Below are 55,616 nucleotides of genomic sequence, written 5' to 3' on the forward strand. Positions count from 1 at the left end.
ATGGCTACCGTGCCGACGCCCTGGAGCGCCTGGGCTACGGCGCCGAACAGCGCCGGCAACTGGCCCCGGGCCTGATCGACGTCAGCCTCAATGCCTACGGCTGGAGCGGCCCGTGGCAGAACCGCCGTGGCTTCGACAGCCTGGTGCAAATGAGCAGCGGCATCGCCGAAGCGGGCATGGGCTGGAAACACACCGACAAACCGACACCGCTGCCGGTGCAAGCGCTGGATCACGGTACTGGCTATCTGCTTGCGGCCAGCGCTCTGGTGTTGTTGTCCCAGCGCCTGGCAAGCGGTCACGGTGGCTCGGCACGCTTGTCACTGGCGCGCACGGCGAAACTGTTGATCGAACGTGGCGCCGGGGACTCGACCCCATTGCGAGCCGAGACAGAGGATGATCAAGGCCTAGTGGTCGAACAAACGCCGTGGGGGCCAGCCCACCGCTTGCAGGTACCCTTGAAAATCACCGGAACGCCGCTGCAATGGGCCTTGCCGGCAGCGGAACTGGGGGCGCATCGGGCACGGTGGTGATGGCCGTTCATTGTGGCGAGGGGGATTTAGGTGGGAACATCGCGGGCAAGCCTTGCCCCCACAGAACCTCTTCAACGCCCCAAAAAGGTGACCTTCGCCTCACAGCGCCAAAAAGCCACTGTACAACCCATACGCCGCCACGCCCGCCCCGGACATCACACAAGCAAAGACGCCTTTCTCCACATGAGTGAACAAGGGCTGTCCCTGTTCTCGCTTGGCCTGGGCAAACAGGATCACCCCTGGCGCGTACAGCAACGCCGACAGCAGCAGGTATTTCACGCCACCGGCATACAGCAGCCACACCGCGTAGCACAGCGCGACGCCACCGATGCACAGGTCTTTCATGCGCCGGGCCGAGCCCTGTTCGTAGGTTTCCCCCCGGGCGCAAAGCAGCACCGCATAGGCCGCCGACCACAGATACGGCACCAGGATCATCGACGAGGCGAGGTAGATCAGGCTGGTGTAGGTGCCTGCGGAAAACAGAGTGATCAGCAGGAACAGCTGGATCATGCCATTGGTCAACCACAGCGCATTGACCGGCGCATGATTGGCATTCTCCTTGGTCAGGAACGCGGGCATGGTCTTGTCCCGGGCGGTGGCGTAGAGGATTTCAGCACACAGCAGCGCCCAGGACAGCAAGGCTCCCAACAATGAAACCGCCAACCCCACGCTGATCAGCAACGCGCCCCAGGGCCCGACAATGTGCTCCAGCACGCCGGCCAAGGATGGGTTCTGCAACTGTGCCAGTTCCGGCTGGCTCATGACCCCCAGGGACAACACATTTACCAGCACCAGCAGCGCCAATACGCCGAGGAACCCGATCACCGTCGCACGCCCTACGTCCGCACGTCTTTCTGCCCGCGCCGAATAGACGCTGGCGCCTTCGATGCCGATGAACACGAACACCGTGACCAGCATCATGTGCCGCACCTGGTCCATCACACTGCCCAGGTCCGGGCTCATCGCGCCCCAGATATCGCGGGTGAAAATCTCGGCCTTGAAGGCCACAGCGGCCATGACGACGAACATCAGCAGTGGCACGACCTTGGCCACGGTGGTCACCAGGTTGATGAAGGCCGCCTCCTTGATCCCGCGCAACACCAGAAAATGCACCGCCCACAGCAACAACGAAGCACACCCGATGGCCACCGGCGTGTTGCCTTGGCCGAATACCGGGAAGAAGTAGCCCAAAGTGCTGAACAGCAGCACAAAGTAGCCGACATTGCCCATCCAGGCGCTGATCCAGTAGCCCCAGGCAGACGAGAAACCCATGTAGTCGCCGAACCCGGCCTTGGCATAGGCGTACACGCCCGAGTCCAGCTCCGGCTTGCGATTGGCCAGGGTCTGGAACACCAAGGCCAGGGTCAGCATGCCGATGGCGGTGATGGCCCAGCCGATCAGCACCGCACCGACATCGGCCCGAGCCGCCATATTTTGCGGCAGGGAAAAGATCCCGCCGCCGATCATCGACCCCACCACCAGTGCGACCAGTGCACTCAGTGGCAACTTTTCAATCGACTGCGGCATTTTTTCTCACTATTAAATTAAGTAAATAAAGCGACATAAGTTTTTTGAATAACGTCACCCACACAAAGTCCAAAGCCTTATGACTCGAGCATTGTCGGCGCGCCCAATTAAAAACACCACGACACCCAAATATTGTTGTCATGAACGCAGTCTACAAAATAGTGGCGACTCAATGGGAATCAACTAGCGTGAATAGTCCTGCGCCAAGGAAAACCTTCAAATATCCATTACCAAAGGCCCTGAAACGGGCCTTTCGAGCAACTTCAAGACGCCAACGGTCGCTGTTAACTCCTTCATTAACAATGGAATGTTGCCATGCACTGATCCAGATCAGCTATTCAACTTTCAAATCAACCTAGTCTGTTGACTCTCCTTCTCCTGCACTGGAGTCTCGCAAATGTCTGATACCCCCGGAAAACTTCGATTGGGTGCGCTGGTTGCACTGGTGGTCGGCTCAATGATCGGCGGGGGAATTTTTTCCTTGCCACAAAACATGGCGGCCAGCGCCGATGTCGGCGCGGTACTGATCGGCTGGGCGATTACCGCCGTCGGCATGCTGACCCTGGCCTTCGTGTTCCAGACCCTGGCCAACCGCAAACCCAATCTGGACGGCGGTGTGTATGCCTACGCCAAGGCCGGCTTCGGCGACTACATGGGCTTCTCATCCGCCTGGGGCTACTGGATCAGCGCCTGGCTGGGTAACGTCGGTTACTTTGTGCTGCTGTTCAGCACCTTGGGCTACTTCTTCCCGATTTTTGGTGAAGGCAACACCGTAGCAGCGGTGATTGGCGCCTCGGTGTTGTTGTGGGCGGTGCATTGGCTGGTGCTGCGCGGCATCAGGGAAGCGGCATTCATCAACCTGGTGACCACCGTCGCCAAGATCGTGCCGCTGGTGCTGTTCGTATTGATCGCGGTGTTCGCCTTCAAACTCGATATCTTCACCGCCGACATCTGGGGCCTGAAAAATCCGGACCTGGGCAGTGTGATGGACCAAGTGCGGCGCATGATGCTGGTCACCGTGTGGGTGTTCATCGGCATTGAGGGGGCGAGTATTTTTTCCGCCCGCGCCGAGAAACGCACCGACGTGGGCAAGGCCACCGTCATCGGCTTCATCACCGTGCTGCTGTTCCTGGTGCTGGTGAACGTGCTGTCCCTGGGCATCATGACCCAGCCTGAACTGGCGAAGTTGCAGAACCCGTCCATGGCCGCCGTGCTGGAGCATGTCGTGGGGCACTGGGGCGCGGTGCTGATCAGCGTCGGCCTGGTGATTTCGCTGCTCGGCGCCCTGTTGTCCTGGGTGCTGCTGTGTGCCGAAATCATGTTCGCCGCCGCCAAAGACCACACCATGCCCGAGTTCCTGCGCCGGGAGAACGCCAACCACGTACCGGCCAACGCCTTGTGGCTGACCAACGCGATGGTCCAGCTGTTTTTGGTCATTACTCTGTTCTCGGCCAGCACCTACCTGTCGCTGATCTACCTCGCCACCTCGATGATCCTGGTGCCGTACCTGTGGTCGGCGGCCTACGCAGTGCTGTTGGCGGTGCGCGGCGAGACCTATGAGAACGCCCTGGCCGAGCGTCGCAAAGACCTGGCCATCGGTGCCATCGCCCTGATCTATGCGGTGTGGCTGCTGTATGCCGGCGGGATCAAGTACCTGCTGCTCTCCGCCCTGCTCTATGCGCCCGGCGCGATCCTGTTCGCCAAGGCCAAGCGCGAGCTGGGCAAACCGATTTTCACCTCTGTCGAGAAGCTGATTTTCGCCGCAGTGATCGCAGGCGCCCTGGTGGCGGCCTACGGGCTCTACGACGGCTTCCTGACCCTGTAACTGGCCGATTGTTCTAACTGGAGGATTTGTAATGACCACGGAAAAAATGAAGTACGGCGTGCATTCCGAAGCCGGAAAATTACGTAAAGTCATGGTGTGTTCCCCAGGCCTGGCCCACCAGCGGCTGACCCCGAACAACTGCGACGAGCTGCTGTTCGACGATGTGATCTGGGTCAACCAGGCCAAGCGCGACCATTTCGATTTCGTCACCAAGATGCGCGAGCGCGACATCGACGTGCTGGAAATGCACAACCTGCTGACCGACATCGTCGCCATCCCCGAAGCCTTGGACTGGATCCTGCAGCGCAAGATCACTGCCAACTCAGTGGGCCTGGGCCTGGTGAATGAAGTCGGTTCGTGGCTGCGCAGCCTGGAGCCGCGCCATATCGCCGAATTCCTGATCGGCGGCGTCTCGGCCGATGACCTGCCGGACAGCTTCGGTGGCAAGACCATCCAGATGTTCCGCGACTTCCTCGGACACTCCAGTTTCATCCTGCCGCCGCTGCCCAACACCCAGTTCACCCGCGACACCACGTGCTGGATCTACGGCGGCGTGACGCTGAACCCGATGTATTGGCCGGCGCGCCGCCAGGAAACCCTGCTGGCCAACGCCATCTACAAATTCCACCCCGAGTTCACCCAGGCTGACTTCCAGGTCTGGTACGGCGACCCGGACCAGGATCACGGCAACGCCACCCTCGAAGGCGGCGACGTGATGCCCATTGGCAACGGCGTGGTGCTGATCGGCATGGGCGAGCGCTCGTCCCGCCAGGCCATCGGCCAACTGGCACTGAACCTGTTCAAGAACAAAGCTGTGGAACGCGTGATCGTCGCCGGCTTGCCGAAATCCCGCGCCGCCATGCACCTGGACACCGTGTTCAGCTTCTGCGACCGCGACCTGGTCACGGTTTTCCCGGAAGTGGTGAGCCAGATCGTCGCCTTCTCCCTGCGCCCCGACGAAAGCAAGCCCGGCGGCATCGATGTGCGTCGCGAGGACAGCAGCTTCCTCGACACTGTGGCCGCGGCCCTCAAGTTGCCAACACTGCGGGTGGTGGAAACCGGCGGCAACAGCTTCGCCGCCGAGCGCGAGCAATGGGACGACGGCAACAACGTGGTGGCCCTGGAACCGGGCGTGGTGATCGGCTACGACCGCAATACCTACACCAACACCCTGCTGCGCAAGGCCGGTGTGGAAGTCATCACCATCAGCGCCAGTGAACTGGGCCGAGGCCGGGGCGGTGGTCACTGCATGACCTGCCCGATCATCCGCGACCCGATCGATTACTAACCTTTGAGCCTGGGCCGGCACTGCTCTCCATCCCACGGCAGAGACCGGCCCCGGGGATAACCTACACCTGAGGAGATCCACATCATGGCGTTCAACATGCGCAACCGCAGCCTGCTGAGTCTGATGCACCACACCAACCGCGAGCTGCACTTTTTGCTGGACCTGTCCCGCGACCTCAAGCGTGCCAAGTACACCGGCACCGAACAGCAGCACCTCAAGGGCAAGAACATCGCGCTGATCTTCGAAAAAACCTCGACCCGCACCCGTTGCGCCTTCGAAGTCGCGGCCCATGATCAGGGCGCCCACGTCACCTACATCGACCCGGTGTCGTCGCAGATCGGTCACAAGGAAAGCATGAAAGACACCGCCCGAGTCCTGGGGCGGATGTTCGACGCGATCGAATACCGAGGCTTCGAGCAAGAGATCGTCGAGGAACTGGCCAAGTTCGCCGGGGTGCCGGTGTTCAACGGCCTGACCGCTGAATTCCACCCCACCCAAATGATCGCCGACACCCTGACCATGCGCGAACACAGCGACAAGCCGCTGCATGACATCAGCTACGCCTACCTGGGCGATGCCCGCTACAACATGGGCAATTCGCTGCTGATGATCGGCGCCAAACTGGGCATGGACGTGCGCATCGGCGCGCCGAAAGCCTTGTGGCCGCATCAGGATTTCATCGACCAGTGCCAGGCCTTCGCCGTCGAAAGTGGCGCGCGCATCACCATCACCGAAGACCCGAAAGAAGCCGTCAAGGGCGTGGACTTCATCCACACCGACATCTGGGTGTCCATGGGCGAGCCAGTGGAAGCCTGGGATGAGCGCATCGAGCAATTGCTGCCCTACCAGGTCAATGCGCAAATGATGAACGCCTCGGGCAACCCACGGGTGAAGTTCATGCACTGCCTGCCGGCGTTCCATAACAGCGAAACCAAGGTCGGCAAGGACATCGCCGCCCGTTATCCGAACCTGGCCAATGGCGTGGAAGTGACCGAAGAGGTCTTCGAATCGCCGGCCAACATCGCCTTCGAGCAAGCGGAGAACCGCATGCACACCATCAAGGCGATCCTGGTGTCGGCGCTGGCGGATATCTGAGCAACCGACACATTCCCCTGTGGAAGCGAGCCTGCTCGCGATAGCGATAGACCAGCCAACATCAATGCAAGCTGACACTCCGCCATCGCGAGCAGGCTCGCTCCCACAAGGAGACCGAGTCGTCCGTTATTTCTCTGTCAGAAGGACAGCACCATGCGTATCGTCGTTGCCCTGGGCGGTAACGCCCTCCTGCGTCGGGGTGAACCCATGACCGCAGACAATCAACGCATCAACATCCGCACCGCGACCGAACAGATCGCGAAAATCCACTCAGGCAACCAACTGATCATCGCCCACGGCAACGGCCCGCAGGTCGGCCTGCTGTCGTTGCAGGCGGCGGCCTACACCTCGGTCACGCCGTATCCGCTGGACGTGCTCGGCGCCGAAACCGAAGGCATGATTGGCTACATCATCGAGCAGGAACTGGGCAATCTGCTGGACGTCGACGTCCCCTTCGCCACGCTCCTGACCCAGGTTGAAGTAGACGCCAACGACCCCGCCTTTCAAAAACCCACCAAGCCCATCGGCCCTGTCTACAGCCAGGAAGAGGCGCAGAAACTGGCCGACGAAAGAGGCTGGGCCATCGCCCCCGACGGCGACAAGTTCCGCCGCGTGGTCGCAAGCCCCAGGCCCAAGCGCATCTTTGAAATCCGCCCGATCAAATGGCTGCTGGAAAAAGGCAGCATCGTGATCTGTGCCGGCGGTGGCGGCATCCCGACGATGTATGACGCCCACGGCAAGCTGCAAGGCGTGGAAGCGGTGATCGACAAGGACCTGTGCTCGGCGCTGCTGGCCGAACAGTTGGAAAGTGATCTGCTGGTGATCGCTACCGACGTCAACGCCGCCTTCATCGACTTCGGCAAGCCGACCCAGAAAGCCATCGCCCAGGCCCACCCCGACGAAATGGAAAAGCTCGGCTTCGCCGCCGGCTCCATGGGGCCGAAGGTACAGGCGGCCTGCGAGTTCGCGCGCAATACTGGCAAGGTCGCGGTGATCGGTTCACTCTCGGACATCAACGCGATTGTCCAGGGCAAAGCCGGCACCCGCATCAGCACGGCGACACCGGGCATCGCTTATCGATAACAGGAAACTTGCGGGGCGGATCCAGGGTCTGCCCTACTCCCCATGCCTACAAAGGAGAGTTGCTTATGGCCATGTTCGAACCCGGGCACCTGCACATGGAACGCCATGCGCTGAACAAGGATGATTTCAGCTACAACCTGTGCATCGACTACAAGGTCGACCAGGACGGTAAGGAAGGCGCGGGCATGTCGTTCCGGATCCACGGCACCGTCGAGGACAAGCCCCTGGACGAGATGTTCTTCCTGGCCAAGGACCAAGCTTTCGACTTCGCCCGCCATGCCACGCGCATCGCCCAGAAACACGGCTTGCCCAAGACCGCCAGCATTGGCTCGATGCACAAGTACTACGACGAAATGTTCGAAGACGTGCGTAAGCAACTGGACGTCAAGCCAGGCGACCCGATGAAGCCAGAACACCTGGAATAAGCGCCCGAAAGCCCCTATCCCCTGTTTGAGGGAGCAGACCTGTGGGAGCAAAGCCTTGCTCCCACCCACAGGGGGTTATCAGTGTTCTGAATATCGGGTTAAACACACTCACTGCCTGGCTGGCAACTCACCATAGCTGACCTATTCTGAAAGTAGTACCCCCGGGTATTCGTTCAGAGGTCACCGCCATGAACATCAAAACAAGAAGACGCCTCGCCATTTTCGTCACCTGCGCCGCCACGCTTGCGCTGTATGGCACGGCGGCTTACCGGGTTGAGCAGGCCAGGCAATTGCCCCGTGAATACGCCAGTTGCAACTTCGAGCGGTGCGTCCCCCACAGCGCAACCCTGAACGCCCTGCGCTGAGGCGTGGTCAGTCGTCCTGTTGATCGGTCTTGAGCCGGTCCCGGAACGCCTTGGGCGAGATGCCCACGCGCCGGCGGAACAGCCGGGTGAAGTTGGTCGGGTCGGAAAACCCGAGTAGTTCTGAAATTTCGTAGATGGTCATGCCGGTGTAGGTCAGCAAGCGCTTGGCCTCCAGCAACTGGCGCTCATGCATGATCTGCAACGCCGGTTGCCCCGCCAGCTCCCGACAGGTGCCGTTGAGGTGCGACACGGAAATGCCCAGGCGGTGGGCCAGGTCCTCGACCTTGACGTGCTCGCGATAGGTTTCTTCCACCAACTGAATGAACCCGTTGAGGTATTCCCGGGCCCGTTGCGGGCGCTGGGCCTGGGAGTGTCGCTGCATCACCTGGCGGCTGACCCAGACCATGATCACGCTGACCAGTGCATGCATCAGCATTTCCCGGGCCGGTTGATGCCCCCCGTACTCATTCTGCAAGGCGCTGAACAGGCTATTGAGGTACTCGGCATTCTCAAGGGTGGGGTAACTTTCGGCCTGAGCCAGGACGTTGACCGAATGCCCCAGTTGCGCTTGCAGATGCGTGACCAGCGGCGCCGCCAGGGTCACCACGTAACCTTCCACATCCTCGGAAAAACGAAAGCCATGGACCGACAGCGGCGGCAGGATCTGCACGGCCGGCTCGGTGAGTAGCGTGCGGCGGCCCTCAATCTCCAGTTCCGCCTGGCCCTTGAAAACAAACAACAACTGGCACAGATCGGCATGCCGATGGGGTTTGATTTCCCATTGATGCTCGCGGCTGCGCTTGGAGATGGTCTCGCAGTGCAACAGGTCCGGCGTCGGCCATTCCTGGCTCTCGCCGTAGAGCTTGAACACCGGGATCGAAGGCAGGTCAGGTTTTTTCATAACGTGGATCTGGGCCTGGGGTTGCGGGCGATAATCGCACCAATTGGCAAAAAGAACAGGTATCGGCTCAGTTTTCCCCTTCAATTGACAGGTCCGCAAGCGAAAAATGTAGGCACTCGATTTCTAATAATCAACACCGACCCTGGTCGCGTGCTTCGTGCGAGTCATAAGAACAATGAAAACCCTCAAGACCCAAGTCGCTATTATCGGTGCCGGCCCCTCTGGCCTGCTGCTCGGCCAGTTGCTGCACAACGCCGGGATCGACACTGTCATCCTCGAACGCCAGACCCCGGAATACGTACTGAGCCGCATCCGCGCCGGTGTGCTGGAGCAAGGCATGGTCGAACTGCTGCGCCAGGCCGGTGTTGGCCAACGCATGGACGCCGAAGGCCTGCCCCATGACGGCTTTGAACTGGTGCTCAACGATCGGCGGGTGCACATCGACCTCAAGGGCCTGACCGGTGGTAAAAATGTCATGGTCTACGGCCAGACCGAAGTGACCCGTGACTTGATGGCTGCCCGCGAAACCACCGGCGCCCGGACCCTGTACCTGGCCAGCAATACCCAACCCCACGACACGCAAACCGAACACCCCTTCGTGACGTTTGAGCACCTGGGGGAAACCTGGCGCCTGGACTGCGACTACATTGCCGGTTGCGACGGTTTCCACGGCGTGGCGCGACAGTCCATTCCAGCGGATAAACTCAAGGTCTTCGAACGCGTCTACCCGTTTGGCTGGCTCGGCGTGCTGGCCGACACCCCTCCGGTCCACGAAGAACTGGTCTACGCGCGTCACGCACGCGGTTTTGCCTTATGCAGCATGCGCTCCAAGACCCGCACCCGTTATTACCTGCAAGTGCCCGCCGAGGAACAAGTGGCCGACTGGCCGGACGAGCGTTTCTGGGAGGAACTGAAAAACCGCCTGCCCGCCGACCTCGCCGACGCCCTGGTGACCGGCCCCTCCATCGAAAAAAGCATCGCCCCGCTGCGCAGCTTCGTGGTTGAGCCGATGCAATACGGGCGAATGTTCCTGGTGGGCGATGCGGCCCACATCGTCCCACCCACCGGCGCCAAGGGGCTGAACCTGGCGGCCAGCGATGTCAGCACGCTGTTCAACATTCTGCTCAAGGTCTATCGCGACGGCCGTGTGGATCTGCTGGAGAAGTATTCGGCCATCTGCCTGCGACGCGTCTGGAAAGCCGAACGGTTCTCCTGGTGGATGACCTCGATGCTGCACCGCTTCGACGACGATGCCTTCAACCAGCGCATCAGCGAAGCTGAGCTGGAATATTTCGTCGACTCCGAGGCCGGTCGCAAAACCATCGCGGAAAATTACGTCGGACTTCCTTACGAGGCTATCGAATAGTCGCCTATCGACTTAAACTGCGGGCTCCCATTTTGCCTCTCCGGCGCGATGCCCGCAGGTTCTGCCTTGACTCAGTTCAATACGCTCCACGCCCAAAAACCGGCCATCCGCAGCGTACTGGTGGCCCTGATGCTGGCGATTTTCCTGGGTGCGCTGGACCAGACCATCGTCGCCGTCTCGATGCCGGCCATCTCCGCACAGTTTGCCGACGTCAGCCTGCTGGCCTGGGTGATTTCCGGCTACATGGTCGCCATGACCGTGGCGGTGCCGATCTACGGCAAGCTCGGTGACCTCTACGGTCGCCGGCCGCTGATGCTGTTCGGCATGGGCCTGTTCACCCTGGCCTCGCTGTTCTGCGGGCTGGCACAAAACATGGAACAACTGGTGCTGGCGCGGATTGTCCAGGGCATCGGTGCCGGCGGGATGATTTCGGTGAGTCAGGCGATCATCGGCGACATCATCCCGCCCCGCGAACGTGGCCGCTACCAGGGCTATTTCAGCAGCATGTACGCGGTGGCCAGTGTGGCCGGGCCGGTGCTCGGCGGCTACATGACCGAGTACCTGTCGTGGCGCTGGGTGTTCTGGATCAACCTGCCGCTGGGGCTTGCGGCCTGGTGGGTGGCCCGGCGCAGCCTGGTTGGGCTGCCGGTGCCGCAACGCACGCCGATCATCGACTACCTGGGCACCGTGTTGCTGATCATCGGCCTGACGGCGCTGCTGCTGGGGATCACCCAGGTCGGCCAGGGCCATGCCTGGCACAGCCGTGAAGTGCTGGGGTTGCTGGGGTGCGCAGGAGCAGCGCTGGGGGTGTTCGCCTGGCACGAGCGCCGGGCGCGGGAACCGTTGTTGCCGATGCACCTGTTCGCCAACCGCGATGCGGTGCTGTGTTGGTGCACGGTGTTCTTCACCAGCTTCCAGGCGATTTCCCTGACGGTGCTGGTGCCGTTGCGCTTCCAGAGCGTGACCGGCGCCGGCGCCGACAGTGCGGCGTTGCACTTGTTGCCGCTGGCGATAGGGCTACCGATCGGCGCGTATTTCGCCGGACGCCGGACTTCGGTCACAGGGCGCTACAAACCGATGATCCTGAGCGGCGCCCTGCTCTTTCCGTTCGCCATCCTCGGCATGGCCTTCACCCCGCCTGCCGCGTTCTGGCTCAGCAGCTTGTTCATGCTGCTCAGCGGCATCGCCTCCGGCATGCAGTTCCCCACGTCGCTGGTGGGCTCGCAGAACGCCGTACACCAACAGGACATCGGCGTCGCCACCAGCACCACCAACCTGTTCCGCGCCCTCGGCGGCGCGGTGGGCGTGGCACTGATGTCAGCGTTGCTGCTGGCCTTGCTGCAGGATTCAAGCTTCGCCCAGCTCGCCAACTCGTCGCTGATCGGTGAAGGACATTCCGGCAGCGTCTTGCTGGACGGTCTGAACGCCGCCCCGGGTGAGGCGCAGGATGCCTTGCGCGAGGAATTGCAGGCGACGTTCCGGCACTTGCTGGCGATCAGCGCGGCCGTGTCGCTGCTGGGGCTGGCGGCGGCGCTGGTGATGCCCAATCGCTTGCTGCGTGGGCGGGATGAGAAAGCTGGATAGACACGGGCGCCTGTAGGAACTGTTGAGCGAAGCGAGGCTGCGATCTTGCCCCAGACTGTTGAGTCTTAAGCGAAAGATCAAGATCAAAAGATCGCAGGCTTCGCCAGCGCCTACAGAGCCCGGCGGGAGCAAGCAGCCTCTTCACTCAACCTATTCAGGCCGTTGCCACGGCACCTTCGGGCACCACCACCGCGCTCATTCCGTCCTTCATCCGCTTGGCATCGCGCACGAAGCAGCGTGACGCCAGGAACAGGAACACCATGGTCAGGAACAGTGCTATCGGAATCAGGTACATGGCGTCATGCAGACCAATGGCCTTGAACGCTTCGGTCATCTGCTCGACCCCGGCCGCCGCCATGGCCGTGCGGGCGAAGTAGTCGGACAAACCACCCACCACCACCGGCCCCAGGCCGCCACCGAGCAGGTACAGGCCGGCGAAGAACAGCGCCATCGCTGTGGCCCGCAGGCGCGGCTCGACCACGTCCTGGATCGCCGTGTACACGCAGGTATAAAAGGTATAGGCGAACAACCAGCCGACACTGAACACCGCGACGAACACGCCGATTTCAATCCGCCCGGCATGCAATGCCCAGGCGGTGGTGAGCGTCGAGATCACCAGGCTGAACGCGGCAAACAGCAAGCGACCACTGGGCACGCGCTGGTGAATCTTGTCGGCGATCCAGCCGCCGAGGGTCAAGCCGAACAACCCGGTCACGCCCACCATGATCCCGGTGGCCACCGCCGCCTCGTGCAACGGCATCAGGAAATAGCGTTGCAGCATCGGCACCAGGAAGGAGTTGCAGGCATAGGTGGCAAAGTTGAAGCACAACCCGGCCAGCACCAGCCACAAGAAAGTGGGAATCGCCAATACCCGACGGATCGGCCGGTCGATCTTTTCCTGGGACACCAGCACGGTTTCCGCCGCACCGCGCTTGGGTTCCTTGATGAAGAACATGAACAATGCCAGCACCAAGCCAGGCACCGCGGCAATAAAGAACGGCGCGCGCCAGCTATCGAAGGCCTTGACCATCGCCCCGATGGTGAAGAACGCCAACAACAACCCAATCGGCAGGCCCAGCATGAAGATGCCCATGGCCCGCGCCCGGCGATGGGCCGGGAACAGATCGCCAATCAATGAGTTGGCAGCCGGCGCGTAGCTGGCCTCGCCGATCCCGACGCCCATGCGCACCACCAGGAACGCCCAGAAACTGCCCACCAGGCCATTGACCGCCGTCAGCGCGCTCCAGGTCGCCAGGCCCCAGCCCATCAACTTGCTGCGCGAACCGGTATCGGCCATGCGTCCCAAGGGCAACCCGGCAATGGCGTAGACGATGGTGAAAGCTGTGCCGATGATGCCGATCTGGAAGTCGCTGAGGCTCCACTCCATGCGGATCGGCTCGATGATGATCGCCGGGATGGTGCGGTCGAAGAAGTTGAACAGGTTGGCCAGAAACAACAGGAACAGAATGCGCCAGGCATTCGCCGCTTGGGTCGAGTTCTGCATGGGTCCGTCTCTTTTATTGTTATGGAGCATTAGCGGAATCTGCAATCTAGACAGCGGCGCGCGGGCTGTCTCCAATCATTCGCAAGGCTGATACCCGCCCATGGCGAGCGGCGCATTTCTTGATAACGGTCAATTCCCTGTAACAATTGCCATCATTTTGCCCATCCTTGATTAAAGATCGTCTCCCGGTGGCCGATTCAACCTATCAGGAAAGAATCTCTCGAGCGGCGCTCAGGCCATAGCCCTGAACGCTCGGGCCGACCTTCGCGCCATCCAAGGACGCGAGCTCCCATCCGCGATGGTTCGATGACAGCGCTCGTCGAACCAACCAGTTCAGGCATACGGCGCACAATGACTTCCAAAAAAACAGCCACTGCGGTATCCGATCTGACCCTGAGCCCGGCCGCCAACGGCCCTGAAGCCTCGAAACCACCGAGTAGCTCGCGTCCCCTGTCGACTCAGCAGTATCTGTATTTCACCGAAACCAACACCGATCGGATCCTCGACAACCTCGATGGCCTGCGCGACGCGGTGTTTCCGCGACCGCCCCATCTGGTAGAAGACGAGAACGATCGAGCCCAGCAGGAGTTCCCGTCGGTGTGCCTGATCGGTCTGGGACGCTGCGGCTCCAACATCGCCCTGGACGTGGCAGAACTGGTGTACAACGCCCGCAAGTTCTACCTCAACGAATTCAACGCTGAAGACAAGGGCTACAGCGACAAGGGCTACAGCCCCGCGCAGTGGATCCGCAACAACCTGCGCCTGGGCAGCAGCAAGGCCAGCAAACCGGTGTTCCTGGTGGAACCGCTGGTGATGCTCGGCGACTTGGACAAGGACATCGCCGGGCGTATCCGTTTCTCGCGCAAGGGCGAGAAAAGCGGCTTTTTACGCGACTACAGCAAAATGAAGATCATGGACCTCTCGGAGGTCCACGCCGGTGGCGCCGGTAACGCGCCGATCCTGGGCCAGTACCTGGCCAAGATCATCCTGAACAAGGACACCCAGCGATTCTCCAGCCCCGACTGGAAGATGATCCACTCGTACCTGATCGACAGCTGTGGCATCAAGGCCAACCAGTCGCGCCTGTACTTCTCGATCTTCAGTGCCGGCGGCGGTACCGGCTCGGGCATGGCCTCGGAGTTCGGCCTGGCCCAGCAATACTCGTACATGAACAAGACGTTCGACACCAAGCCGATGGACGAACACGACAGCAAGAGCGGTCACTCCTTCGTCTTCGAACCGATTTTCACCAGTGGCATCTGCGTGCTGCCGAACATTTCCGACCACCGCAGCGAAATGTCCGAGGCCTTGCACATCAACGCCGGACGCCTGCTGTGCAAATACCTGTCGGAAGAATGGGATTTCTCGTACAACTTCGCCAACGAAGACAGCAGCGAAGCCAGCGTGATGGGCCGTATCCGCCCCTGGAACGCGATGATGCTGATCTCCAACGACATCATGCGCTACGCCGAAGAGAGCGATGACGGCAATATCCAGAACATTGATGTCAATGCCATGGAGAAGCACGCCAACCAGTACATCTCCCAGCAGATCTTCAACATCCTGACGGCCCAGGCGGTCACCACCGACTACGACCAGAACTATTTCCGCCGTGCTGGCATCGACATTGGTGAAACCATTCGCCTGGACGCCAACGACCTGTTCATGAGCCTGGCCGGTCCGGTAGCGATTGCCTACGCCGAGTCCGTCGTCCCGGAAACCCCGGCGCCAAGCGGCGACAAGTTCAAGGTGTTCGAGAAAGAGCCTCCACGCCTGAACATCGACGACCTGTTTTTCCGCTCCATCGACCTGCCGCACTTCAACAAAGTCACCCAAGCCATCGAAGGCATCAGCCTGTTGCCGATCGAATCCAAGCGCTACCGGGCATCCCTTGAGCAGTACAAGAATTCCGGCTACGACGCCGCGGCCCTGCATGACCTGCACTTTTTCAAGAATTGCTCGTCGGTGGTCTCCATCGTCTCCCTGCCCAAGGACTACAAGCTGTCCTACATGGACCTGAATCGGCTCAAGACCCACCTCAACAGCCTGTTCCCCAACACCACCCTCAAACGTTACGCGTTGGTGATCGGCGCGTCGGCCAACCTGTCGCTCACCACCCTGATCGCCAAGAGCCCGTGCCTGTCGGATGATTTCCTGACCCTGATCGTGGCCTTCATCAAACGCTGCTTCGCCCGCAACCCGTACCGCTTCGACGACACCCTGGACAACTCGATCCTGGACTTCATCATCAATGAAGACTTCGACGAAGAACATATCGACGACCTGCTCAACGAATTCGAAAACCCGGCGAAGATCCTCGACACCAACTGGTACGCGATCAAGCCGATGTACGAGAAGAAGTATCGCGAGCTGATTAACGACAAGGACAAGTTCGTCTCGATCAACGACATCCGCCTGTCCCGCGACTGCGTAAAAAAGGCCATCAAATACCTGCGCGAAATCTACCGTCATCGCATTGGCAAGACCAAGGTTATTTCCCTTAATAACCATACGGGCAAGACTTATTGATGTGTGGTGCCCCAATCGCGAGCAGGCTCGCTCCCACATTTGATCGCAGTCTTTCTGAAAGAATGCGGTCCCCTTGTGGGAGCGAGCCTGCTCGCGATGACGGCCTCAGCCACACCGCGAAAACAACATCCAGAAACAATTGAGCAGCCCACCGGCTGCTCCATAAACTGTTCCCGTTACGTATACGTCACCCTCCCCTGTGGCGTTTCGCCACGGCAGGACGCAATCACGCTACTCACCTACACACTTTCTTGCCCATCCGAACACGAACCAACTTGGTGCATCGATCAGTTCGACGCCCTTTCCTGGATCATAATCCAGGGCGAAACCACCACCGCCCAAAGTTGCGGATCGCGTTCCAGAAAATCCAGCGCCCGCGTTTCAGACAGCTTGGCGACCTGGTCGGCGGCCAGCCAGGCGGCGACTTTGGTACCTTCATCCTGGGCGACGGCTTCGGCGGCGGCGATCAAATCCAGGGCCGGATCGACCCACAATAGGGCACCCTTGGCAAAGAACGGCTCCAGCTCTTTCCAGGTGATCGATGCGGTTTCACCAAGCAATTTGGCATAGAGGGTGCTAGGTTCTTGATTCATGGGACCTGTCCGGAAAAGAAATCGGCGCGAATGATAACGTCGGTGGTCTGGTAGAAAAACCCGGTAGCAATTGCAGTACCGATTGAAAAGTGCAGGAAAGCCAAGGATTGCCGATTTGACCGGACGAACCCCGCCGCTATTCTGTCTTTTTCTTTCAATTACGCGACACCCTCAGGTTTTGCCCCCAAGCGCCAGCTTCCCTTGCCAACAATCGGCGCTCTACACTGTACCGGTACAGTTGCCGGGGGCATTTTCCGCGGGGGTATCGAAGATATCTGACCCGGTTCTGCTGCTACGGCGCCAGGGCTATAAAAACTACAACAGCATGAGTGGAGCACTATGACTAAGGCTACTAAGCAGATTTCCAAACTGTTTGCCGCTATGGTTCTGGCCGGGGTTGCCAGCCATTCGTTTGCCGCCGACACCATCAAGATCGGCATCGCCGGCCCAAAAACCGGCCCTGTAGCCCAATACGGCGACATGGAGTTCAGTGGCGCCAAAATGGCCATCGAACAAATCAACGCCAAGGGCGGCGTCAACGGCAAGCAACTCACCGCCGTTGAATACGATGACGCCTGTGATCCAAAACAAGCGGTCGCGATCGCGAACAAAGTCGTCAACGACGGCGTCAAGTTCGTGGTCGGCCACCTGTGCTCCAGCTCCACCCAGCCGGCTTCGGATATCTATGAAGACGAAGGCGTGATCATGATCACCCCGGCCGCTACCAGCCCGGACATCACCGCTCGCGGCTACAAAATGGTCTTCCGCACCATCGGCCTGGACAGCGCCCAAGGCCCTGCGGCCGGTAACTACATCGCCGACCACGTCAAGCCGAAAGTCGTTGCGGTCCTGCACGACAAGCAGCAGTACGGTGAAGGCATCGCCAGCGCCGTGAAGAAAACCCTCGAAGGCAAAGACGTCAAGGTTGCCGTCTTCGAAGGCGTGAATGCCGGCGACAAAGACTTTTCCTCGATAATCGCCAAGCTCAAGCAAGCCAACGTCGACTTCGTCTACTACGGCGGCTACCACCCTGAGCTGGGCCTGATCCTGCGTCAATCCCAGGAAAAAGGCCTGAAAGCCAAGTTCATGGGTCCGGAAGGCGTGGGTAACGACTCCATCTCGCAAATCGCCAAGGAGGCTTCCGAAGGCCTGCTGGTGACCCTGCCGAAATCCTTCGACCAGGATCCGGCCAACATGGCCCTGGCTGAAGCGTTCAAGGCCAAGAAAGAAGACCCGAGCGGTCCGTTCGTGTTCCCGTCCTACTCCGCTGTCCAGGTGATTGCCGGTGGTATCGCAGCCGCCAAGAGCGAAGACACAGCCAAAGTGGCTGAAGCCATCCACGCCGGCACCTTCAAGACGCCAACCGGCGACCTGAGCTTCGACGAGAAAGGCGACCTGAAGGACTTCAAGTTCGTGGTCTACGAGTGGCATTTCGGCAAACCTAAAACCGAAGCCTCGCCTCAGTAAGGCCTGGCCTGACTGACTGCCAATAAAGCCCACGGCGTGCCGTGGGCTTTGTTTTAAATGTATTGGGCCGCGCTGGCGTGATCCGCCAGTCTCCCCACCTGAAAATCTCAAAACCGTCATCAGCGGTTCGCTGGCAAACCTCGTGTTCGAAGTGGATGCAGATCTGCGGGACCCGGGCGGGAAAATGACTCCACCAGTGAAATGCGTATCAGGTTTTTAGGAGCGCTGTAATGCCTGACATCTATCACTTCTTCCAACAGCTGGTTAACGGCCTGACCGTTGGCAGCACGTATGCCCTGATCGCCATCGGCTATACGATGGTTTACGGCATCATTGGAATGATCAACTTCGCTCACGGCGAGGTGTACATGATCGGCTCCTACGTGGCGTTCATCGCCATCGCCGGGCTGGCCATGATGGGACTCGACAGTGTCCCGCTGTTGATGACCGCGGCTTTCATCGCGAGCATCGTGGTTACCAGTTCCTATGGCTACAGCATCGAACGGATCGCCTACCGCCCCTTGCGCGGCAGCAACCGTCTGATCCCGCTGATTTCCGCCATCGGCATGTCGATCTTCCTGCAGAACACTGTTCTGCTTTCGCAAGACTCCAAGGACAAATCCATTCCCAACCTGATTCCGGGTAACGTTACCTTCGGGCCAGGGGGGGCACAGGAAGTGCTGATTTCCTACATGCAAATCGTGGTGTTCGTGGTGACCCTGGTCGCCATGCTCGGCCTGACGCTGTTCATCTCCCGTTCCCGCCTGGGCCGCGCCTGCCGCGCCTGCGCCGAAGACATCAAGATGGCCAACCTGCTGGGCATCAACACCAACAACATCATTGCCCTGACCTTCGTCATCGGTGCGGCCCTGGCGGCCATCGCCGCGGTGCTGTTGAGCATGCAATATGGCGTGATCAACCCCAACGCCGGTTTCCTCGTGGGCCTGAAAGCCTTCACCGCCGCGGTTCTGGGCGGCATCGGCAGCATCCCCGGCGCGATGCTCGGCGGGCTGGTGCTGGGCGTGGCGGAAGCCTTTGGCGCCGACATCTTCGGCGACCAGTACAAGGACGTCGTGGCATTCGGCTTGTTGGTTCTGGTTCTGTTATTCCGGCCGACCGGCATCCTGGGCCGCCCGGAGGTTGAGAAAGTATGACTAGACATCTCAAATCGGCGCTCTTCAGCGCGCTGCTGGTCTGGGCCGTGGCCTACCCGGTACTCGGTCTTAAACTGACCATCGTCGGCATCAACCTGGAAGTACACGGCTCCAGCCCGGCCATCCTGGCGACCATCGCCGTGTGTTCGCTGCTGATGTTCCTGCGCGTGCTGTTCAGCACGCAGATCAGCGCCATGTGGAAGTCCTCGCCCGGCCTGCCGGCGATCCCGGCCAAGGCCAGCAATTTCCTGACCCTGCCGACCACCCAGCGCTGGATCATCCTGGCCCTGGTCGTCCTGGCACTGGTCTGGCCGTTCTTCGGCTCTCGCGGCGCGGTGGACATCGCCACACTGATCCTGATCTACGTGATGCTCGGCCTCGGCCTGAACATCGTGGTGGGCCTGGCTGGCCTGCTGGACTTGGGTTACGTCGGTTTCTACGCCGTCGGGGCCTACAGCTATGCGCTGCTGTCCCACTACTTCGGCCTGAGCTTCTGGATCTGCCTGCCAATCGCCGGGATGATGGCAGCCACCTTCGGGTTCCTGCTGGGCTTCCCAGTGCTGCGCTTGCGCGGTGACTACCTGGCGATCGTGACCTTGGGGTTCGGCGAGATCATCCGCCTGTTCCTGCGAAACCTCACCGGCATCACCGGTGGCCCGAACGGCATCAGCAACATCGAGAAGCCGACATTCTTCGGCTTGACCTTCGAGCGTAAAGCCGCCGAAGGCCTGCAGACCTTCCACGAGTACTTCGGCCTGCAATACAACTCGATCAACAAGGTGATTTTCCTTTACCTGGTTGCCCTGTTGCTGGCCCTGGCCGCGCTGTTCGTCATCAACCGCCTGCTGCGCATGCCCATCGGGCGCGCCTGGGAGGCGTTGCGTGAAGACGAAATCGCCTGTCGTGCCCTGGGTCTCAACCCAACCGTGATCAAATTGTCGGCCTTTACCCTCGGCGCTGCGTTCGCCGGTTTTGCCGGCAGTTTCTTCGCCGCCCGCCAGGGTCTGGTGACGCCGGAATCCTTCACCTTCATCGAGTCGGCGATCATCCTCGCCATCGTGGTGCTGGGCGGGATGGGCTCGCAGTTGGGCGTGATCCTGGCGGCCATCGTGATGATCCTGCTGCCCGAAATGATGCGTGAGTTCAGCGAATACCGCATGTTGATGTTCGGCGCTTTGATGGTGCTGATGATGATCTGGCGTCCTCAAGGTCTGCTGCCTATGCAACGCCCCCACATGGAGCTGCGCAAATGAGCCGCGAGATTCTGAAAGTCGAAAACTTGAGCATGCGCTTCGGCGGTCTGCTGGCGGTCAATGGTGTGGCCCTGACCGTGAAAGAAAAACAGGTAGTCGCCCTGATCGGGCCCAACGGCGCGGGCAAGACCACCGTGTTCAACTGCCTGACCGGCTTCTACCAACCTACCGGCGGCACTATCCTATTGGACGGCGAGCCGATCCAGGGCCTGCCCGGTCACCAGATCGCCCGCAAGGGTGTGGTGCGCACCTTCCAGAACGTGCGGCTGTTCAAGGACATGACGGCGGTCGAAAATCTGTTGATCGCCCAGCATCGTCACCTGAACACCAACTTCCTTGCCGGCCTGTTCAAGACCCCTGCGTTCCGCAAGAGCGAACGCGAGGCCATGGAGTTCGCCGAGTATTGGCTGGAGAAGGTCAACCTCAAGGAGTTCGCCAACCGTACCGCCGGGACGCTGGCCTACGGTCAACAACGGCGCCTGGAAATCGCCCGCTGCATGATGACCCGTCCGCGGATCCTCATGCTCGACGAACCGGCCGCCGGCCTGAACCCGAAGGAAACCGAAGACCTCAAAGCGCTGATCGGCGTGCTGCGCGAGGAGCACGACGTCACCGTGCTGCTGATCGAGCACGACATGAAGCTGGTCATGAGCATTTCCGACCACATCGTCGTGATCAACCAGGGCACACCGCTGGCCGATGGTTCACCGGAACAGATCCGAGACAATCCTGAAGTGATCAAAGCCTATCTGGGGGAAGCGTAAATGCTGCAATTCGAAAACGTTTCCACCTTCTACGGCAAGATCCAGGCCTTGCACAGCGTCAACGTCGAAGTCCGCCAGGGCGAAATCGTGACGCTGATTGGTGCCAACGGCGCCGGCAAATCCACCCTGCTGATGACGCTCTGCGGTTCGCCCCAGGCCCACAGCGGCAGCATCCGCTACATGGGTGAGGAGCTGGTGGGCCAGGACTCATCACGGATCATGCGCAAGAGCATCGCGGTGGTGCCGGAAGGTCGTCGGGTATTTGCCCGGCTGACCGTGGAAGAAAACCTCGCCATGGGCGGATTCTTCACCGACAAGGGCGATTTTCAGGAACAAATGGACAAGGTCCTGCACCTTTTCCCACGCCTGAAAGAGCGCTTTAGCCAGCGCGGCGGCACCATGTCCGGCGGTGAACAGCAAATGCTCGCCATCGGCCGTGCACTGATGAGCAAGCCCAAGCTGCTGCTGCTCGACGAGCCTTCCCTGGGCCTGGCACCGATCATCATCCAGCAGATCTTCGACATCATCGAACAACTGCGCAAGGATGGCGTGACGGTGTTCCTGGTGGAGCAGAACGCCAACCAGGCGCTGAAAATCGCCGACCGGGCGTACGTGCTGGAGAATGGTCGCGTGGTGATGCAAGGTACCGGTGAAGCCCTGCTGACCGATCCGAAAGTGCGCGAGGCGTACCTGGGCGGTTGAATCCGTTGCGATGAAAGAAACGGCCTTCGGGCCGTTTTTTTTGTGGGAGCAAGGCTTGCCCGCGCTGAAGGCGATGCGTTTTTTCAGCAATCGAGGCGCCTGTTTCACGAGCAAGCTTTGCTCCCACACCGTCAACTCTCAACTCATTGGGTTTCGGGGGTAAACAAAAAAAATCGAGGCCCCGCTGTAACACTCGTCCACCTCCCCTCTCTAGTTCAGTAGACCGGCGCTAACGCCGGTTCATTTCCCTGAATGACTGGAGAATCATCATGACTGCTTCGACCCGCACCCTGTCCGCCACCGCCCTGATCCTGGCCCTGGGTTCCGCCCTGAGCATGACAGCCGTCTCGACCGTCCACGCAGCCGACGACACCATGGAAAAATGCTTCGGCGTTGCCCTCAAAGGCAAGAACGACTGCGCCGCCGGCGCCGGCACCACCTGCGCCGGTACAGCAAAAATGGACTATCAGGGCAACGCCTGGAAATCGGTACCCAAAGGCACTTGCACCACCATGGAAAGCAAAACCTCCCCGACTGGTTTCGGCCAACTCGAAGCCTTCAAAGCCAAGTCTTGATCGCATCTGCCTGAGGCCCGTCACCATGTTGACTACCCCTACCCTCGCCACAGATAACCGGCTGCCGCCAAGGGCAGGGTTGGGGCTCAAGAGCGAGCATTTTCGTGAGGTGCTCCAGACCCGACCGGACCTGGGCTTTTTCGAAGTGCACGCGGAAAACTACATGGTGGCCGGTGGGCCGCTTCATCACTTCCTGGGGCGGATACGCGAACAGTACCCGCTGTCGCTGCACGGCGTCGGCCTGTCTATCGGTGGGGAGGGGCCCCTGGATGTCGCGCATTTGCAGCGCCTGGCCGCATTGATCGAACGCTATCAGCCCCAATCCTTTTCCGAACACCTGGCCTGGTCCAGCCACGGCCCGATGTTTCTCAACGACCTGCTCCCCCTGGCCTACGACGAAGCGACCCTCGACCGTGTCTGCGAACACGTCGACCAGGTGCAGTCGAGCCTCAAACGTACGCTGTTGCTGGAAAACCCGGCGACCTATCTGGCGTTCGAAGCCTCGACACTCGACGAGCCACACTTCATTAGCGAAGTCATTCGTCGCACCGGCTGCGGTCTGCTGTTGGATGTGAACAATGTCTACGTTTCGTGCGTCAACCACTGCCGCGATCCGCAGGCCTACCTCGATGCCCTCCCCCTGCAAGCGACCGGTGAAATCCACCTGGCCGGCTTTGCCGAAGACACCGACAGCCTTGGCGAGCGTCTGTTGATAGACGACCACGGCGCGCCAATCGACAACGCAGTCTGGCAACTGTACCTCAAGGTTCTGGAGCAGATCGGGCCGGTAGCCACCTTGATCGAGCGCGACAACCACATCCCCCCATGGGAGGTGCTGTTGGCCGAAGCGCGTCAGGCCGATCAACTTTTAAATACCGCAGGAGTCCGGTCATGAGCGGGCAGCGCGCATTCGCCGCCGCCCTGCTCGACCCGCGCAAGGCGTGCCCCTGCGGCCTGATCAGCGCCAACGGCGCCGACCCACAGAGCCGCTTCGCGGTGTACCGCAACAACGTGCTCAGCTCATTGATCAACGCCCTGGCCGACAATTACCCGGTGGTGGCGCAACTGGTGGGCGAGGATTTTTTCCGAGGCATGGCTGGGGTCTACGTCCAGTCGGCGCCACCGCGAAGCCCGGTGATGAGCGACTACGGGGATGATTTTGCCGGGTTCATCGAACGCTTCGAACCCGCCGCCTGCGTACCGTACCTGGCAGATGTCGCCCGACTGGAGCGACTGCAGGTGCAAGCCTGGCATGCCGCCGACGCCGAGCCCATGGCCGGAGAACGGATCATCGAGGCGCTGTCGTCCCCCACACAGCCAAGGCATCTGAAGATCGGCCTGCACCCGTCACTGCGGCTGCTGCAATCGCCCTTCGCCGTGGTGACGATCTGGGCCGCCCATCAGCACGAGACGCCCGTGCCGTTCGAGGCGTTTGTTGCACAAAACGCCTTGGTGCTGCGCAACGACCTCGACGTCCAAGTGTTCGCGATCGATCACGCGGCCCATGAGTTCATCACCGCCCTGCAACAAGGGCTGTCCCTGACCACTGCCATTGAAGCCTCAATCGACCTCGACCTGGAACAGACCCTGGCGGGGCTCATTCGCCACAGAGCTATCACTCATCTCCTAGCTGAACAGGTGTCCCCATGAACGCCCTGATTGCCGGTTCCATTCAATGGCTGGAGAAAATCCCCCACAGTCTGATCGCCTTCATCGCGCGATTCTCGATTGCCGCGGTGTTTTGGAAATCCGGCCAGACCAAAATCGAAGGCCTGGCCATCGACCTGTTCGACGGCACCTTCCAGATCGGTCTGCCACGGCTGGCGGACTCGACCATTCCCCTGTTCAAAAGCGAATATGCCCTGCCGTTGCTGTCGCCGGAACTGGCTGCGTACCTGGCGGCCTCTGCCGAGCATGTGTTCCCGGTCCTGATCCTGCTTGGCCTGGCGACACGCTTTTCAGCGCTGGCCTTGCTGGGCATGACGGTGACCATCCAGTTGTTCGTCTACCCGGGCGCCTACCCGACCCACGGCACGTGGGCGGCGGTATTGCTCTACCTGATGGCCCGTGGGCCTGGGGTGTTGTCAATCGATCACCTGATTGCCAAGCGTTACGCCCGCTGATTGCGACTAGAAACTCCCACAAGGGCTATCCAATGGGTTGAGCCCCTTGTTACTTGAGCCGATCCAACACCTCACCACTGCGCTTGAACCAGTCGATCAAATAGTCAGCCAGCACTTGGGTGCGCTTGGGCAGTCCACCCTGGTACGGGTGCACCAGGTACATCGGCATGCGCCGGGTCTGGTAGTCGCGCAGCAACCAGTGCAGGCGTCCGTCGGCCAACTCTTCATGCAGCAGGTACGACGGCAGCCGGGCGATCCCGGCGCCGGCCAGGGCAGCTTTTTTCAACAGGCTGTAGTGATTACTGGCGAACGGCCCCGACACTCGGACCCGTAGCAGTTCGTGTTGCTGGTGGTAAAGCCATTCTTCCCGGCCGCTGTAGTGGCTGTTGAGCAGGCAACGGTGCTCGGCCAGGGCCAGGGGCGTCTCGGGTTCGCCATAGCGCTCAAGGTAGGCCTGGCTGGCGCAGGTCATTTCGTGCCACGCCAGCAACGGCCGGGCCACCAGCCGCTCATCGATGGCGGCATCGGAGCGTATCGCCAGGTCGAAGCCATCGCGGGTCAGGTCTCGGTAACCGTTGTTGAGCTCGAGTTCAATCTGCACGTTGGGATACCTGCCAGCGAACTCCATCAGCAAGCCTTCGAAGAAAGTTTCGCCCAACGAAACCGGAACCGTCATACGCACCGGTCCGGAAATATCGTCCTTCAACCGGGCCAAAGCCTGACGTGCCCTTTGCACCTGCACCAGCAGCGCCTGGGCCTGGGGCAGCAACGCCGCCCCCGCCGCCGAGAGGCTCAGGCGCCGCGTAGTGCGTTGCAGCAACACCACCGAAAACCGCCTCTCCAACAGACTGATGCGCTTGGACAACTGGCCCTTGCTGCACCCCAACTGCTGGGCCGCCAAGGTGAAACTGCCAGCCTCCATCAACACGGCAAACGCCGCCAGGTCATCCATTTCGCTCATTGGATTGTTTCCAATTGAAAACCAAAGGTTGCCTATTAGCATGATTATCAGCACAAAGAACCTCTCTAGACTGAAAACTCATTCAATCCTTTGAGGAACAGCTCATGAAAATCCTGTTGATCGGCGCCAACGGCACCCTCGGTTCGGCCATCGATCACGAACTATCACCGCGCCACGAAATCGTGCGGATCGGCCGCCACAGCGGTGAACTGCAGGTGGATATCAGCGACAGCGCCTCAATTCGCGCGCTGTTCGCAAAGACCGGCCCTTTTGATGCCCTGGTTTGCGCCGCCGGCAACGTCACCTTTACGCCCCTGGACGACATGACCGAAGACAGCTTTGCCCTGGGTTTGAAAGACAAGCTGATGGGCCAGGTCAACCTGCTGCTGATCGGTCGCGAATTCGCCAACGACGGTGCGTCCTTCACCTTCACCACCGGCGTCCTCAGCCACGATCCGATCAAAAGTGCTGCTTCAGCGGCCCTGGTCAACGGCGCCCTGGACAGTTTCGTGCGCGCCGCAGCAATCGAATTGCCACGGGGCTTGCGGGTCAACTCGGTGAGCCCGAACGTGTTGCTGGAAGCCATGGACACATACGCCCCATACTTTCGCGGCTACAAACCCGTCCCGGCCGCCGATGTCGCATTGGCCTACGCCAAGAGTGTCGAAGGCCTGCAAACCGGTCAGACCTTTCACGTGGGCTAACCGACGCCCTACCCGTAGGAGCTGCCGCAGGCTGCGATCTTTTGATCTTTTGATCTTTTGATCTTTGGTCTTTCACTCAAGACTCAATTGCCAGGGGAAAGATCGCAGCCTCGTTGCACTCGACAGCTCCTACACAGCTCCCACGCAACTTCTATGGGTTGTGGTGTGGGATCAGTCTGAGTAACGTGGCGGCACTTGTCTGGAGACCCAATGATGCGTGCCGCCCGCTCCCTGCTGTTTGTCGCCCTCCTGCCGCTGTTCAGCGGCTGCCAATTGCTCGATGCCCCTCGTCAGAGCGCCTCCCACGCCGGCCAGACGCGCATGCAGGGCGAGCTGACGGCAGCCGATGGCAAGCTGGTGTTCCAGCCGTGCCAGGAACAGCGCCGCTACATCGTCAACGACAGCGGTGGCACCAGCGTGCTGCAGCAGGCCGCCGGTCTGGCCGATGACCAGGGCAAACTGTTTGCCGATGTGCGCGGCCCTATCGTCTCCAGCACAGTGGCTGGCACCGACAGCCAGTTGGACCTGGAGCAGTTGTATCGCCTGGAGCGCTCGGGCAGCGCTTGCGAGGACGTTAATTTCAAACGATTGGTCTTGCGTGCCGCCGGTCACGGCCCGGAATGGAACCTCAAGGCCAGCGGCAAGGGCATGGTGCTTGAGCGTGAAGGCGAACCGACGCTGGCGGTGCCTTACCTTGAAGAACAACTGGGCGATGGCCGCTTCAATCTCAGCACCGAAGCCAACGGCCAGAAGGTCGAGCTCTGGCTGGCCGCTCAGCGCTGCGTCGACAGCGTCAACGGCAGTGTGCAGCACATGAGCGCCGAACTGCGGGTCAATGGCCAGGTCCAGCGTGGCTGCGCCTACTTCGGTGGCGCACGCAACGACTGATTCGCCGGTTTTGGCTTATAATCGCCGGTTCACGCCCTGGTGCAGTTGTGCATCCCGCGAACCGGATCCCACCATGTTACGAATCACCGAACTCAAGCTGCCGATCGACCACCCAGAAGAAGACCTGCGCCCCGCCATCGTGCAGCGCCTGGGCATCGCCAGCGATGACCTGCTCGACTTCACCTTGTTCAAGCGCAGCTACGACGCGCGCAAGAAATCCTCCGAACTGTGCTTCATCTACACCATCGATCTGACGGTACGCGACGAAGCCAGCCTGCTGCGCAAGTTCGCCGATGACCGTAACGTCAACGAGGCGCCGGATGTCAGCTATAAAGTGGTGGGCCAGGCACCGGCTGACCTGAGCGAGCGGCCGATCGTGGTCGGCTTCGGCCCGTGCGGGATCTTCGCCGCCCTATTGCTGGCGCAGATGGGCTTCAAGCCGATCATCCTCGAGCGTGGCCCGCAAGTGCGCCAGCGCACCAAGGACACCTGGGGCCTGTGGCGCAAAAGCGTGCTCAACCCCGAATCCAACGTGCAATTTGGTGAAGGCGGCGCCGGGACGTTTTCCGACGGCAAGCTCTACAGCCAGATCAAGGATCCGAAATTCCTTGGTCGCAAGGTTCTGCACGAATTCGTCAAGGCCGGTGCGCCGGAAGAAATCCTCTATGTCAGCAAGCCGCACATCGGCACGTTCCGTCTGACAGGTGTGGTGGAAACCATGCGTGAGCAAATTCGCGCCCTGGGCGGCGAAGTGCGCTTCCAGCAGCGGGTCACCGATGTGCTGATCGAGGACGGCCAACTGCTCGGCGTCGAACTGGCCAGCGGCGAACAGATTCATTCGAAACATGTGATCCTGGCTCTGGGCCACAGTGCCCGGGACACCTTCCGCATGCTCCACAGCCACGGCGTGTACATGGAAGCCAAGCCGTTCTCGGTGGGTTTCCGTATCGAACACCCGCAATCGCTGATCGACAGCGCGCGCCTGGGCAAGTATGCCGGCCACCCGAAACTTGGGGCCGCCGACTACAAGCTGGTGCACCACGCCAAGAATGGTCGTTCGGTGTACAGCTTCTGCATGTGCCCGGGCGGCACCGTGGTGGCCGCGACGTCCGAGCCGAACCGCGTCGTGACCAACGGCATGAGCCAGTATTCGCGCAACGAGCGTAACGCCAACTCCGGCATCGTCGTCGGCATTACCCCGGAAGTGGATTATCCGGGTGGCCCGCTGGCCGGGATCGAGTTGCAGGAGCGCCTGGAATCCCACGCTTACGTACTCGGCGGCAGCAATTACGAGGCCCCGGCGCAACTGGTGGGTGATTTCATCGCTGGCAAGCCGTCTACAGCACTGGGCAGCGTCGAACCGTCCTACAAGCCAGGGGTGTCCCTGGGTGACTTGGCCCTGGCTCTGCCGGATTTCGCCATCGAAGCCATCCGCGAAGCCTTGCCGGCGTTCGAGAAACAGATTCGCGGTTACTCGCTGCACGACGCCGTGCTGACCGGCATCGAAACCCGCACCTCATCGCCCCTGCGCATTACCCGCAACGAATCGCTGCAGAGCCTGAACGTCAAGGGCCTGTTCCCGGCCGGAGAAGGCGCCGGTTATGCTGGCGGGATCCTGTCGGCGGGCGTGGACGGGATCCGGATTGCCGAGGCGGTGGCGCGGGATATCCTCGGCCTCGAGGCCTGACACCTCCCCACTGTGGGAGAGCCTTTGTGGGAGCTGGGCTTGCCCGCGATGCAAGCAACTCGGTCTATCAGGTGAACCGAGGTGATGCTATCGCGGGCAAGCCAGCTCCCACACAAGCCCGCTCCCACAAAAAACCTCAGTGTCTTCGGGGTCAGATATTGGCCCGCAACACACTCTCCGGCAGCGCCTCGCCCCGTTCCACACACGCCGCCACGATGTCCATCAGCCCACTCAGCTCATACCCCTGGGCCTTGAGCCACGCTGGGTCGTAATAGGTCGTGGCGTAGCGCTCACCACCATCACACAAAATCGCCACGATCGACCCCGACTCTCCCGCATCCACCATCTGCCGGGCCGCCATGAGTGCGCCGATCAGATTGGTACCGGTGGACCCGCCGACCCGTCGTCCCAAGCGTAGGGCCAGGTAATGCATGGCCGCCAATGACAAGGCGTCCGGGACCTTGACCATCGCATCGATGACTTTCGGCAAGAACGACGCTTCGACCCGTGGCCGGCCGATGCCTTCGATGCGTGAACCGCAATCCAGGCGCAGGCTGGCATCGCCGCTGCGGTAATAGTCGAAGAACACCGAACGCTCGGCGTCAGCACACAGCACGCGGGTACCGTGCTGGCGATAACGCACGTAGCGCCCCAGGGTGGCGGTGGTGCCGCCAGTGCCGGGGCTTGAAATCAACCAGCTCGGCTCCGGGTGCCGCTCGAAGCGCATCTGCTGGAAGATCGACTCGGCAATATTGTTGTTGGCCCGCCAGTCCGTGGCGCGCTCGGCATAGGTGAATTGGTCGATGAAATGCCCATCATGCTCGTGGGCCAGGCGTTCGGACTCGGCGTATATCTGCGTGGGATCGTCCACCAGATGACTCTGGCCGCCATAGAAAGCGATCTGTGCGATTTTTTCCCGGGAGGTGGTCGCCGGCATCACTGCAATGAACGGCAAGCCCAGCAACCTGGCGAAATAAGCCTCGGAAATCGCCGTCGAGCCGCTGGAAGCCTCGATCACCGGCGCACCGGGCTTGAGCCAACCGTTACACAACGCGTAGAGAAACAGCGAACGAGCCAGTCGGTGCTTGAGGCTGCCGGTGGGATGGCTGGACTCATCCTTGAAATACAGTTCGATGCCCGGCAGGCCAGGCAGCGGCAGCGGAATCAGGTGGGTATCGGCGCTGCGCTGGAAGTCAGCCTCGATGATGCGGATCGCTTCGCGCACCCACTGGCGATGGTCATTCATGGTGTTTTCTCACTGGCTCGGTTCGACGCGGGGAAACCTGATGGTCATGCAGGTGCAACTTGGTCTCGGAAAACCAGTCGCAAGCTTAGGAAAAAACCGACATCGCGCACAGGTACAGCTAAGGTCCAATATGGCCCATAACTGCCCGACTGCGTGGAGCAGGCGTTGTAACGATATATAACAAAAAAGAATATAACTTTTGTTTTAACAACTAACAGTACGAGTTAGGGTGTGCCATCTTTTTGATTCAATGAATGGAGAGCGATCGTGGCTCTACGCAATTCTCTGACCCGTTTTTTCCAACTGGAGGCTGCCAGTGGCCTACTGCTGATCGCCGCCGCCCTGCTGGCCCTGGCCATCAATAATTCGCCGCTGTCCTGGCTGTATAACGGCCTGCTGGACACCCCGGTGGTCGCCCAGGTCGGCGCGTTGAAGATCGCCAAGCCCTTGTTGCTGTGGATCAACGACGGCCTGATGGCGATGTTCTTCCTGCTCATCGGCCTCGAAGTCAAGCGAGAGGTCCTCGGCGGGCAACTGTCGAAACCGTCGCAAATCGTCTTGCCGGGTGCGGCGGCGATTGGCGGCATGGTGGTGCCGGCGCTGATCTACTGGTTCCTCAACCGCGACAATCCCCCCGCCCTCTCCGGCTGGGCTATTCCGACGGCCACCGACATCGCGTTCGCCCTCGGCGTGCTGGCCTTGCTCGGCAAGCGGGTACCGGTGTCGCTCAAGCTGTTCCTGATGACCCTGGCGATCATCGACGACCTGGGCGCCATTATCATCATCGCGATCTTTTACTCCGGCGCCCTGTCCACCCTGTCGCTCATACTGGCGGCAACCTGCATCGCCACGCTGGTGGCGTTGAATCGGATGGGCGTGGTCAAGCTAGGGCCCTACATGCTTGTCGGCTTGATTCTGTGGGTCTGCGTGCTCAAGAGCGGTGTCCATGCCACCCTAGCCGGGGTGACCCTGGCGTTCTGCATCCCGCTGCGCACGAAAAACGCCGAGACTTCGCCGCTGCTGAGTCTGGAACATGCGCTGCATCCCTGGGTGGCCTATGGCATCCTGCCGCTGTTCGCCTTCGCCAACGCAGGCCTATCCCTGAGCGGCGTCACCGTCGAAAGCTTCACCCATCATGTGCCAATGGGCATTGCCATTGGCCTGTTGCTGGGCAAGACCGTCGGCGTCTTCGGCCTGACCTGGCTGGCCGTGAAAATCGGCATCGCCAGCCTGCCCCTAGGCGCCAACTGGGGCCAGATACTGGGGGTGGCGATCCTGTGCGGTATCGGGTTCACCATGAGCCTGTTCGTTGGGTCCCTGGCGTTCGAGCCGGGTGTGAGTGACTACGCCGGTATGGACCGGATGGGGATTCTCACTGGTTCGATCCTGGCGGCGTTGCTCGGTTATGCGGTGACGGCGGCGGCCAGTCGCAAGCAGCCTGCATTGCCTGGCTGACTCCTGGCTGCCAGGAGGGGTGTGCATATCCGTTGCTGCGGTAACGGCTGCTTAGGGTTCCGCTCTTACAGCGGGTCACTTTCGACTGGGCCGGCTTCCGGGCTTTTCAAAAGTGACCCGCTGTAAGAGCGGAACCATAAGCCGCCGTTACGCAAAAAACGGATATACACCCCGTCCCCCGAAACGAAGCCATAAAAAACGGCGCGTTCCCATTCAGGAACAAGCGCCGTTTTTTCTCTTACCTAACCAAGCTTAGTGCGATACGCGACTCGTACCACCCACAGTGGAAATACGAACCCGCTCACCCACACGGAACACCTCGTTCTCCTGAACCTGCTGCACATAGGCACGCATGCTACCGTCATCTTCACGAACGGTGATTTCCACGCCCTGGGTACGGGTCAGACCTTCTTCAGTAGCAGAACCAATCAGGCCACCAGCTACCGCGCCGATCACAGCAGCGACAATGCTGCCACGGCCACCACCGATGGCACTGCCGCCGACACCACCCACCACCGCACCGGCTGCACCGCCGATCGGGGTCTTGGTGCCTTCGATCTTGACCGGACGCAAGGATTCGATGGTCCCCATGCGAATCGTCTGCACGCGACGCGCTTCGTCACGGGAGTAGGAGTCACCGGTCAGGCTCGACTGACAACCAGTGAGCAACATCGCCATCGTGGAAAAGGAAGCAACCAGCAAAACAGACTTACGCATAGCATCAACTCCAGAAGACAGGGATTCATTAAACTCCGCAGCTTGACGCCTGTCACGGCCTCGCCGGGATAAAATTGTTTTCATACAGGTGGGATACAGGTGCACCCGAAAAATTCACCAAACAGTAGCGCCAATTTCCGAAACCTGCGTCATCAACCCGGGGATCTTTCATGGATTATTTCATCATCGTCGCGGTCACCGTGGCCGGTTTGTACTTCCACTGGTGGCTGTACGTACGAATCAAACACTGGATGGACCGCGACCTGGCGCTGTCCCTGGCGGGGCAGGATGAGCAGAAGAAGACCTACATGCTGCAACAATTGACCCGCGCCCGGGAGCAAGGGGTCAAGCGCCGGGACTTGCCGCAATGGCTTAAAACCGCTGCGGCAGGTTACCCCGAAGCTAAGGCGCCAGACGCTCGCACGTCCAGTTCGCCCCCTGCAGGCGGTAGTTGAGGCGATCGTGCAGGCGGCTCGGACGACCCTGCCAGAACTCGATGCGCTCGGGCAGCAAACGATAACCACCCCAATGTTCCGGGCAATGCGGTTGGCTGTCACTGAAACGTTGCTCGGTGGCCTTGAGCAGGTCGTCCAGCTCACCACGCCCTGCAATTACCCGGCTCTGGGGTGAAGCCCAGGCGCCGAGACGGCTACCTAGCGGGCGAACCTGATAATAGGCGTCCGACTCCTGCGCGGTGACCTTCACCACTTTGCCCTCGATGCGCACCTGACGCTCCAGGGCTGGCCAGAAAAACGTCATGGCCGCGAATGGATTCGCGGCCAGTTGCTGGCCCTTGGCACTGTCGTAGTTGGTGAAGAACGTGAAGCCCAGGGTGTCCAGGCCCTTGAGCAGCAGGATTCGGCAGTGCGGGCGCCCTTGAGCATCCACCGTTGCCAGGGTCATGGCGTTGGCCTCCACCGGGACCTGCTCGGTTTTCACCGCGTCGGCAAACCATTGGTGGAACAGTGCAAACGGCTCGGCCGGGGCTTGTGCCTCGGTCAAGCCATCGCGGGTGTAGTCGCGGCGCATATCTGCCAGCGGTTGGGTCATGGCGCGTTCCTTGTGGTTAGCCCATCACTGCTTGGGGGTGCCGGCGGCCGCGACTTTCTTGGCACCGGTGGTGGCTTTGGCCGGTTGGGTTTTCTTCGCAGGGGTAGTGGCCTTGGCTGGAGCTTTCTTGGCAGGCGCCTTGGCCACGGCTTTCTTGGCCGGTGCTTTTTTGCTGGTTGGGGTCACGGCTTTTTTTGCCGCAGGTGCTGGAGCCTGGGCCACGGGCTTCACGTCCTGGACCGCCACCAGCCTCACTGGCGCAGGGGCCGGCATGTTGTATTTGCTCAGCAGCGCAACCATGGTGTTGGCCGGTGTGACCAGCAGTTCCACGCGACGGTTCAAGGCACGCCCTTGCACACTGTCATTGGCCGCACGTGGCGCCACTGCGCCCATGCCGCGCAGCATCAGGCGATCACGTTGCAGACCGCTGAGACGGAAAATCGCCGCCACGGACTGGGCACGCTCCTGGCTGAGCTTCAGGTTCGCAGGTGCGGCACCCGAGGTATCGGCGTGACCGAGGATCAGTACGGCGGCCTTGGGGTCGGCTTCAAGGATCTTCGCCACCCGGGTGAACGGCCCTAGGATCACGGGCAGCAGCATGGCTGGGCGGTCCGGGTTGAAGGAGCCGTCCACCGGTGCGGTGACCACCAACACGTTGTCGCGGCGCGACAGTTCGAGCTTGCTGTCCTGGACAGCCTTGCGCAACTTTGGCTCGTAGTCGTCGAGCCAGGCCTGGGTGACTTTCGGATCAGGCATCGGCACCGCTTTGGCGGTTTCCTGATCCTTGCCACCAAACGGCCACCACCACTTGCCGTTGCTTTCGGCTTCGGCCTTGGCCTTGGCCTTGGCAACGGTCGGCGCCTTGGCATCAGGCTTGTCTTGGGACTTGGCGGCATCTTTCTTCGCAACATCGGCCGCATCATCGGAAGAGAACGGCCACCACCCGTGGGTAGCGCTCTGCGCCTTGGCTTGCGGTGCGACGGCGGCCGTTTTCAGAGGCGCCGCTGGCGCCGTTTCCTTGGCCACCACCTTGTCGGAAGAACCGAACGACCACCAGCTACCGCCGCCCTCGGCATCATTTTGTGGGGTTTGTGCGCAACCGGTGATAGCGAAACACAGCGCCAGAGCGAGGGTTTTATTCGATGACATTGGATATCCACAAAATGATCTAAATGAAAAAACAAGGCCATGTTTTGGCCGCATAAACAGTCGTTTGGAAACTGGAAAGGCCACGAGGTTCCGGTGCCCGCCGCCTTCAATGGCGTTTTATAGACAAGTGGCTAGTACCCTCGCAAGGTTCTGCGCACGCGGATCCATCAATACATAAGGTCCGAGCGTGTTGGTCACGAAGCCAAAAGCCACATCATGCTCCGGGTCGGCAAACCCCGTGGAGCCCCCGGCCCCTGGATGACCGAACGCCCGTGGGCCGAGGCCGAAGGTCGCATTCGGCACATCCGGCTGGTCGAGCATGCAACCCAGGCCGAAACGGGTCTGGGTCAACAAAGTCTTGTCCTCGCCAAAGCTGTGCTGGCGAGTCAGTTCGTCGAGCATTTCACCTTCCAACAGGCTGCCGTCCAGCAGCCCCGCATAGAACCCGGCCAGGCTGCGGGCGTTGCCGTGGCCATTGGCCGCCGGTTGCTGCATGCGCCGCCACTCCGGTTTGTTGGTGCTGGTCATGATCGACGGCGGGTTGGTGAAGGCCCGGGTGGTCATGGCCGTGGGTTCGCGCATCGTCACCTGCAACAGGCGTTGGGCCGCGGCATCGCCGACGTTCCCTTTGCCACGGGCGATGTGGGCCACACGATGAAACTCCTCGTCGGCCAGACCAACATGAAAATCCAGGCCCAACGGCTTGGCAACGCGAGCCACGATGGACTCACCCGGGCCACGCCCATCGGCCCTGCGCAGCAGCTCGCCGATCAGCCAGCCATAGGTGATCGCGGCATAACCGTGGCCCTCGCCCGGCGTCCACCAAGGTGTTTCGGCGGCTAGGGCATCGACCATGGTTTGCCAGTCATAAAGCGCTTCGGGCGGCAGCAATTCACTTAGCGCCGGCAGCCCGGCCTGATGGCAGAGCAACTGGCGCAGGGTAATGGATTGCTTGCCGGCTGCGGCAAACTCGGGCCAATAGCGGGCTACCGGGGCATCCAGCTGCAACTTGCCTTCGGCCACCAGTTGCAGGGCGGTGACGGCGGTGAAGGTCTTGGTGCAGGAAAACAGGTTGGCGATGGTGTCGCTGTGCCAGGCTTCATGGCCATCCTTGTCGGCGGTACCGGCCCACAGATCGATCACCGTGCGGCCACCCACCTGGATGCACAACGCCGCGCCGCGCTCCTGGGGATCATCGAACAGCGCCGCGAACGCTTCACGCACCGCCTCGAACTGAAGTTCATAATGGCCTTGAATCTGCACCCGTAACTCCCTTGAAACAAACACTTTTAAGGTGGCTGGTATTGTTTCAGCCATTAAGGGTTTTGGGAACCGCTGAAAGACGGCTGACCGCACTGGCGCCGGCCTTTGTGGCGAGGGAGCGTGCTCCCGCTGGACTGCGTCGTAGGAGCTGTCGAGTGCAACGAGGCTGCGATCTTTCCCCAGACACTTGAATCTCAAGCGAAAGATCAAAATCAAAAGATCGCAGGCTTCGCCAGCTCCTACAGCCTCCAGCGGGAGCAAGCTCCCTCGCCACGGCAAGTCATTGCACGTATCAGGAAATCTCCCGCCGAAACGGCGGCAGCGCGTTGAGGATCGCCTTGCCGTAGCGCTGGGTTACCAGCCTGCGGTCGAGCAAGGTGATGGTGCCGCGGTCTTCTTCGGTGCGCAGCAAGCGGCCACACGCCTGGACCAGCTTCAGCGAAGCGTCCGGTACGGAGATTTCCATGAACGGGTTGCCACCGCGGGCTTCGATCCACTCAGCCAGCGCGGCCTCCACCGGGTCATCAGGGACCGAGAACGGAATCTTGGCGATCACCACGTGCTCGCAATAGGCACCCGGCAAGTCCACGCCTTCGGCAAAACTCGCCAGGCCGAACAGCACGCTGGAATCGCCGCCGTCGACCCGCGCCTTGTGCTTGTTCAGGGTCTCCTGCTTCGACAGATTGCCCTGGATGAACACCTGCTTGCGCCAGTCACGGTCAAGGCCGTCGAACACGTCCTGCATCTGTTTGCGCGAGGAAAACAGCACCAGGGTGCCCCGTGAGCCCTCCACCAGTTCCGGCAGGTCACGGATGATCGCCGCAGTATGGCCGGCGGCATCTCGTGGGTCGGCCTTGAGATCCGGCACCCGCAGCACGCCGGCGTCAGCGTGGTGGAAGGGGCTCGGGACCACAGCGGTCACCGCTTTCTTCGGCAGGCCAGCGCGCATGCGAAAACGGTCGAACGTGCCCAGCGCGGTCAACGTGGCGGAGGTTACCAGCGCGCCGTAGGCCACGTTCCACAGGTTGCGACGCAGCATTTCCGCCGCCAGGATCGGGCTGGCATTGACCTCGATATCGAACAGCGAACCGCTTTCGGCCAGGGTCAACCACCGCGCCATTGGCGGGTTGTCTTCCGGGTCTTCGGCGGTGAAGGCCGTCCACAGTTCCCAGTTGCCTTGTGAGCGGGACAACAGGCTGCCAAACAGCGGGTACCACTCCTCGGCCTGGTTGCTGGCGATTCCGATGTTGACCTCGCCATCCATGCCTTCCTTGAGCAGCTCGGTCAGGCGCGTGAACAAGTCGGTCAGGCGTGCGAAACCTTTCTTGAGTTCGATGCCCATTTCGCGCATGTGCTCGGGAATCACCCCGCCGACAAACCGGTGGCGTGGCCGCTCGCGGCCCTCGACGTCTTCGCCGGGCTTGAAGTCGGCCACTTGCTCGCAAGCGGTGAACATGAACTGCTGGTTCGTCTTGATTTCCCGCGCCAGCTCCGGCACTTGCTCGATGAACTTGCCCAGGTCACCCGGCAATGGATGCTGGGCCAACAGTTTGGTGAGGTTCTTGGCGGTGGTTTCCAGCCAGTCGGCGGTGGAGCGCAGCCGGGTGTAATGGGCGAAATGGCCGATGGCCTTGTCCGGCAGGTGATGGCCTTCGTCGAACACGTAGATCGTGTCGCGCGGATCCGGCAGCACCGCACCACCGCCCAGGGCCAGGTCGGCCAGCACCATGTCGTGGTTGGTGACGATGACATCGACCTTGCCCATGCCTTCGCGGGCCTTGTAGAAGGCACACTGGCCGAAGTTCGGGCAATGCCGGTTGGTGCACTGGCTATGGTCGGTCGTCAGGCGGGACCAGTCGGCGTCTTCCAGGGCCGTGGACCAGCTGTCGCGGTCGCCGTCCCATTTATTGCCGGCCAGCTTCTCGATCATGCTGGTGAACAGCTTCTGGCTGGCCTCATCGACTTCGATCTTGAAGCCTTCTTCTTCGAACAACTGGGCCGTGGCGGTCTGCGCGTGGCCTTCCTGGAGCAACATATCGAGCTTGGACAGGCACATGTAGCGCCCACGGCCCTTGGCCAGCGCGAATGTGAAGTTCAGCCCGCTGTTGCGCATCAGGTCGGGCAGGTCCTTGTAGACGATCTGCTCCTGCAGGGCGACGGTGGCCGTGGCGATCACCAGGCGTTTGCCGGCGGCCTTGGCGGTGGGAATCGCCGCCAGACTGTAGGCCACGGTCTTGCCGGTACCCGTACCGGCCTCCACTGCCACGACGGCGGGCTCGCCACTGCGTCGGCCTTCGTCGTCGGTGTCGATGTCACCCAGGACTTTTGCCACTTCGGCAATCATCAGGCGCTGGCCATATCGCGGCTTGAGGCTCTTGGCTTCGAGAAAACGCGAATAGGCGCCCTGGATAGTGGTTTTGAGTTCGGTGCTGATCATGAATGGTCGGGCGCTAAAAACGCTGGATAAATTTTCAGTGGTTCGGATCGGCGGCTATCATACCCCGCTAATGAATCCTGCGCAGAACGGAGTAACCCAATGACACCCTTTGCCCTCATCTACACCCTGCATCTACTGGCGGCCCTGATCTGGGTCGGCGGTATGTTCTTCGCCTGGATGATCCTGCGCCCCGCCGCAATGACGGCGCTTGAGGGCCCTGCCCGGCTCAAGTTGTGGGTAGAAGTGTTTCAGCGTTTTTTCGTCTGGGTCTGGGTGGCGGTGGTGCTTTTGCCGATCAGCGGCATAGGCCTGATCCATCTGCGCTTCGCCGGTTTCGAAACCGCGCCGCGTTATGTGCAAGTGATGATGGGGTTGTATGTAGTGATGACAGCGCTGTTTATCCGCATCCAGGGCCTGCAACTGCCGGCATTGCGTAATGCCGTGACGGCGCAGGACTGGCCGGTGGGTGCGGCGGTGCTGGGGAAGATTCGCAGGCTGGTAGGGATCAACCTGTTGATCGGGTTGCTGGTGGTGGCGATTGGCGCGGCGCGACCGATGTTCTGAAAAACGTCGGCATCACACAGAACTTGTGGGAGCGGGCTTGCTCGCCAAGGCAGTGGGTCAGTCAATGCTGATTAACCTGACACGCCCTCTTCGCGAGCAAGCCCGCACACATTATGTTCGCCATACGTTCAGAACCGCTGCACCGTCACCGTCCCCGCCGCTCCGGCGGGCCCAGGCTGACCGTCAGCACCAGGACGGCCGCTTTTGCCGCCGTCAGCGGTATAGACCAGGCAGCCCTTGGCCTTGCCCCCCGCCCCAGGTTTACCGCCAGGCCCCGCCGCGCCGCCGGCACCGCCGTCCACCGTCACCTTGACCTGTTCGGCAGGGTAGGCGCGGGGCAGCGCTAGGCGTACCAGCGCACCGGCCGCACCCGGCTGGCCATCGCTGCCATTGCTGCCGTCGGCCCCGCGACCGGCCGAGCCCCAGGTGCAACCCGGCGCCTGGCCATTGGCACCGTCAAGGCCGACGTAACCCGGCGCACCAGTGCCGCCACGGGCGTCCACCGACAACAACGGCGCATTCAACACCTTGAACTGCAGATTGAGATCGCGCCCCGGCCGCGCGGCCTTGGTGTAAGTACCCCGTGCGCCGCGTGAAGTGATCTGGCTGCCCTCGGCCAGCTCGGCCTGGGCCACTTTCATTTGCAATACCTGCTGAGCCGGCACGATGGCGATCCGTGCTTCACGCCCCAGGTGCAATTGGTCGATGGTCAGTTCGGTGACATTGGAAGGCACCAGCAGCGTGCCGTAGTCAGCCACATCCAATCGTTCAAGGGCCAGGGTGCTGGTGGTGTTGGGCAGGCGCATCAACGAATGGCTTTCGACCTGGACCACCTGGGCCGAAGCCCATGGGCATACGAGTGCGGCGAGCAGACACAATTTACGCATGGGAAGCCTCTGGCGCAGTCGGGAGGGTTTGCAAGTGAAAGATACCGAACAGCAGCACTCTGAGGCGATCACTACCAGGCGCGAGGCGGCCACGGAAACTGGCCCTGAACAACAGCAGTTCCAGCAGATGGAGCGCCAGCAAAAAAGCGCCGGCGACGTTGACCAACAAATGCAGCGGATGGACGAACGGCACGACCAGATTGACCAGCAGCACCAGCCAGAACAGCAAGGTCAGCAAGCGCCCCAGCCCCCAAAACACCTTCATACGCCCCCCTGATCGGGAATTATTCTTTGCGCGCACAGTAACGGCTTGCACGCAGGATAAGCCAGAGGGCCAGGCAAATTTAATCTAACCCAAGCCCCGGCCCCCGGATCGCCTCCCCGACGAACCGGCAGCCCTGGCCTGAGCCTCAACGCTGGATATGCAGTTCAACCCGACGGTTTTGCGCCCGCCCTTCGTCGGTCTCATTGTCGGCCACCGGCTCGCTTTCGCCTTTGCCTTCGCTGGTGAGTTTGTCGGGGGGCAGCCCCTGGCTCAGCAAATACTCCACGACACTGCTGGCCCGACGCTCAGACAGCCCCTGGTTATAGGCATCAGTGCCGACACTGTCGGTGTGACCCACCACCCGGATACTGGCGACATTGACATGGCTGAGCTTACCCATCAGCCCATCGAGCTCGCTTCGAGCTTCTGCGGTGAGGTCGGATTTGTCGAAATCGAAGAGTACCTTGCCGGCATCGTTGAGGGTGATGACCTCGCTAGCCGGTGCTTCAGGCTCCACGGGTGGGGCGCTGGCCGGGTATTGCGGCACCGGGCAACCGTGGTGCTCGACCGGGGTATTGGCCGGCGTATCGGGACAACGGTCGCGGCGGTCGAACACCCCGTCGTCGTCTTCATCGCCATCCTGGGCGTAGCAGATCAAACCACCGCCCAGTAGCCCCAGCGCGGCGCCGCCGGCAGCCCAGCCGCTGCTTTCAATGGCCCCCAACCCACCGCCGACCAAGCCGCCGATCAGGCTACAGATTGGCCAGGTGCGTTGATTGAGAGGTGCACTACCGTCGCTGTGAGTGGCGCAACCGGACAACAGACTGCTCGCCAGCAGTACCGGTAAGGCGGCCCTGATTAGAACGTTCATAGTGAAGGCTCCTGTGTCACCGGCCCATACCGGTCACACAGGAGTAAAGACCCGCATCCGCAACTCCACAAGCCTCGGATGGCGAGGGGTTCAGCGGTTTATCTTGATTTCCGTGCGACGGTTCATCGCGCGGCCGTCGGCGGTGTTGTTATCGGCCACCGGCTGGCTTTCTCCGGCGCCGGACACCGAGACAAAACTGGCACGCGGTACGCCATTTTCAACCAGGTATTGCACCACCGAGTTGGCCCGTTTCTCCGACAACCGTTGGTTATAGGCATCGCTGCCGACACTGTCGGTATGACCGGAGACCCGCAATTGCGCGGTGGACGTTTCCTGTTTCAGCCGGGTGGCAACCGTGCTCAGCACATCCTTGTCGACTGGGGTCAGCGTGGCTTTGTTGAACTCAAAGTGCACGTCGCGGATCACGATGGTTTCTTCCTTGACCATTGGAGGCTCTTCAGCCATCGGCGGTGGTGCCGGTGGTGGGCAACCGTCGGCATCGACCTGCACGCCCTTCGGTGTGCCCGGGCACTTGTCGCGGCTGTCCGGCACGCCATCGCCGTCTTCATCGCCATCGCCGTGCACCCAGCAATAAGCCGCCGCCATGCCACCGACGAACAACGCGCCGCCGCCGGCCCAGGAAGTACTTTCGGTGGCGCCCAAGCCTGCGCCGATCACACCGCCGACGGCGGCACAGGTCGGCCAGTCGGTTTTCTGCAAACCTGCGCAACCAGTCAACACACTGGTTAGCAGAACCAGGGGTAACGCTGTCCGAACTATGCTCATCGGGTTTTCTCCTTGAGGGATCGGCTTGTCGCCGATTCAGGGGAGTAAAGACCCGTCTTCGAATCTGCGCCAGCCTGAGCAATCGCGGGTTTTCGCCCCGTGTTTGCGAAGATTCCGCACGTTCAGGGGACAAACCGCTCTAGGCCACGATGTCCGGGCAGGCTATCGTGGTGGTTCTGACAGAGGAACTTCGATGACCGTTGCCATTTCTGCGCGTACGCCCCAGCAAGCCCTGGCGGCCGTGCTTGACCGTTATGCCCCGCAAAAACTGCTATTGATCGGTGCCAGCGGCTTTCCCGCGCTCGAAGCATTCCAGCAGGCCCATCCCGACACCGAAGTGGTCCACGTCGGCCCCGGCGCGCTGCCGGCGGACGTCGCGGCGCGGCGTTTTGACCTGGCTCTGGCGCTCGATTGCCTGGAGCATTTGCCCAAGCGCGAGGGTCTGAACCTGTTGGGTGGCATCCGCAATCTCAATGCCAGCCGCATCGCCGTACTGACAGACCTCAACGCCTGCGGCTGGCAAGAGACGGACTTTTTTTCCCTGGCCCTGCAAGCCAGCGAACGATTCCAGCGCGAAGATCAGGTACTGACACTGTTTACCTACGATCTGCTTGAATACAAACAAGTCCCCGACTGGCTCAACTCGCGCTTTTGGGCCAACCCGGAAAATTTTGGAAAATATTGGTGGTAACCGTGAACACAAGCCTGCACACACCCATTTGCCCCTGCGGCAGTGGCAATTCACTGGACGCCTGCTGCGGCCACTACCACAACGGTCACCCGGCGCCCTGCGCCGAAGCCTTGATGCGCTCGCGCTACAGCGCCTATGTGCTGGGCCTGGTGGATTATCTGGTCGCCACCACCCTGCCCGCCCAGCAGCCTGGTCTCGATCGCCAGTCGATCAGCGAGTGGAGCGCCACCAGCACCTGGCTGGGGCTGGAAGTGGAAAGCAGCGAAGTGCTCGGCGGTCAACCGGAACACGCCTTTGTCACGTTCACGGCACGCTGGCATGACGGCCAGGGTGAGCACAGCCACCGTGAACAGTCTTCGTTCGTGCAGAACACCGGGCGCTGGTACTTCATCGACCCGACCGTGCCAGTCAAGGCGGGCCGCAACGACGGCTGTCCGTGCGGCAGTGGGCATAAATTCAAAAAGTGCTGCGCCGGCTACTTCAATCGTTGATTTCGCAAATGTCCGACACCCGTCCATCGGCCCATAGGGCTAGACTGGGGGTGGACCAGAGGCTCGGACATGACCCCCACATCACTCTTGCTGCGCATCACCTGCCTGCTGCTGTTCGTCGGGCTCGGCAGTTGCGCGTCCTGGCAAGGTGAAGAAGCCCCTGAACCACAAGTGCATCTGGTCAAGGTCGAAGTGGTGCGGGCCCGACTGCTGGAACAGAAGTTCATGCTGCATTTTCGCGTCGATAACCCCGGCGACAGCGACCTGACCGTTCGCGGCCTGACGTACCGCCTCCACCTGGGTGATCTGTTGCTGACCGAAGGTGAGCATGAACATTGGTTCACCGTGAGCCCCCGGCTCAGCGCCTACTTCAAGGTGCCGATCCGTACCAACCTGTGGCCGCAGGTGCGGGACGTGGTGAAGTTGCTGGAGAAACCCCGAAAACAGATCCCCTATCGTCTGGAAGGTGAGCTGGAAACCGGATTATTCATCGCTCACTACGTGCACCTGGAACGCAATGGCGTGATAATCGCCGCCGATTTTATTGCGGAGTAACCCCGATGACCCAACAACCCCACGTCCATGGCCCTGATTGCAACCACGATCACGACCATCATCACGATCATGACCACGACCATGTCCACGGTCCGAACTGCGGCCACGCCCACCAGGAACCGGTGCGCAACGCCCTGAAAGATGTCGGCCGCAACGACCCTTGCCCGTGCGGCAATGGCAAGAAATTCAAGAAGTGCCATGGAGCTTGAGGGTCCGGGCGAAAAACTTTTTCGCCTGTTAGACCATCATCGCGAGCAAGCCCGCTCCCACAGGGGATTTGCGGTGAGGCGATACCAATGATCGCCGAATCAATGTGGGCGCGAGCCTGCTCGCGATGAGGCCAGCACATTCACTGCTTATGTATCAGCCCGCCTCCAAAATCTGCTTCACCGCGACCACCGTCGCATACTCACCCTGCAAGTTGCCCAGGGACATGGCATGCACGTCGGCAGCCGAACGGGCGTTACCGAAGTAATCGCTCTTGTCGAAGGTAAAGCAGGCATCCTCAACCACCCACGTGTCGAATCCCAGGTTACCGGCCGTACGCGCCGTGGACTCCACCGAGTTGTTCGTCGACACGCCGACGATCACCAGTTGCCCGATGCCCGCCCTGCGTAGATCTTCCTCCAGGCGCGTGGCACTGAACGCATCTGGCACCCGTTTTTGAACCAGCCATTCCCCCGCCTGCGGCGCGAACCGTGGCTGGACCTCCACGCCCGACTGCCCCGGCCAGAACACCGAGTCCGGCGAGCGGGACAAGTGGTGGACGTGAATCACCGGCCGCGCCGTGTGTCGCCATAAAGCCAGTAGTTCCAGCATGCGCAGCTCTGCCTCGGGGTTGTTGCGAGGACCGAGCCTGGGGTGAAGGATGCCTTTTTGTTGATCGATGAGGATCAGCGCCGCACTGTGTTGTAGCTCCATGCCGATTTTCTCTTCTCAGTCATTGAATCTTTCACACTTGATCATCACCTCTTCCTACAGGCAAGCCTTCGAGTAAAAGCGATGACTCGGCCCCGGGCTTTCATCGCCAAACCAACAAATAACCCTCGCCCCCGCTTGCGCGGCCCCCTCCTGCTCACTAACGTAGCGCCTTTATTGGTGCCCCCCCTCCCGCAGGAGCTTTGCCATGGCCTCGCCAGCCTCTATTTCCCTTATCCCCCGGCTCGGCGTTGCCGCCGCAGTGGCCAGTGTGCTCGGTTTGAGCGGATGCCAGACCTGGAATGCCCAGAACACTGTCCCACCGACTTCCGGCGTGCAACCGCTCAAGGGGCTGGCGCAGAACGTCTCGGTCCGGCGCAACGCCACGGGCATGCCGCTGATCGAAAGCAACAGCTTCCATGACGCCCTGTTCACCCTCGGCTACGTCCACGCCAGCGATCGCATCACCCAGATGGTCACCCTGCGCCTGCTGGCCCAGGGGCGCCTGGCAGAGATGTCCGGCGCCGAACAGCTGGACATCGACCGCTACATGCGCGCCGTCAACCTGAGGAAAAACGCCGACGAGCTGTACAAGGCGTCCTCGCCACGGCTCAAGCGCTTCTTTGAAGTCTATGCCCGCGGGGTCAACGCCTACCTGTTCCGCTACCGCGACAAGTTGCCGTCGGACCTGGCCGCCACAGGTTACAAACCCGAATACTGGAAGCCGCAAGACTCGGCGCTGATGTTCTGCCTGCTGAATTTCAGCCAGTCAGCCAACCTGCCGGAAGAAATCGCCAGCCTGGTACTGGCCCAGACCGTCACCCACGACAAGCTCGCCTGGCTGAGCCCGTCCTATCCGGACGAACCACTGCCCGTGGCTGAGGCCGACAAACTCCAGGGCTTGCGGCTCAACGGCCAGGTTCCAGGCCTGAACGAGATCAGCAAGGCCACCGGCCAGTTGGTCGAGCTGAACCTTTTGAGCGCTACGTCTTCGAGTCACTGGGCTATCGCGCCGCAACGCAGCCGTAGCGGCAAGAGCCTGTTGGCCAGCGACAGCCATGGGCCGCTGGGCATGCCGGGGCTGTGGATCCCCGTACAGATCCGGGCACCCAAGTACCAGGCGGCCGGGGTTTCCGTGGCAGGTATCCCGATGATCCTCGCGGGGTTCAACGGCAAAGTGGCCTGGAGCATGAGCAGCGTACTGGGGGACAACCAGGACCTGTTCCTGGAAAAGATCCGACGCCAGGGCAACAGCCTGTCCTATGAGGTCAACGGCAAATGGCAGCCAGCAATCGTGCGCAACGAAACCTATTTCATCAAAGGCCAGCGGCCGATTCGTGAAGCGGTGTTCGAGACCCGTCACGGCCCGCTGCTCAACAGCGCCCAGGGCACGGCCATGGCCAACGGCTTTGGCCTGGCCTTGCAGGCGCCGAGCTTGAGCGACGACAAGACCCTGGATGCCTTCTTCGACCTGTCCCGGGCGCAGAACGTCGAGAAAGCCTCCGACGCCAGCCGGGAAATCCGCGCCATGGCGGTAAACCTGATATTTGCCGACGCCAGCCACATCGGCTGGCAAGTCACCGGGCGCTATCCGAATCGCCGTGAAGGAGAGGGCCTGTTACCGTCGCCAGGTTGGGACGGTCGCTACGATTGGGACGGTTACGCCGACCCCATGCTGCACCCCTACGATCAGGACCCGGCCCAGGGCTGGCTTGGCACGGCCAATCAACGGGTCATTCCCCACGGCTATGGCATGCAGCTGTCCAACTCGTGGGCCGCACCGGAGCGTGGCGAACGCATGGCCGAACTGGCCGGCGCGGGCAAGCACGACACCCGCAGCCTGAGCGCCATGCAATATGACCAGGGCACGACGTTCGCGGCCAAGCTCAAGAGCGTCTTTGAAGCACCGGGCATGGCCCAGCCACTCAAACAGGTGATCGAAACCCTGCCGGTGGCAGACCGGGCCAAGGCTCGCGAGGCCTATACCCGCTTGATGGCATTCGATGGCCGGCTCAGCCCGACCTCCGCCGATGCAGCATTCTATGAGCTGTTCCTGCAGGAAAGCATGAAGCAGATTTTCCTCGACGAACTGGGCCCGGACAACAGCCCGGCGTGGAAGGCGCTGGTCGCCAACGGCCAATTGTCCTACTCGGCCCAGGCCGATCATCTGCTGGGGCGCGAAGACAGCCCATTCTGGGACGATGTGCGCACACCCCAGAAAGAAGACAAGGCCGTCATCCTCGCGCGCAGCCTGGCAGCGGCTATCAGTGCCGGCGACAGCCGGTTGGGCGGTGACCACAAGGCTTGGCAGTGGGGTCAGTTGCATCGCTACGCGTGGAAGAACAGCAACGGCCAAATCGTACGCGGCCCGCTGCCGGCCGGAGGCGACGCCAGCACACTCAACACCGCAGCGTTCGCCTGGGGGCAGGATTTCACTGCCTCCCCGGCACCGACCATGCGCCTTATCGTTGACTTCGGCCAGCCCGAACCGTTGATGATCCAGGATGGCGCCGGACAGTCCGGCAACCCGGCCAGCCCGCACTATGCCAACGGCATCGATCCGTGGATCAAGGGGCAGTACCAGAGCCTACCGTTGCAATCGCAGAACTTTGATCGTGCCTATGGCAGGACGCGGCTGACGCTGGTACCGGGCAAATAGACTCTCTGCTGTGACACGGGGCTTTAGTGAAACTTCGCACCGCCCCCTGGACTGCACCCTGTAGCTGCCGAAGGCTGCGATCTTTTGATCTTGATCTTTCGTTCTCGATTTAATTGTCTGGGGAAAGATCGCAGCCTCGTTGCACTCGACAGCTCCTACACGGGCCCGGCCGCCCTCGCCACAGGAGCAGCTCGCTCTATCCTGGTGCATCTTTTGATGTACGCTCATCCCCGCGCACCATCACATTCCGTTGCCTGGCGCCTAAGCTTTTTAAAACACTTGTTCGGCACTCTGGTTCGGAAATTGCTACCTTTAAGCCGTCATACCGTTCTCGCCTTCACCGGTAACAATACTTACGCGCCACAAGCGCTCATATTGGTTTTAGGGATTGAATAATGAAAAAAGCACTGCTGACCCTTTCTGCACTGGCGTTGTGCATGGCTGCTGGCGTCGCCACGGCCAAGGAATACAAGGAACTGCGTTTTGGTGTCGACCCTTCCTACGCCCCGTTTGAGTCCAAGGCCGCCGACGGCAGCCTGGTCGGTTTCGACATCGACCTGGGCAATGCAATCTGCGCAGAGCTGAAGGTCAAATGCAAATGGGTCGAAAGCGATTTCGACGGCATGATCCCGGGCCTCAAGGCCAACAAATTCGACGGCGTGATTTCTTCCATGACCGTTACCCCAGCCCGCGAAAAAGCCATCGACTTCTCCAGCGAGCTGTTCTCCGGCCCAACGTCCTATGTATTCAAGAAGGGCTCGGGCCTGAGCGAAGACGTTGCCTCGCTCAAAGGCAAGACCGTCGGCTACGAGCAAGGCACCATCCAGGAAGCCTACGCCAAGGCCGTGTTGGACAAGGCTGGCGTCAAGACCCAGGCCTATCAGAACCAGGACCAGGTCTACGCAGACCTGACCTCGGGCCGCCTCGACGCTGCGATCCAGGACATGCTCCAGGCTGAGCTGGGCTTCCTGAAGTCGCCAAAAGGTGAAGGCTACGAAGTCAGCAAACCGGTGGACAGCGAACTGCTGCCCTCCAAGACCGCTATCGGTATCAAGAAAGGTAACAAAGACCTGAAGGCACTTTTGGATAAAGGTATCAAAGCGTTACACGACGACGGCAAGTACGCCGAGATCCAGAAAAAACACTTTGGCGATCTGAATCTGTACAGCGGCAAATAATGCGCTGCGCCCATCCGGTCTCGGATGGGCGCTTTTCTCCTGCCAAAGGCCTCTTTCATGTTCGAACAATTCCTACAAAATCTGGGGCTCTCCGCCTTCAGCCTGCAGGGCTTTGGCCCACTGCTGATGCAAGGCACCTGGATGACCATCAAGCTGTCGGCCCTGTCTTTGTTGTTGAGCGTCTTGCTCGGCCTGCTAGGCGCCAGTGCCAAGCTGTCCAGCGTCAAACTGCTGCGAATCCCTGCCCAGCTCTACACCACGCTGATCCGCGGCGTGCCGGACCTGGTGCTGATGCTGCTGATCTTCTACAGCCTGCAAACCTGGCTGACCTCGTTTACCGACTTCATGGAATGGGAATACATCGAGATCAACCCATTCGGCGCCGGGGTGATCACCCTGGGCTTCATCTATGGCGCGTACTTCACCGAAACCTTTCGCGGCGCGATCCTCGCGGTCCCCCGAGGCCAGGTCGAAGCCGCCACCGCGTATGGCCTCAAGCGTGGTCAGCGCTTTCGCCTCGTGGTGTTCCCACAAATGATGCGTTTTGCCCTGCCAGGTATCGGCAACAACTGGATGGTGATGCTCAAGGCCACCGCACTGGTGTCGATCATCGGCCTGGCCGACCTGGTCAAGGCCGCCCAGGATGCGGGCAAGAGCACCTACCAGCTGTTTTACTTCCTGGTACTGGCGGCACTGATCTATCTGCTGATCACCAGCGCGTCCAACTTCATCCTGCGATGGCTTGAGCGCCGCTACGCCGCCGGCGCCCGGGAGGCGGTGCGATGATCGAACTTCTGCAAGAATACTGGCGACCGTTCCTTTACAGCGATGGCGTCAACGTCACGGGCCTGGCCATGACCCTGTGGCTGCTCAGCGCCTCGCTGCTGATCGGTTTCCTGGTGTCGATCCCGCTGTCCATCGCCCGGGTGTCGCCCAAGGTCTACGTCCGCTGGCCGGTGCAGTTCTACACCTACCTGTTCCGTGGCACACCGCTCTATATCCAACTGCTGATCTGCTACACCGGCATCTACAGCCTCGAGGCGGTACGCGCCCAACCCATCCTCGACAGTTTCTTTCGCGATGCGATGAACTGCACGATCCTGGCCTTCGCCTTGAACACCTGCGCCTACACCACGGAAATCTTTGCCGGGGCGATTCGCAGCATGAACCATGGCGAAGTCGAAGCGGCCAAGGCCTACGGCCTGACCGGTTGGAAGCTGTACACCTACGTGATCATGCCGTCAGCGTTGCGACGTTCGCTGCCGTATTACAGCAACGAAGTCATCTTGATGCTGCACTCGACGACCGTGGCGTTCACCGCGACCGTTCCAGACGTACTGAAGGTTGCCCGGGACGCCAACTCGGCGACGTTCATGACGTTCCAGTCGTTCGGGATCGCCGCATTGATCTACCTGACAGTCACCTTTGCACTGGTGGGCCTCTTTCGCCTCGCCGAGCGCCGCTGGCTGGCCTTTCTCGGGCCGACCCACTAAGGCTTTTGTTCCAGGACACTCACGCACATGCGCCACCAGATTCATGACCTGCGGTCCCCAGTACCGGGGACCGCACGCAAGATTCACAGCTTCCACTTCGGCCCGGAAAACGCCGTCGGTAAAATCTATATCCAGTCGTCCCTGCACGCCGATGAACTACCCGGCATGCTGGTCGCCTGGCACCTCAAGCAGCGCCTGACCGAACTCGAAGCGTCGGGCCACCTGCGGCACGAGATCGTGCTGGTGCCCGTCGCCAATCCCATCGGCCTCGAACAAGTACTGATGGACGTGCCCTTGGGTCGCTACGAAACCGAGAGCGGGCAGAACTTCAACCGCCGTTTCGTCGACCTCAGCGAAGAGATCGGCAACGAAATCCAGGACCTGCTCACCGACGATCCACAGCACAACCTGATGCTGATTCGTACCAGCCTGCGCGATGCCCTCGCCCGGCAGACCCCAGGCACACAATTGCAATCCCTGCGCCTGGCCTTGCAACGGCTGGCCTGCGACGCCGACATGGTGCTGGACCTGCATTGCGACTTCGAAGCCGTGGCCCACCTCTACACCACGCCCGAAGCCTGGCCGCAGGTCGAGCCGCTGGCCCGCTACATCGGTGCCGAAGCCAGCCTGCTGGCGACCGATTCGGGCGGCCAATCGTTCGATGAATGCTTCACCCTGCTCTGGTGGCAACTCAAGGAACGCTTCGGCGAACGCTTCGAGATTCCCCTGGGCAGCTTTTCGGTCACCATGGAATTGCGTGGCCAGGGTGACGTCAACCACGGGCTGGCGAGCCAAGACTGCCAGGCCTTGATCAACTACCTGATCCGCTTCGGCGCCATCGACGGCGAACCGATGCCCATGCCCGAACTGCCCTACCCGGCCACGCCACTGGCCGCTGTCGAGCCAGTGACGACGCCCGTGGGTGGGTTGCTGGTCTACAACGCCCTGCCCGGCGAATACCTGGAGGCGGGGCAACTGATCGCGCAAGTCATCGACCCGATCAACGACACCGTCACCCCCGTTCATTGCCGTAACGCCGGGCTGCTGTACGCCCGTTCGCTGCGCCGCATGGCCACGGCCGGTATGGTGATCGCCCATGTCGCCGGCACCGAAGCCTATCGCAGCGGCTACCTACTTTCGCCTTGAGGATGCATGTTCCATGTACAAACTGACCATCGAAGGCCTGTATAAAAGCTATGGCGAACATGAAGTGCTCAAGGGCGTTTCGCTCAAGGCCAAGACCGGCGACGTCATCAGCCTCATCGGCGCCAGCGGCTCAGGCAAAAGTACCTTTTTGCGCTGCATCAATTTCTTGGAACAACCCAACGACGGCGCCATGAGCCTGGACGGCCAGCCGATCCAGATGATCAAGGACCGCCACGGCATGCACGTGGCTGACGCCGACGAACTGCAACGCATCCGCACGCGTCTGGCCATGGTGTTCCAGCACTTCAACCTGTGGAGCCACATGACCGTGCTGGAAAACATCACCATGGCGCCGCGCCGGGTACTGGGGGTCAGCAAGCAGGAAGCCGACGACCGCGCCCATCGCTATCTCGACAAGGTCGGCCTCCCGGCACGGGTCGCCGAGCAATACCCGGCGTTCCTCTCCGGCGGCCAGCAACAGCGCGTGGCCATTGCCCGTGCCTTGGCGATGGAGCCGGAGGTGATGCTGTTCGACGAACCCACCTCGGCCCTGGACCCGGAGCTGGTGGGCGAAGTGTTGAAGGTGATTCAGGGGCTGGCAGAGGAAGGGCGGACCATGATCATGGTGACCCACGAAATGAGCTTCGCCCGCAAAGTCTCGAACCAGGTACTGTTCCTGCACCAGGGCCTGGTGGAAGAAGAAGGCAGGCCGGAAGACGTGCTGGACAATCCCACGAGTGAACGGCTCCAGCAGTTTCTCAGTGGCAACCTGAAATAAACTTTTTGGCGGCCCTTGTGTGGGAGCAAGCCTTGCTCCCACAGCTGACAGGTCATAGTTCGATCAGGCAACAGGCGCAGGAGGTGGCTCGTCCGGCAGGGTGGGTTCGCCGGGCTCTGTCGGTTGTTCGTTTGGGGTATCGGGATCGGGCTGGCCGGGGATGCCACCCGCCGCTTCGACAGGATGGGCCAGCAATGACCAGGCCATGACGCCAATCTGATTGGGCTCAAGCCTTGCCAGTTCAGCGCTGATTCGCGGATCGATCTTCATAGAGCAACTCCTGAGCGAAGGCCCGCTGCGCTGACGCACAAAAACGGGCAGTACACGCAATAGAGTGTCTGCCCGCCCAGGAATTCCAACAGCTCGTCAGATTCAGGTACGCGGCAGCGTCACACCGCGCTGGCCCTGGTATTTACCGCCACGATCCTTGTAGGACACTTCGCACTCTTCATCGGATTCCAGGAACAGCATCTGCGCCACACCCTCGTTGGCGTAGATTTTCGCCGGCAGGGTCGTGGTGTTGGAAAACTCCAGTGTCACGTGGCCTTCCCACTCGGGTTCCAGCGGCGTGACGTTGACGATGATACCGCAACGGGCGTAGGTGCTCTTGCCCAGGCAGATGGTCAGTACGTTGCGCGGAATGCGGAAGTACTCGACGGTGCGGGCCAGGGCGAAGGAGTTCGGCGGGATGATGCAAACGTCGCTCTTGACGTCGACGAAGCTCTTCTCATCGAAGTTCTTCGGGTCGACGGTGGCCGAATTGATATTGGTGAACACCTTGAATTCGTCGGCGCAGCGCACGTCGTAGCCGTAGCTGGAGACACCGAAAGAGATCAGCCGGTCGGCGCCTTCGCCACGCATCTGGCGTTCGACGAAGGGCTCGATCATGCCGTGCTCTTGCGCCATGCGGCGAATCCACTTGTCCGATTTGATGCTCATGGCGGTTTCCTGAAATAGCGAGGTGGAAAAAATACGTCCGGCATCTTACCGGGGCGCGGGGCAGGGTTCAAAGCACGGCGCGCAAATCTCGCCGATCCACCTTGATTTCCGGGTCCTGCCGGCCATCGCCCGCGCCGTCAGTCACCAAATAAGAGAAACCTTCGCAAAGACCATTGGCACATTCTGGAAAAAGGGTTAAGGTGGCGCCACTGTGTTGCTTGTGTCACTGAGAATCTCTACACGATATGTTGAATTTCGATCCAACCATCTACAAGAATTTTTCCTGCTCTTTGCACTCAGTCTCGGCCAGGGTTCTTCCTGAGTCGCAGTTATCTTTGTTCAAGGAGTTACACCATGTCTAATCGCCAAACCGGTACCGTTAAGTGGTTCAACGATGAAAAAGGCTTCGGCTTCATCACCCCACAATCCGGTGACGACCTGTTCGTTCACTTCAAAGCTATCCAATCCGACGGCTTCAAAAGCCTGAAAGAAGGCCAACAGGTTTCTTTCATCGCTACCCGCGGTCAGAAAGGCATGCAAGCTGAAGAAGTTCAAGTTATCTAACTTGTCCTTGCTTTAGTAAAAGGCCCCGCCCTCAAAAGCGGGGCTTTTTTGTGCCTGTCTGTTTTGCCGGCACAAACCAATGTGGGAGCGAGCAAGCCCGCTCCCACATTGGTTTGTTGTTAGCCCGGGATTACCAGGTCACGCCAAACCCGGCCGTGTAGCGCGTTTTGCTCAAGTCGCTGTCTTCGGTACCCTCGATGACATCCTTCTCCGCCTTGAGATTGAGCGACGCCCAATCGGTGACCTTGTAGCGCAGCCCCATCTCGGCGTCATAGGCGTACTCCGCCACGCCGGACAGTGGCTTGCCCACTTCGCCGTTGGTAAAGAACTCGACGCGCTTGCCAATCAAGTAGCGGTTGTAGTCCCACTTCATGGCGACGGAATAGAAGTTGTCCTTACCACCGTCGCGGTATTCATAGTCGGTGCGGTTCAACAGCGAACCCAGCGAGAACGCCCCCAGCTCGTCATCCCAGAACTGATACCCCGGACCGGTACCCACCACACGCTGACGCGCCAGGTCTTCGACTTTGTCACGCTTGTAGTTCAGGCGGCCTTGCCAGAACCATTTATCCGTCAGGAACCGGTCGAGGGAATATTCCAGGCGCCAGTTATCGGCAGAAACCACATCGTCCTGGAACTTACGGTTGTATTCACCCTCGGCGGTGTGCCGCCATCTGCCGTGACGAGCCGAAGTCTTGACGTCGATGTCGTAATCGTCGATATCGTTTTCCGCCCGCTGGTAATCCAGCGCGGCATCGATATTGCCCTTCCACACCAGGTCCTCGACCACCGGCTTGGGCTTGAGGATCTGCTGGATACTGGCCAGCTCAACGGTCTTGGGCCCATCACCATTGGCCAAGGTGACCTTGCCATCCTCGGCCGCCTGCAGCGCCTTGGCTTTCTCACCGGTATACGCATCCTGCTTGACCAGGAGCTGCTGGTCACTCTCCAGGGTCTTGACCTGTTTCCAGTCGATGGGAATCGAGCCGGCGTAATCGGTCTGAATCAGCAACTTGCCGCCATCAAAAACGGTAATCTTGCCACTGAGTTTGTCCCCATTCTTCAACCAGACTGTGTCGGCAAGCAAGGGCATGGAGGCACTGGCAACTGCCAGGCATAGCAGGGTTCTAGACAACATAAGCGTATAAAGAGCTCAAGTTTGCGGTGAAAAGGCGGCATTATCCCCCGGGACGACACCTCAGCAAGGACTGACCAACGTATTTGTAATGAGTTCATTCCTCAACCAGCTTTACAGGACTTTACCTACAAACGGCCATACACCCTTTTTCTGGACGCCTGAACGTGACTGACGCCCCCCTGGATACCGAGAACGCCGCCAAAATCCGCCGCACCACCCTTTACCTGACCCTGGCACAGGTGCCCGCGGGCAAGGTGGTCACCTATGGCCAACTCGCCGAAATGGCCGGCCTGGGCCGTGCGGCGCGCTGGGTCGGGCGAACCCTCAGCCAGTTGCCGAACGACACCAAGCTGCCCTGGCACCGAGTATTGGCTGCCGGTGGTCGGATCAGCCTGCCAGCAGGCAGCGCCTCAGGGGATGAACAGCGCGCACGCCTGCGCCTGGAAGGGATCAGTGTCCTGAACAATCGTGTTGATATTCAGCGCCATGGCTGGCGCCCGGTAGAGCACAGCGGTTAGAGTGCGCGCTTTGTTTTCGCAATTTTTGAGGCAGACTCCAGCCCATGCCCCGTAAAACCTGGCGCGCCGCCCTCGCCGCCTATGCCAGTCCCTCGACGCTCGTGCTGTTGCTGCTTGGTTTCGCCGCCGGCTTGCCATACATGCTGGTGTTTTCCACGCTTTCAGTCTGGTTGCGCGAAGCCGGTGTGGCCCGCGAAACCATTGGCTACGCGAGCCTGATTGGCCTGGCCTATGCCTTTAAATGGGTCTGGTCGCCACTGCTCGACCAATGGCGCCTGCCGCTGCTGGGCAAATTGGGGCGCCGTCGCTCATGGCTGGTGCTCTCCCAGACCTTGGTGATCCTCGGCCTGATCGGCATGGGTTTCTGCGATCCACAAAAACACCTGTCATGGTTGATCGCCATCGCCGTGATCGTGGCCTTTGCCTCCGCGACGCAGGACATCGCCGTCGACGCCTACCGCCTGGAGATCGCCGACGACACCCGCCAGGCCGCCCTCGCCGCCAGCTACATGTCCGGTTACCGCATCGCCGCCCTGCTGGCCACCGCCGGCGCACTGTTCTTCGCCGAAGGCTTTGGCTCCACCGGTTTCAGTTACAAACACTCGGCCTGGGCCGGCACTTACCTGTTGTTCGGCGTGCTGATGGTCCCGGCCCTGCTCACCTCACTGTTCATGCGCGAGCCGCCGGTGCCGCTGCGTACCCAGTTGCAGGCCGGACGCTATACGTTCGTTCACCAGTTGGCGTCGGTATTCGTGCTGATCGTGTTGCTGGTCTCCGTGCCGGCGATGTTCACTCAGCTCTTCAACACCGACTTTGCCAGCGTGCTGTTCGAGGACGTGAGCCTGCTCGACCTGCTGCTCGAAGACCGCGCCTTCCTGCGGGCCATTCTCTATATCATCCTGACCGCCCTGTGCCTGTCGGCGGTAGGTCGCCGCGGATTGGCGCCCGTACTGACACCAGTCAAC

The 55,616-nt window shown here is 60.8% G+C and carries 57 protein-coding genes (2 of these 57 only partly in view); 38 read left to right on the forward strand and 19 right to left on the reverse strand.

Translation table 11 applies throughout. The annotated features are described in order from the left end of the window. A protein-coding gene (locus AACY42_RS02280) for a CoA transferase (protein ID WP_339475996.1) crosses the window boundary here: on the forward strand, positions 1-530 show its final stretch. The gene continues 817 nt to the left of window position 1, outside the view; 530 of the gene's 1,347 nt are visible here — the last part of the coding sequence; its start codon lies beyond the left edge, outside the window; the stop codon is at positions 528-530. Between the two features lie 99 nt (positions 531-629). On the opposite strand, the gene arcD (AACY42_RS02285) is transcribed toward AACY42_RS02280, so the two are convergent. Beyond that, positions 630-2,057: an arginine-ornithine antiporter gene (arcD, locus tag AACY42_RS02285; protein WP_339475998.1), complete on the reverse strand. Its 1,428-nt coding sequence runs from the start codon at positions 2,055-2,057 to the stop codon at positions 630-632. A gap of 397 nt (positions 2,058-2,454) precedes the next feature. On the opposite strand from arcD (AACY42_RS02285), the gene arcD (AACY42_RS02290) reads away from it, so the two are divergent. From arcD (AACY42_RS02290) to AACY42_RS02315, 6 genes are all read left to right on the forward strand, one after another. Continuing rightward, positions 2,455-3,882, forward strand: a complete 1,428-nt coding sequence (gene arcD / locus AACY42_RS02290; RefSeq protein WP_339476001.1) for an arginine-ornithine antiporter — start codon at positions 2,455-2,457, stop codon at positions 3,880-3,882. Between the two features lie 31 nt (positions 3,883-3,913). Next, positions 3,914-5,170, forward strand: a complete 1,257-nt coding sequence (arcA, locus tag AACY42_RS02295) for an arginine deiminase (RefSeq protein WP_339476004.1) — start codon at positions 3,914-3,916, stop codon at positions 5,168-5,170. Between the two features lie 84 nt (positions 5,171-5,254). Then, positions 5,255-6,265 (forward strand): ornithine carbamoyltransferase, encoded by a 1,011-nt coding sequence (locus AACY42_RS02300; protein ID WP_339476006.1) that lies wholly within the window; start codon positions 5,255-5,257, stop codon positions 6,263-6,265. 153 nt (positions 6,266-6,418) lie between these two features. Next, positions 6,419-7,348 (forward strand): carbamate kinase, encoded by a 930-nt coding sequence (arcC, locus tag AACY42_RS02305; RefSeq protein ID WP_339476008.1) that lies wholly within the window; start codon positions 6,419-6,421, stop codon positions 7,346-7,348. Between the two features lie 65 nt (positions 7,349-7,413). After that, positions 7,414-7,773, forward strand: coding sequence for a DUF5064 family protein (locus tag AACY42_RS02310; protein ID WP_339476010.1), 360 nt, complete (start codon positions 7,414-7,416; stop codon positions 7,771-7,773). Positions 7,774-7,961: 188 nt separating this feature from the next. Further along, positions 7,962-8,138: a hypothetical protein gene (locus AACY42_RS02315; protein WP_339476012.1), complete on the forward strand. Its 177-nt coding sequence runs from the start codon at positions 7,962-7,964 to the stop codon at positions 8,136-8,138. Between the two features lie 7 nt (positions 8,139-8,145). Here the strand turns inward: AACY42_RS02315 and AACY42_RS02320 are convergent, their stop codons facing one another. Then, on the reverse strand, positions 8,146-9,039 hold the full coding sequence (locus AACY42_RS02320; protein ID WP_339476013.1) for a helix-turn-helix domain-containing protein: 894 nt from the start codon (positions 9,037-9,039) through the stop codon (positions 8,146-8,148). Between the two features lie 175 nt (positions 9,040-9,214). Here AACY42_RS02320 and pobA point away from each other — a divergent pair, with 175 nt between their 5' ends. Continuing rightward, the gene (pobA, locus tag AACY42_RS02325) at positions 9,215-10,405 is read left to right on the forward strand and encodes a 4-hydroxybenzoate 3-monooxygenase (protein ID WP_339476015.1); all 1,191 of its coding nucleotides are present in this window, start codon (positions 9,215-9,217) and stop codon (positions 10,403-10,405) included. A gap of 48 nt (positions 10,406-10,453) precedes the next feature. Further along, positions 10,454-11,989, forward strand: a complete 1,536-nt coding sequence (locus AACY42_RS02330) for an MDR family MFS transporter (protein WP_339476017.1) — start codon at positions 10,454-10,456, stop codon at positions 11,987-11,989. 154 nt (positions 11,990-12,143) lie between these two features. Here the strand turns inward: AACY42_RS02330 and AACY42_RS02335 are convergent, their stop codons facing one another. After that, positions 12,144-13,493 (reverse strand): spinster family MFS transporter, encoded by a 1,350-nt coding sequence (locus tag AACY42_RS02335; RefSeq protein WP_339476019.1) that lies wholly within the window; start codon positions 13,491-13,493, stop codon positions 12,144-12,146. 351 nt (positions 13,494-13,844) lie between these two features. Between AACY42_RS02335 and AACY42_RS02340 the strand changes: the two genes are divergently transcribed. Continuing rightward, entirely contained in the window at positions 13,845-16,022 is a 2,178-nt protein-coding gene (locus tag AACY42_RS02340) for a hypothetical protein (protein WP_339476021.1), read from the forward strand. Between the two features lie 287 nt (positions 16,023-16,309). Here the strand turns inward: AACY42_RS02340 and AACY42_RS02345 are convergent, their stop codons facing one another. Then, positions 16,310-16,615 (reverse strand): DUF2288 domain-containing protein, encoded by a 306-nt coding sequence (locus AACY42_RS02345; protein WP_339476024.1) that lies wholly within the window; start codon positions 16,613-16,615, stop codon positions 16,310-16,312. A gap of 339 nt (positions 16,616-16,954) precedes the next feature. On the opposite strand from AACY42_RS02345, the gene AACY42_RS02350 reads away from it, so the two are divergent. From AACY42_RS02350 to AACY42_RS02390, 9 genes are all read left to right on the forward strand, one after another. Further along, positions 16,955-18,082, forward strand: a complete 1,128-nt coding sequence (locus AACY42_RS02350) for a branched-chain amino acid ABC transporter substrate-binding protein (RefSeq protein WP_339476026.1) — start codon at positions 16,955-16,957, stop codon at positions 18,080-18,082. 230 nt (positions 18,083-18,312) lie between these two features. Further along, positions 18,313-19,236 carry a high-affinity branched-chain amino acid ABC transporter permease LivH gene (gene livH, locus AACY42_RS02355; RefSeq protein WP_339476029.1) on the forward strand — a complete coding sequence of 308 codons (924 nt, stop codon included), beginning with the start codon at positions 18,313-18,315 and terminating at the stop codon, positions 19,234-19,236. Continuing rightward, positions 19,233-20,489, forward strand: a complete 1,257-nt coding sequence (locus AACY42_RS02360; RefSeq protein WP_339476032.1) for a high-affinity branched-chain amino acid ABC transporter permease LivM — start codon at positions 19,233-19,235, stop codon at positions 20,487-20,489. Before livH ends, AACY42_RS02360 begins: the two co-directional genes overlap by 4 nt. After that, positions 20,486-21,253, forward strand: coding sequence for a high-affinity branched-chain amino acid ABC transporter ATP-binding protein LivG (livG, locus tag AACY42_RS02365; RefSeq protein WP_339476035.1), 768 nt, complete (start codon positions 20,486-20,488; stop codon positions 21,251-21,253). Before AACY42_RS02360 ends, livG begins: the two co-directional genes overlap by 4 nt. After that, positions 21,254-21,955 (forward strand): ABC transporter ATP-binding protein, encoded by a 702-nt coding sequence (locus AACY42_RS02370; RefSeq protein WP_339476038.1) that lies wholly within the window; start codon positions 21,254-21,256, stop codon positions 21,953-21,955. Between the two features lie 269 nt (positions 21,956-22,224). Continuing rightward, positions 22,225-22,530, forward strand: a complete 306-nt coding sequence (locus AACY42_RS02375) for a BufA1 family periplasmic bufferin-type metallophore (RefSeq protein WP_014336888.1) — start codon at positions 22,225-22,227, stop codon at positions 22,528-22,530. 25 nt (positions 22,531-22,555) lie between these two features. Next, positions 22,556-23,425 (forward strand): MNIO family bufferin maturase, encoded by an 870-nt coding sequence (bufB, locus tag AACY42_RS02380; RefSeq protein ID WP_339476042.1) that lies wholly within the window; start codon positions 22,556-22,558, stop codon positions 23,423-23,425. Beyond that, positions 23,422-24,180: an HvfC/BufC N-terminal domain-containing protein gene (locus AACY42_RS02385; RefSeq protein ID WP_339476043.1), complete on the forward strand. Its 759-nt coding sequence runs from the start codon at positions 23,422-23,424 to the stop codon at positions 24,178-24,180. Before bufB ends, AACY42_RS02385 begins: the two co-directional genes overlap by 4 nt. Beyond that, a complete protein-coding gene (locus tag AACY42_RS02390) occupies positions 24,177-24,653 on the forward strand; it encodes a DoxX family protein (protein WP_339476046.1) in 477 nt (158 codons plus the stop codon). Before AACY42_RS02385 ends, AACY42_RS02390 begins: the two co-directional genes overlap by 4 nt. Positions 24,654-24,702: 49 nt before the next feature. Here AACY42_RS02390 and AACY42_RS02395 read toward each other — a convergent pair whose 3' ends face one another. Further along, positions 24,703-25,614, reverse strand: a complete 912-nt coding sequence (locus AACY42_RS02395) for a LysR family transcriptional regulator (RefSeq protein ID WP_339476048.1) — start codon at positions 25,612-25,614, stop codon at positions 24,703-24,705. A gap of 104 nt (positions 25,615-25,718) precedes the next feature. Here AACY42_RS02395 and AACY42_RS02400 point away from each other — a divergent pair, with 104 nt between their 5' ends. From AACY42_RS02400 to AACY42_RS02410, 3 genes are all read left to right on the forward strand, one after another. Beyond that, on the forward strand, positions 25,719-26,318 hold the full coding sequence (locus AACY42_RS02400; protein WP_339476049.1) for a short chain dehydrogenase: 600 nt from the start codon (positions 25,719-25,721) through the stop codon (positions 26,316-26,318). A gap of 213 nt (positions 26,319-26,531) precedes the next feature. Beyond that, entirely contained in the window at positions 26,532-27,206 is a 675-nt protein-coding gene (locus AACY42_RS02405) for a COG3650 family protein (protein ID WP_339476051.1), read from the forward strand. 73 nt (positions 27,207-27,279) lie between these two features. Beyond that, positions 27,280-28,893 carry an NAD(P)/FAD-dependent oxidoreductase gene (locus tag AACY42_RS02410; protein ID WP_339476054.1) on the forward strand — a complete coding sequence of 538 codons (1,614 nt, stop codon included), beginning with the start codon at positions 27,280-27,282 and terminating at the stop codon, positions 28,891-28,893. 151 nt (positions 28,894-29,044) lie between these two features. Here the strand turns inward: AACY42_RS02410 and AACY42_RS02415 are convergent, their stop codons facing one another. Next, positions 29,045-30,139, reverse strand: coding sequence for a PLP-dependent cysteine synthase family protein (locus AACY42_RS02415; protein ID WP_339476056.1), 1,095 nt, complete (start codon positions 30,137-30,139; stop codon positions 29,045-29,047). Positions 30,140-30,406: 267 nt separating this feature from the next. Here AACY42_RS02415 and nhaA point away from each other — a divergent pair, with 267 nt between their 5' ends. After that, positions 30,407-31,594, forward strand: a complete 1,188-nt coding sequence (gene nhaA, locus AACY42_RS02420; RefSeq protein ID WP_339476058.1) for a Na+/H+ antiporter NhaA — start codon at positions 30,407-30,409, stop codon at positions 31,592-31,594. Positions 31,595-31,846: 252 nt separating this feature from the next. On the opposite strand, the gene AACY42_RS02425 is transcribed toward nhaA, so the two are convergent. Then, positions 31,847-32,311, reverse strand: coding sequence for an outer membrane lipoprotein (locus AACY42_RS02425; RefSeq protein ID WP_024776354.1), 465 nt, complete (start codon positions 32,309-32,311; stop codon positions 31,847-31,849). Between the two features lie 170 nt (positions 32,312-32,481). On the opposite strand from AACY42_RS02425, the gene AACY42_RS02430 reads away from it, so the two are divergent. Beyond that, complete coding sequence (locus AACY42_RS02430) at positions 32,482-32,766, forward strand: hypothetical protein (RefSeq protein WP_339476061.1); 285 nt, start codon at positions 32,482-32,484, stop codon at positions 32,764-32,766. Here AACY42_RS02430 and pdxH read toward each other — a convergent pair. The 4 genes from pdxH to dinG all read right to left on the reverse strand — a co-directional run bounded on the left by pdxH (position 32,714) and on the right by dinG (position 38,210). Further along, on the reverse strand, positions 32,714-33,361 hold the full coding sequence (gene pdxH / locus AACY42_RS02435) for a pyridoxamine 5'-phosphate oxidase (RefSeq protein WP_339476063.1): 648 nt from the start codon (positions 33,359-33,361) through the stop codon (positions 32,714-32,716). The genes AACY42_RS02430 and pdxH overlap by 53 nt on opposite strands. Positions 33,362-33,385: 24 nt before the next feature. Then, a complete protein-coding gene (locus AACY42_RS02440; RefSeq protein ID WP_339476066.1) occupies positions 33,386-34,510 on the reverse strand; it encodes an OmpA family protein in 1,125 nt (374 codons plus the stop codon). A gap of 117 nt (positions 34,511-34,627) precedes the next feature. Further along, positions 34,628-35,773, reverse strand: a complete 1,146-nt coding sequence (locus tag AACY42_RS02445) for a serine hydrolase domain-containing protein (RefSeq protein ID WP_339476068.1) — start codon at positions 35,771-35,773, stop codon at positions 34,628-34,630. Between the two features lie 292 nt (positions 35,774-36,065). Further along, positions 36,066-38,210 (reverse strand): ATP-dependent DNA helicase DinG, encoded by a 2,145-nt coding sequence (gene dinG / locus AACY42_RS02450; RefSeq protein ID WP_339476069.1) that lies wholly within the window; start codon positions 38,208-38,210, stop codon positions 36,066-36,068. 99 nt (positions 38,211-38,309) lie between these two features. Between dinG and AACY42_RS02455 the strand changes: the two genes are divergently transcribed. Further along, positions 38,310-38,774, forward strand: coding sequence for a CopD family protein (locus AACY42_RS02455; protein WP_339476072.1), 465 nt, complete (start codon positions 38,310-38,312; stop codon positions 38,772-38,774). A gap of 128 nt (positions 38,775-38,902) precedes the next feature. Here AACY42_RS02455 and AACY42_RS02460 read toward each other — a convergent pair whose 3' ends face one another. From AACY42_RS02460 to AACY42_RS02475, 4 genes are all read right to left on the reverse strand, one after another. Next, on the reverse strand, positions 38,903-39,661 hold the full coding sequence (locus AACY42_RS02460; protein WP_339476075.1) for a collagen-like protein: 759 nt from the start codon (positions 39,659-39,661) through the stop codon (positions 38,903-38,905). Then, positions 39,654-39,926 carry a DUF1145 domain-containing protein gene (locus AACY42_RS02465; RefSeq protein WP_339476078.1) on the reverse strand — a complete coding sequence of 91 codons (273 nt, stop codon included), beginning with the start codon at positions 39,924-39,926 and terminating at the stop codon, positions 39,654-39,656. Before AACY42_RS02465 ends, AACY42_RS02460 begins: the two co-directional genes overlap by 8 nt. A gap of 145 nt (positions 39,927-40,071) precedes the next feature. Further along, positions 40,072-40,797: an OmpA family protein gene (locus AACY42_RS02470; protein ID WP_339476081.1), complete on the reverse strand. Its 726-nt coding sequence runs from the start codon at positions 40,795-40,797 to the stop codon at positions 40,072-40,074. 90 nt (positions 40,798-40,887) lie between these two features. Next, positions 40,888-41,583: an OmpA family protein gene (locus tag AACY42_RS02475; protein WP_339476084.1), complete on the reverse strand. Its 696-nt coding sequence runs from the start codon at positions 41,581-41,583 to the stop codon at positions 40,888-40,890. Between the two features lie 193 nt (positions 41,584-41,776). Between AACY42_RS02475 and AACY42_RS02480 the strand changes: the two genes are divergently transcribed. From AACY42_RS02480 to AACY42_RS02495, 4 genes are all read left to right on the forward strand, one after another. Continuing rightward, entirely contained in the window at positions 41,777-42,274 is a 498-nt protein-coding gene (locus tag AACY42_RS02480; RefSeq protein WP_339476087.1) for a DUF6231 family protein, read from the forward strand. A 14-nt stretch (positions 42,275-42,288) separates the two neighbouring features. Beyond that, positions 42,289-42,765 carry a YchJ family protein gene (locus AACY42_RS02485; protein WP_339476468.1) on the forward strand — a complete coding sequence of 159 codons (477 nt, stop codon included), beginning with the start codon at positions 42,289-42,291 and terminating at the stop codon, positions 42,763-42,765. Between the two features lie 69 nt (positions 42,766-42,834). Beyond that, positions 42,835-43,320, forward strand: a complete 486-nt coding sequence (locus AACY42_RS02490) for an LEA type 2 family protein (protein ID WP_339476089.1) — start codon at positions 42,835-42,837, stop codon at positions 43,318-43,320. 5 nt (positions 43,321-43,325) lie between these two features. Beyond that, positions 43,326-43,529 carry an SEC-C metal-binding domain-containing protein gene (locus tag AACY42_RS02495; protein WP_339476092.1) on the forward strand — a complete coding sequence of 68 codons (204 nt, stop codon included), beginning with the start codon at positions 43,326-43,328 and terminating at the stop codon, positions 43,527-43,529. 154 nt (positions 43,530-43,683) lie between these two features. Here AACY42_RS02495 and AACY42_RS02500 read toward each other — a convergent pair whose 3' ends face one another. Continuing rightward, the gene (locus AACY42_RS02500; protein WP_339476095.1) at positions 43,684-44,241 is read right to left on the reverse strand and encodes a cysteine hydrolase family protein; all 558 of its coding nucleotides are present in this window, start codon (positions 44,239-44,241) and stop codon (positions 43,684-43,686) included. Positions 44,242-44,446: 205 nt separating this feature from the next. On the opposite strand from AACY42_RS02500, the gene AACY42_RS02505 reads away from it, so the two are divergent. The 6 genes from AACY42_RS02505 (at position 44,447) to AACY42_RS02530 (ending at position 51,492) form a co-directional block, all read left to right on the forward strand. Further along, entirely contained in the window at positions 44,447-46,897 is a 2,451-nt protein-coding gene (locus AACY42_RS02505) for a penicillin acylase family protein (protein WP_339476097.1), read from the forward strand. A gap of 395 nt (positions 46,898-47,292) precedes the next feature. Further along, positions 47,293-48,075 carry a transporter substrate-binding domain-containing protein gene (locus AACY42_RS02510; protein ID WP_339476100.1) on the forward strand — a complete coding sequence of 261 codons (783 nt, stop codon included), beginning with the start codon at positions 47,293-47,295 and terminating at the stop codon, positions 48,073-48,075. A gap of 57 nt (positions 48,076-48,132) precedes the next feature. Further along, on the forward strand, positions 48,133-48,861 hold the full coding sequence (locus tag AACY42_RS02515; RefSeq protein ID WP_339476103.1) for an ABC transporter permease: 729 nt from the start codon (positions 48,133-48,135) through the stop codon (positions 48,859-48,861). Further along, the gene (locus AACY42_RS02520; RefSeq protein ID WP_339476106.1) at positions 48,858-49,568 is read left to right on the forward strand and encodes an ABC transporter permease; all 711 of its coding nucleotides are present in this window, start codon (positions 48,858-48,860) and stop codon (positions 49,566-49,568) included. The genes AACY42_RS02515 and AACY42_RS02520 overlap by 4 nt, the downstream gene beginning before the upstream one ends. 27 nt (positions 49,569-49,595) lie before the next feature. Continuing rightward, the gene (locus tag AACY42_RS02525) at positions 49,596-50,714 is read left to right on the forward strand and encodes a succinylglutamate desuccinylase/aspartoacylase family protein (RefSeq protein ID WP_339476109.1); all 1,119 of its coding nucleotides are present in this window, start codon (positions 49,596-49,598) and stop codon (positions 50,712-50,714) included. A gap of 13 nt (positions 50,715-50,727) precedes the next feature. Then, on the forward strand, positions 50,728-51,492 hold the full coding sequence (locus tag AACY42_RS02530) for an ABC transporter ATP-binding protein (RefSeq protein ID WP_339476112.1): 765 nt from the start codon (positions 50,728-50,730) through the stop codon (positions 51,490-51,492). Between the two features lie 63 nt (positions 51,493-51,555). Here the strand turns inward: AACY42_RS02530 and AACY42_RS02535 are convergent, their stop codons facing one another. Together AACY42_RS02535 and dcd are read right to left on the reverse strand one after the other, a co-directional pair. After that, on the reverse strand, positions 51,556-51,762 hold the full coding sequence (locus AACY42_RS02535; protein ID WP_003184748.1) for a hypothetical protein: 207 nt from the start codon (positions 51,760-51,762) through the stop codon (positions 51,556-51,558). Between the two features lie 102 nt (positions 51,763-51,864). Further along, entirely contained in the window at positions 51,865-52,431 is a 567-nt protein-coding gene (gene dcd / locus AACY42_RS02540) for a dCTP deaminase (protein WP_003184751.1), read from the reverse strand. Positions 52,432-52,785: 354 nt separating this feature from the next. Here dcd and AACY42_RS02545 point away from each other — a divergent pair, with 354 nt between their 5' ends. Further along, positions 52,786-52,995 carry a cold-shock protein gene (locus AACY42_RS02545; RefSeq protein ID WP_002554837.1) on the forward strand — a complete coding sequence of 70 codons (210 nt, stop codon included), beginning with the start codon at positions 52,786-52,788 and terminating at the stop codon, positions 52,993-52,995. Positions 52,996-53,125: 130 nt separating this feature from the next. Here AACY42_RS02545 and AACY42_RS02550 read toward each other — a convergent pair whose 3' ends face one another. After that, entirely contained in the window at positions 53,126-54,133 is a 1,008-nt protein-coding gene (locus AACY42_RS02550) for a DUF481 domain-containing protein (protein ID WP_339476116.1), read from the reverse strand. Between the two features lie 164 nt (positions 54,134-54,297). On the opposite strand from AACY42_RS02550, the gene AACY42_RS02555 reads away from it, so the two are divergent. Further along, the gene (locus tag AACY42_RS02555; RefSeq protein ID WP_339476119.1) at positions 54,298-54,651 is read left to right on the forward strand and encodes an MGMT family protein; all 354 of its coding nucleotides are present in this window, start codon (positions 54,298-54,300) and stop codon (positions 54,649-54,651) included. Between the two features lie 44 nt (positions 54,652-54,695). Next, positions 54,696-55,616 carry the 5' portion of an AmpG family muropeptide MFS transporter gene (locus AACY42_RS02560; RefSeq protein ID WP_339476121.1) on the forward strand. It continues 639 nt past the right edge of the window, so only the first 921 of its 1,560 coding nucleotides appear in the window; it begins with the start codon at positions 54,696-54,698; its stop codon lies off the right edge, out of view.

It is taken from the genome of Pseudomonas sp. RL_5y_Pfl2_73, assembly GCF_963970515.1.
Taxonomy (GTDB): Bacteria; Pseudomonadota; Gammaproteobacteria; order Pseudomonadales; family Pseudomonadaceae; genus Aquipseudomonas.

Excerpts from the sequence above, each read along its gene's own strand:
- AACY42_RS02400 (WP_339476049.1), top strand. The coding sequence starts at position 25,719 with ATGAAAATCCTGTTGATCGGCGCCAACGGCACCCTCGGTTCGGCCATC.
- AACY42_RS02500 (WP_339476095.1), bottom strand. The coding sequence starts at position 44,241 with ATGGAGCTACAACACAGTGCGGCGCTGATCCTCATCGATCAACAAAAA.
- AACY42_RS02300 (WP_339476006.1), top strand. The coding sequence starts at position 5,255 with ATGGCGTTCAACATGCGCAACCGCAGCCTGCTGAGTCTGATGCACCAC.
- AACY42_RS02545 (WP_002554837.1), top strand. The coding sequence starts at position 52,786 with ATGTCTAATCGCCAAACCGGTACCGTTAAGTGGTTCAACGATGAAAAA.
- AACY42_RS02370 (WP_339476038.1), top strand. The coding sequence starts at position 21,254 with ATGCTGCAATTCGAAAACGTTTCCACCTTCTACGGCAAGATCCAGGCC.
- AACY42_RS02410 (WP_339476054.1), top strand. The coding sequence starts at position 27,280 with ATGTTACGAATCACCGAACTCAAGCTGCCGATCGACCACCCAGAAGAA.
- AACY42_RS02320 (WP_339476013.1), bottom strand. The coding sequence starts at position 9,039 with ATGAAAAAACCTGACCTGCCTTCGATCCCGGTGTTCAAGCTCTACGGC.
- bufB (WP_339476042.1), top strand. The coding sequence starts at position 22,556 with ATGTTGACTACCCCTACCCTCGCCACAGATAACCGGCTGCCGCCAAGG.
- AACY42_RS02385 (WP_339476043.1), top strand. The coding sequence starts at position 23,422 with ATGAGCGGGCAGCGCGCATTCGCCGCCGCCCTGCTCGACCCGCGCAAG.
- AACY42_RS02395 (WP_339476048.1), bottom strand. The coding sequence starts at position 25,614 with ATGAGCGAAATGGATGACCTGGCGGCGTTTGCCGTGTTGATGGAGGCT.
- AACY42_RS02310 (WP_339476010.1), top strand. The coding sequence starts at position 7,414 with ATGGCCATGTTCGAACCCGGGCACCTGCACATGGAACGCCATGCGCTG.
- AACY42_RS02350 (WP_339476026.1), top strand. The coding sequence starts at position 16,955 with ATGACTAAGGCTACTAAGCAGATTTCCAAACTGTTTGCCGCTATGGTT.
- AACY42_RS02360 (WP_339476032.1), top strand. The coding sequence starts at position 19,233 with ATGACTAGACATCTCAAATCGGCGCTCTTCAGCGCGCTGCTGGTCTGG.
- AACY42_RS02460 (WP_339476075.1), bottom strand. The coding sequence starts at position 39,661 with ATGCGTAAATTGTGTCTGCTCGCCGCACTCGTATGCCCATGGGCTTCG.
- AACY42_RS02335 (WP_339476019.1), bottom strand. The coding sequence starts at position 13,493 with ATGCAGAACTCGACCCAAGCGGCGAATGCCTGGCGCATTCTGTTCCTG.
- AACY42_RS02505 (WP_339476097.1), top strand. The coding sequence starts at position 44,447 with ATGGCCTCGCCAGCCTCTATTTCCCTTATCCCCCGGCTCGGCGTTGCC.
- pobA (WP_339476015.1), top strand. The coding sequence starts at position 9,215 with ATGAAAACCCTCAAGACCCAAGTCGCTATTATCGGTGCCGGCCCCTCT.
- arcD (WP_339475998.1), bottom strand. The coding sequence starts at position 2,057 with ATGCCGCAGTCGATTGAAAAGTTGCCACTGAGTGCACTGGTCGCACTG.
- AACY42_RS02440 (WP_339476066.1), bottom strand. The coding sequence starts at position 34,510 with ATGTCATCGAATAAAACCCTCGCTCTGGCGCTGTGTTTCGCTATCACC.
- AACY42_RS02430 (WP_339476061.1), top strand. The coding sequence starts at position 32,482 with ATGGATTATTTCATCATCGTCGCGGTCACCGTGGCCGGTTTGTACTTC.
- AACY42_RS02490 (WP_339476089.1), top strand. The coding sequence starts at position 42,835 with ATGACCCCCACATCACTCTTGCTGCGCATCACCTGCCTGCTGCTGTTC.
- arcA (WP_339476004.1), top strand. The coding sequence starts at position 3,914 with ATGACCACGGAAAAAATGAAGTACGGCGTGCATTCCGAAGCCGGAAAA.
- AACY42_RS02405 (WP_339476051.1), top strand. The coding sequence starts at position 26,532 with ATGCGTGCCGCCCGCTCCCTGCTGTTTGTCGCCCTCCTGCCGCTGTTC.
- arcD (WP_339476001.1), top strand. The coding sequence starts at position 2,455 with ATGTCTGATACCCCCGGAAAACTTCGATTGGGTGCGCTGGTTGCACTG.
- pdxH (WP_339476063.1), bottom strand. The coding sequence starts at position 33,361 with ATGACCCAACCGCTGGCAGATATGCGCCGCGACTACACCCGCGATGGC.
- AACY42_RS02515 (WP_339476103.1), top strand. The coding sequence starts at position 48,133 with ATGTTCGAACAATTCCTACAAAATCTGGGGCTCTCCGCCTTCAGCCTG.
- AACY42_RS02330 (WP_339476017.1), top strand. The coding sequence starts at position 10,454 with ATGCCCGCAGGTTCTGCCTTGACTCAGTTCAATACGCTCCACGCCCAA.
- AACY42_RS02535 (WP_003184748.1), bottom strand. The coding sequence starts at position 51,762 with ATGAAGATCGATCCGCGAATCAGCGCTGAACTGGCAAGGCTTGAGCCC.
- AACY42_RS02455 (WP_339476072.1), top strand. The coding sequence starts at position 38,310 with ATGACACCCTTTGCCCTCATCTACACCCTGCATCTACTGGCGGCCCTG.
- AACY42_RS02315 (WP_339476012.1), top strand. The coding sequence starts at position 7,962 with ATGAACATCAAAACAAGAAGACGCCTCGCCATTTTCGTCACCTGCGCC.
- AACY42_RS02510 (WP_339476100.1), top strand. The coding sequence starts at position 47,293 with ATGAAAAAAGCACTGCTGACCCTTTCTGCACTGGCGTTGTGCATGGCT.
- AACY42_RS02550 (WP_339476116.1), bottom strand. The coding sequence starts at position 54,133 with ATGTTGTCTAGAACCCTGCTATGCCTGGCAGTTGCCAGTGCCTCCATG.
- dcd (WP_003184751.1), bottom strand. The coding sequence starts at position 52,431 with ATGAGCATCAAATCGGACAAGTGGATTCGCCGCATGGCGCAAGAGCAC.
- AACY42_RS02495 (WP_339476092.1), top strand. The coding sequence starts at position 43,326 with ATGACCCAACAACCCCACGTCCATGGCCCTGATTGCAACCACGATCAC.
- AACY42_RS02465 (WP_339476078.1), bottom strand. The coding sequence starts at position 39,926 with ATGAAGGTGTTTTGGGGGCTGGGGCGCTTGCTGACCTTGCTGTTCTGG.
- AACY42_RS02375 (WP_014336888.1), top strand. The coding sequence starts at position 22,225 with ATGACTGCTTCGACCCGCACCCTGTCCGCCACCGCCCTGATCCTGGCC.
- livG (WP_339476035.1), top strand. The coding sequence starts at position 20,486 with ATGAGCCGCGAGATTCTGAAAGTCGAAAACTTGAGCATGCGCTTCGGC.
- AACY42_RS02520 (WP_339476106.1), top strand. The coding sequence starts at position 48,858 with ATGATCGAACTTCTGCAAGAATACTGGCGACCGTTCCTTTACAGCGAT.
- AACY42_RS02345 (WP_339476024.1), bottom strand. The coding sequence starts at position 16,615 with ATGAATCAAGAACCTAGCACCCTCTATGCCAAATTGCTTGGTGAAACC.
- arcC (WP_339476008.1), top strand. The coding sequence starts at position 6,419 with ATGCGTATCGTCGTTGCCCTGGGCGGTAACGCCCTCCTGCGTCGGGGT.
- AACY42_RS02530 (WP_339476112.1), top strand. The coding sequence starts at position 50,728 with ATGTACAAACTGACCATCGAAGGCCTGTATAAAAGCTATGGCGAACAT.
- AACY42_RS02415 (WP_339476056.1), bottom strand. The coding sequence starts at position 30,139 with ATGAATGACCATCGCCAGTGGGTGCGCGAAGCGATCCGCATCATCGAG.
- AACY42_RS02475 (WP_339476084.1), bottom strand. The coding sequence starts at position 41,583 with ATGAGCATAGTTCGGACAGCGTTACCCCTGGTTCTGCTAACCAGTGTG.
- AACY42_RS02340 (WP_339476021.1), top strand. The coding sequence starts at position 13,845 with ATGACTTCCAAAAAAACAGCCACTGCGGTATCCGATCTGACCCTGAGC.
- AACY42_RS02470 (WP_339476081.1), bottom strand. The coding sequence starts at position 40,797 with ATGAACGTTCTAATCAGGGCCGCCTTACCGGTACTGCTGGCGAGCAGT.
- livH (WP_339476029.1), top strand. The coding sequence starts at position 18,313 with ATGCCTGACATCTATCACTTCTTCCAACAGCTGGTTAACGGCCTGACC.
- AACY42_RS02480 (WP_339476087.1), top strand. The coding sequence starts at position 41,777 with ATGACCGTTGCCATTTCTGCGCGTACGCCCCAGCAAGCCCTGGCGGCC.
- dinG (WP_339476069.1), bottom strand. The coding sequence starts at position 38,210 with ATGATCAGCACCGAACTCAAAACCACTATCCAGGGCGCCTATTCGCGT.
- AACY42_RS02425 (WP_024776354.1), bottom strand. The coding sequence starts at position 32,311 with ATGCGTAAGTCTGTTTTGCTGGTTGCTTCCTTTTCCACGATGGCGATG.
- AACY42_RS02525 (WP_339476109.1), top strand. The coding sequence starts at position 49,596 with ATGCGCCACCAGATTCATGACCTGCGGTCCCCAGTACCGGGGACCGCA.
- AACY42_RS02390 (WP_339476046.1), top strand. The coding sequence starts at position 24,177 with ATGAACGCCCTGATTGCCGGTTCCATTCAATGGCTGGAGAAAATCCCC.